Raw genomic sequence first — 57,671 nt, 5'->3', positions numbered from 1 at the left:
CTCGGCGCGGACGAGGTGCGCGCGATCCTGCCGCCACCGCTCTTCGTCTCGCTGGCGGTCGTCGTGGTCGCGGCGAGCGTGCTCGTGTTCGTGCGGGTGCGCCCGGATCGCTTCCGCTGGTACCGTCTGCCGTCGCCGCTCTACTGGTTCCTCGCCTGGAGCGCCCTGTCGCTGCTGTGGTCCGCCACCCTGCTGCCGAGCCTGATCGGCCTGGTGACGGTGCTCGCGACCACGGCGGTGGCCGTCGCGCTCTCCTACGTGCTGACCTGGCACGAGCTGCTGCGGACGCTCGCGGCGGCATTGCGGATCCTGATCGGCCTGCGGCTGGCGTTCGAACTGTGGTCGGCGCTGTTCGCGGGCGGCGCGGCGGCGGATCCGGGCGATCCGGCGCCGTCCGGGTTCCTCGCGCTGCTGGCGCTGATCGTCTGGGGGATCCAGCTCCGCGCGGGACTGGTGCGCCCGTTCACCGGCTGGTTCTGGGTGTGCGTCTCGGTCGTGGCGATCGTGCTGGCGGGCACGCCGATGGTCTGGGCGGGCCTGGTGGCGGTGCTCGCGGGGCTCGGCTTCGCGATGTGGGGCCGCCGCATCCCGCAGCACCGCCGGGTGCCGCTCTACGCGACCGCCGCGGTGCTCTTCGCCGCGGTGTCGGTCGTGGCGATCGTCGCCCGCGACGCCCTCTCCGCGATGCTGAACGGCGCCGGGCGCCTCGCGGGGCCCGCCGAGGCGTGGGACGGGGTCTGGGGGCTCGTGCTCGAGCGCCCCGCGGTCGGCTGGGGCTGGGTGGGGGCCTGGCCGGAGCAGGTCGCGCCGTTCGATCGTCTGCAGGCGGCCTCGGGCCCGGCGGTCGCGAGCGCGCACGACGCCTGGCTCGACGTGTGGCTGCAGACCGGCCTCGTCGGGCTGCTGCTGTTCGCCCCGCTCGTGGTGCTGACGCTCTTCCGGGTGTGGTTCCGCGCGGTGGATCCGCCCCGTCGCGGGCCCGGCCCGGCGCTGCCCTACGCGACGAGCGCGCTCTGGCCGTGGCTGGCGATGGTGGCGCTGATGGTGCAGTCGGTCGCCGACAGCAGCATCCTGGTCGACGGCGGATGGCTGCTGCTCGTGACGCTGGCCGTGAAGACGCGCTTCGACTTCGCGCTCCCGGCGCAGGGCACCGAGCCGAGGATGCTGCCCTGGCGCCGGGTGCCGATCCCGCGCGGCTGAGGGCGGGCCGGGCGCGGGGCGAGCGCGCGGGCCAGGGCCTCAGAGGATCTCGGCGAGGCGGCCCCGGAACATGCTGAGCGCCGAGCCGATCGCCATGTGCATGTCGAGGTACTGGTAGGTGCCGAGCCGCCCTCCGAAGAGGACGCCGCGCTCGGCGTCGGCGAGCGCGCGGTAGGCGAGCAGCCGCTCGCGATCCGCGGGGGTGTTCACCGGGTAGTAGGGCTCGTCGTCCCGCTCGGCGAAGCGCGAGAACTCGCGCATGATGACCGTGCGATCCTCGGGGTAGTCGCGCTCGGGATGGAAGTGCCGGAACTCGTGGATGCGGGTGTAGGGCACGTCGGCTCCCGCGTAGTTCATCACGCTCGTACCCTGGAAGTCGCCCACGGGCAGCACCTCCTGCTCGAAGTCGAGCGTGCGCCAGCCCAGCTCCCCTTCGGCGTAGTCGAAGTAGCGGTCGATCGGCCCGGTGTAGACCACCGGCACCTGCCCGACCGTCGCTGCGCGGTTGAGCGGCTGGGCGGTGTCGAAGAAGTCGGTGTCGAGCCGCACCTCGATGTTCGGGTGATCCGCCATCCGTTCGAGCCAGGCCGTGTAGCCGTCGACGGGGAGCCCCTCGTGGGTGTCGTTGAAGTAGCGGTTGTCGTAGGTGTAGCGCACGGGGAGGCGGCTGATGACCTCGGCGGGCAGCTCGGTGGTGGGGGTCTGCCACTGCTTCGCCGTGTAGTCGCGGATGAACGCCTCGTAGAGCGGGCGCCCGATGAGCGAGATGCCCCTCTCCTCGAGGTTGCGGGCGCTCCTGGTGTCGAATTCCGCGGCCTGCTCGGCGATGAGGGCGCGCGCCGCGTCCGGTCCGTGGGCGGCGCGGAAGAACTGGTTGATCGTGCCGAGGTTGATCGGCAGGGGGTACACCTCGCCCCGGTAGTTCGAGTAGACCTTGTGCACGTAGCCGGTGAAGGCGGTGAAGCGGTTGACGTACTCCCACACCGACTCGACCGACGTGTGGAAGAGGTGCGCGCCGTAGCGGTGCACCTCGATGCCGGTCTGCGGCTCGGCCTCGCTGTAGGCGTTGCCGCCGATGTGCGAACGGCGGTCGATCACGGTGACCCGCTTGCCGAGCTCCGCGGCCGCCCGCTCGGCGATGGTCAAACCGAAAAACCCGCTGCCCACGACGAGAAGATCCATACCGGCAATCCTAGGGCCGACGCCGATGCGGATGCGAGGGACGCGGCGCGCGGATCGCCGCTGAGGGGGGTCTGTCAGCTTCGTCGGCGCGGATCACCCATAAAATGTGCCCATGCCAGATGTACGCGAGGCTCCCCGCCGAGCCGACGCGAACCGCGCCTCGGCGGGGTTCCGCACCGATATCCAGGGGCTCCGCGCGATCGCGGTGCTCCTGGTCGTGATCTACCACGCCGGTGTGAGCCAGCTCTCGGGCGGGTTCATCGGCGTCGACGTCTTCTTCGTGATCTCGGGGTTCCTCATCACGAGCCACCTGGTGCAGCGGCTGGAGGGCGGCGGCCTCCGCCTCTCCGACTTCTACGCCCGCCGGGTGCGGCGCCTGCTGCCCGCGGCCTGGACGGTGGCGGTGCTGACGGTGGTGTTCGGCGTCGCCTTCCTGCCGCGGATCGTGCTGCCCGATCTGCTGACCGAGGCGGCCGCGACGATCGCCTACATCCCCAACATGCTCTTCGCCTGGCGCAGCACCGACTACCTCGCCAACGAGTCGCCCTCGGCCTTCCAGCACTACTGGTCGCTCGGCATCGAGGAGCAGTTCTACCTGTTCTGGCCGCTGATCCTGCTGCTCGTCTGGAGGATGTGCCGAGGATCCCGCCCGGTGCTCTTCGCGACCACCGCCGTGATCACCGCGGCGTCGTTCGTGCTGGGGCTGTGGCTGACGGAGTGGCGCGAGCCGTGGGCCTTCTTCCTGCTGCCGAGCCGGGCGTGGGAGCTGGGCGTCGGCGCGCTGCTCGCCCTCGCGCTCGTGCTGTGGCCGCGTCTCCGGGAGGATGCGCGGTGGAAGCCCTGGCTGGCCTGGCTCGGGATCGCCGCGGTCGGCGTCACCGCGTTCGTCTACACCTCGGCCACCCCGTTCCCGGGCTGGCAGGCGGCGGTCCCGGTGATCGGCACGGCGCTCGTCATCCTCGCCGGAACCGGGGTCGGCGCCGGCACCGGCGCGCAGTCGGGCACGGTGCTCGGCCGGGTGCTGGCGACGGCGCCGTTCCAGTTCTTCGGGAAGATCTCGTATTCGCTGTATCTCGTGCACTGGCCGCTGCTCATCCTGCCGCAGGCCGTGCGGGGCTGGGGGGATCCGCTTCCGCTGCCGGTCACGCTGGCCCTGGGCGCGCTGAGCATCCCGATCGCCTGGCTGTGCTGGCGCTTCGTGGAGGAGCCCGGCCGCTCCCCCAAGCGCTGGTGGGCGGCCTCCAGCCGCCGTTCCCTCCCGGTGGCCCTCGCCGGTGCGGTGGCGTTCGCGCTCGCCGCGATCCCGGCGGCGAACGCCCTGAACAACATCCCGCTCGATTCGGGCAAGCAGGGCGAGCAGACGACGCTCGCCCTGCACCCGACGGGAACGGCGTTCGTGCCGAACAACCTCACCCCGTCGCTGAGCCGCGCCGAGGACGACAACCCGATCATCTACGACGACGGCTGCCACCTCGACCAGGACACGACCGAGCTGCGCGACGACTGCCTCTTCACCTCGGCGGGCAACGGCCCGGTCGCGCAGGTGTCGGCCAGCGGCGGCGGATCAGCCACGGGTCTCTCCCCGGAGTCCGCCGCGCGGCCTCCGCTGGTGGTGCTGTTCGGCAACTCGCACGCCGCGTCCTGGTTCCCGGCGCTGAACGAGCTGGCGGAGCGGGACGAGATCGCCCTGCTCTCCCTCACCAAGAGCTCCTGCCCCTCGGCGGACGTCTCGGTCACCACCCCTCCGGGCAGCATCTGCTCGGAGTGGCGCGACAACGTGCTCGACGCGATCTCCGAGCTGAAGCCGGCCGTGGTGTTCCTGGGCAACAACACCAACATGGGCAAGACCCCGCCGGAGGAGTGGTCGGAGGGCTTCCGCAGCACGATCGAGCGCATCGAGCCGCCCAGCCGGGTCGTGGTGATCGAGGACGTCCCGAACTTCGATGACCTGCCGGAGTTCGAGGAGGGCCCGGACGTCTGCCTCTCGCGCAATCTCGACGACACCTCCGGCTGCGCGCCGGCGGCCGAGGATCTGATCCGCGCGGACGTGAACGATGCGGTGCGCGACACCGCGGAGCGGACGGGCGCACGGTATCTGCCCGTGACGGATTGGCTGTGCGGCGAGACCTGCCCGCCGATCCTGGGCAACACGCTGGTGTACCGCGACAGCCACCATCTCACCGAGACCTTCAGCCGCGAGTTCGCGCCGATCTTCGCGGACGTCATCCGCGAGGAGACCGCGTCGGACTGAGACCGCGCGCTCCCTGGCACCGCGGCGGCCGCGAGACCGCCGGGCCCTTGAAACCGCGGGGCTCCTAGAACAGCTGGGGCGCGGCCTCGCGCATGGCCGCCTCGAGGGCGGGGGCGAGCGTCGCCGCGTAGGTGGCGGTCATGTGCCCCGCGTCGCGGTAGACCAGGACGTTGCCGACCACGGGCTCGCACAGCGTCGGCCCGCACAGCCCGTCGCTCAGGTCGACGAAGCTGAGGTTGTCTGGCAGTTCGAGCCCCTGGCCCTCGAAGATGTGCGGATCGAAGATCTCGGCGCGGGGGTACGAGCAGGCGGCGATGTCGTTGTCGTGCTCGGCGAGGCAGTCGGGCACGACGAAGGGGAACTTCGGGGTGGCGCGGATCCCGATGACGGGGATGCCGAGTTCGCCGAGCTCGCGGATCGGGTCGAGCTCGGCCTGCATGATCCGCTCGGGCGACTCGCGGTTCAGCTGGATGCCCGTGCCGAGGGTGATGACGGCGTCGGGCTCGTAGGAGGCGATCACGGGGATCACGTTGCGGTTCCATTCGGCGCAGTCGGCGCGGGTGCTGTCGCTGCGGAGCCGGCAGCCGTTCTTCTCGATGACGACGAGGCGCCATCCCTGCTGCTCGGCGATCTCGCGGAGCGCGGGGTGCCACTGGGCCGCATAGGATCCCCCGGTCAGCACGATGGTCCTGCGGTCGCCGTAGTGGTCGTTGTCGCAGACGAGCACCTGCTCGGAGCCCGGTTCTTCGCGGTTGGTCTGCACGCAGCCCTGCCGGTAGATGGCGGCGCGGTCGAGATAGGCGGCTTCGAGCCGGGGGAGGAACTCGACGTCGGGGTCGTTGGTGGAGCCGGTGACGGAGCCGCCGGCGCCGGCGAACTCGGTGGGATCCGGGTCGGTCAGCGCGAGGGCGCCGACGTGCGCGGCGCTCAGCTCCGGGCCCGTGCCGTCCGAGCCCTGGCCGGCGGCGCGGACGGCGGCGCCCCACCAGACCGCGGTGCCCGCCACGAGCAGCAGCGGCACGAGGGGCACGGCGATCGCGCGGAGCGCGCCGCGTCCGGCGAGCCGGGAGAGGAGCGCGGCGGAGGTGACGCGCTCGGTGAGCACGGCGAGCACGACGGACGCGCCCAGCACCACGAGCGCGCCGCGCCATCCGACCGCGTCGTGGCCGCGGTGCTGGATGTAGAAGATCAGGACCGGCCAGTGCCAGAGGTAGAGCTGGTAGGCGATGCGCGCGAGGAATCGGACGGGGGCGGTGCTGAGCACTGCGGAGGAGAATCCGGCGGCGACCTCCCGGGAGGCTCCGAAGAGGACGAGGGCGGTGGCGAGGACGGGCCAGAGCGTCGGGATGCCGGGGAACACGGAGGCGCCGTCGAAGAGGAAGCCGCTGGCGACGATCATGGCGAGCCCGACCCAGGTGAGGGTTTCGCGCACCCACGGGCGGGCGGCGAGGCGGCCCGGCACGAACGCCATGAGCGCTCCGGCGCCGAGCTCCCAGAAGCGCGAGAAGGAGTCGAAGTAGGCGACTTCCTGGTCGACGGAGACGAGGGAGACGGCCCAGGCGAACGAGGCGGCGGTGGCGAGCGCGGTGACCGCGAGGAAGGCGCCGCGGAGGCCCGGCCGGGAGCGGCGCAGGATCGCGAAGAGGGCGAAGGCGAGGAGGGGCCAGACTATGAAGAACTGGCCCTGCACGGAGAGCGACCAGAAGTGCTGCAGGGGACTGGAGGCGGGGCCTGCGGCCTCGTAGCCGAGCTGGGAGAAGATGAGCTCCCAGTTCTCGTAGTAGAGGGCGGAGGCGAGCACTTCGGCGAGGGTCTGGGCGTGACGGGTGACCGGGGTCCACAGCCAGGTCGCGACGAGGACGCCCGCCAGCACGATCATGGCGCTCGGGAGGAGCCGCGTGGCGACGCGGAGATAGTGGGCGCCGAGCCAGCCCCGCCGCTCGCGGGGGGACGCTGCGGGGGCGGCGCCGTCGAGATACCCGAGCAGCTTACGGGTGAGGAAGAAGGCCGAGAGCACGAGGAAGACGTCGACGCCGCCCGAGACACGCCCGTTGCCGAACACGTGGAACAGCACGACGAGGGTGAGCGCGATGCCGCGCACCCCGTCGATCTCGTGCATGTAGGCGCTGCGCGACCGCGGCGGGCGGGTTCTCTTCCTCGCGCCGTCGCTCACCGCCGTCCTCGACATCCCCGCTCCTCGATCCGTGGCCGCCGACGCGACGACTACGAGGATACGTCATCCGGCGCCCAGCGTTGCTCCGAGCGTTTCAGCGCGGTGCAGGCGGATACCCCGACGACTTTACGAAACCTGAGGTGAACCGCCGGTAGCGGTGCGGTGAACCCGACTGAATCAGGGATGAATTCTCATCATCTGAGCGGGCGAATCGTGAGAAGTCGATCGTTGACGGTTCAACTCAAACCGCGGTTCGAGTAATTTGACTCTCGGACACACTCACCGTCGACGACAACACACGGTACCGGCCAGTCACCGCTGCAGCAGTGGGGGCACCCCCGCTCCGCGTCTCTCGAAGAAGCCGGATGAGAAGAATCAGGATCGGCGGGCTCCCTCTCCGTCGTCATCTCAGCGTTAGGACTGCCCCTTGCCTCAGCGTGTCTTCCACCGCATCAGCGCCGCACTCGCCTCGTCCGGCAGCTCCCGCCTCGACCGTCTGGTGAGAGTGGTCATCGGCCCGCGCCTGGTCGATCCGCCGATCCGGGTGTTCGCTCTGATCTATGCGTTCTCCGGGATCTCTCCGCTTCGCGCAGAGACCGACGAGGTCTGGTATCTCCTGTTCATCTACCCGCTCGCGGTCGGAGTGATCCTCCTCACCCCTTTCGCGGCTGGGATCTCTGGGTTGCTCGCCACCGGGCTGTTCATCGTGTTCATCGCGGTGTACCCCGATTACATCAACCCGTTCTTGGCGCCGATCATGTTTGCGGCCGCCGTGCTGCTCGCGAAGTTGCGCTGGCGATTGTCGCTCGTGTTGACGGGTGCGGCGTTCCTCGTGGTCGCACTCGAGCATCGGCTGGAGATCCTTGTCGCAACACCCTTCTCGTTGCTGTTGTACACCTGGAGTACCGGGTCGGCGCTCGCGCTCACGGGCGCGTATCTGGAGTGGCGCGTCAACCGGGAGACCGCCCGGAAGATCGAGGCGGCGCGCGAGCATGAGCGCGAGGTGCAGCGCATCCGTTTCGGGCTGATGAACGACACCCACGACACGGTCGAGCACAGCCTCGCTCTGCAGTCGGGCATCATCCGCGCTGCGGCCCACGAGCCCGACGACCAGGAGCGCACTCGGATGCTCGGCGAACTCGCGCTGGTGAACCGCGACGCGCAGCAGCAGCTCCGTCAACTGCTGCTGCGCCTCGCCGAGCACGATGAGGAACAGCCGCGTTCGGAGGTCCGCTTCGAAACCGAGGTGGCCCGCATCGCAAACAGCCTCGCGGCGGCGGCGGAGACCGGCGGCACCCGGGTGCGCGTGCGGGTCGGGGATCTGCCCGACGCCGTTCCGCCGGAGATGATGGAGGATGTGCGCTTCGTGCTGCGCGAACTGATCACCAACATGGTCAAGCACGCCGGCGACGGCCCCTGCGAGCTGAACGTCACCCGCAGCGCCGAGAATGGGCAGGCGACGCTCAGCTTCGAAACCACGAACTCCGGAACCGCCGACGTCGGGCTCACCCCGAGAAGCCTCGGCTATCGGGCCGAGACCCGCGGCGGCACCTGCCGCATGGTCGCCGAGAACGGCGTGGTGCACGTCCGGCTGTCCTTCCCGATCCCGGACTGAGAAACCACACGAACGTGGGATATGCAAGGTGAGGTGCGCGCTATGTGATTGAGGTATGAGCACTCTCGTCAGCATCCTCGCCGCCCTCGCCCTCATTCTCCCGCTCAACGCCCCGGTCGCCGCCCCGGCTCCGGTGGCAAGTGGGAGCTCCTCGATCACCACCGTGCCAGACCCCGAAGTCGTGCCCCTGGTCACCGTGGCGCAGTGCGCGCTGTGGAGAGAGACCAACCCCGCTCTGTACCGGAAGTACTGCCTGTGACCGTGCCCGCTGTTTCGCCTCCCGTGCCCGCCGTCTCGCGCCAGGCCGACCGGGGCCGAAGCGATCCCATCCGTCTGCTGATGGTCGACGACGATCGCTGGACGATCCGCGGCCTCACCGCGGTGCTCTCGGGCACACCCGGGCTCGAACTGCTGGAGCCCGTGAGCAGCGGCGAGGAGGCGATACGCGCATACCGGGCATTCCGCCCGGACGTGGTGCTCATGGACATCAACATGTCACCGGGCATCTCGGGCATCGAGGCCACCGCCGCGATCCTCCGAGACGATCCCGACGCGCGGGTGATCGCGCTCACGACGATCGCTCCGGGGCCTGGGCTGGTGCGGGTTCTCGAGGCGGGGGCGCTGGCCGCCGTCGACAAGGACGCCTCCTCATATGCGCTGATCGAGATGATCCGCATCGCGGCGGCCGGCGACGATCCGGCGCTCCTCGGCGGGCTCGCCGCCGACGTGTTCATCTCGGGCAACCAGGACGCTTCGGTTCAGACCGCTGTCCCTCGGCTCACGGCGGTTGAACTCGAAACCCTGCAGTTGATCTGCAAGGGCCGCAGCTACGACGAGATCGCCGAGAGCCGCAGCGTCAGTCCTGCCACGGTCAAAGACCACGCTCGGCACCTTCGCGAGAAGCTCGACGCCGCCAACCTCGCGCAACTCGTCGTCAAGGCCGTCGAATACCGTTTCATCAGCTCCTGAGGAAGACGACGACACCATTCGGCCCTGAAGATGACGGTGACGCTGGTGAGCGACGACTGGGAGCACAGGTTCGCGGCGTGCCTCGCCTGGATGAGGACTCATGACAGTCACCCCTCTCCGCGCGAGGCGCAAAGCCCCGAAGAGCAGCGGCTGGGGGTATGGCTCGAACACCAGGTGGCGCTTGCCGAGGTGGGAGAGCTGCCCACGGGCCGATTCCTGAGGCTCCGGGAGGCCGGGCTCTGGCAGGCCGGCCGGCGTCGCTGGCGGACGCCGCCGAGGCGCCGGTGGCGTCCGCCGATCATCAACGACCGGGCCGCGAAGTGGGCGCGCATTCCGGAGTCCGCCGCGCAAGACATCAGGGCGGCAGCGGATGTGTGGGATGTGCGCTCGGCGGCGCATCATCTCCATGCCGCCGGATGGCGGCTCTCCGAGATCGGTGCGATGCTGCAGACCAGCAGCTCGGGAGCAGGAACCTACTGCGCCGAGTACCGCCCCGACAAGGACCGGTGTCCGGAACGGGATTACGGGCTGGCGCCGAGGCTTCGCCTCGCTGAACAGCGGCACCAGGCGGCGCGGCAGCGCAAACGACGGATCAACGGGTGCCGCTCGCGCGATCCGATCCTGCAGCTCCCGGTCGAGAAGCTGACCCGACTCGTGGCGCTGCACGATGCTCTCGCAGAGGTGGGGCATCACACGTCTGCCGCAACCCGGTCAGACGTGTGGACGGCGGAGTTCCGGGGGCTGCTGGTGGAACTCGCCGAGCGCGGTGGAGTCACTCTGACCGGGCTCGCGCGGGTCACCGGCCTGGATCGCGACGTCTTGAGAACCGCGGCGCGGCCCTGAGCGCCGCCGTGCGCACCGCGAAAAACCACACGAACGTGGGGTATACGCCTCGCTGTTCCGGGGCTAGCTTGAGAGCGATCTAGCACGGTCCGGCCGGGGAGGGGGTCCAACTGTCGTGGACTCCGAGGCGTGGGAAGAGCTGTTCTCGGCCTGTGTGGCCTGGCTGGCGGCGCACGGCCGCCGGCCGGATGATGTGCAGCCGCGGAACGCGACCGAGCGTCGACTGGGAACGTGGCTGGCGCATCAGTCCATGCTCGCGGGTCAGGGCCGGCTTCAGACCGGGCGATTGCTGCGGCTGAAAGAGGCCGGACTCGGCGGCACGCTCCGCGCGAAGCGGCGGCGGGAGTCCCGATCGCCGGCTCACGGGAACGATCGCACCGCGGGCCCGGGTCAGGGCCGTCCGGCGGGCGCGGTCGCCGCCGAGAGGCAGCGGCCGGTATCGCGGTATCGGAGGCGCAGGGTCGGCGGGTTCCGTATGCAGGACACGGTGCTGCGCGTGCCGGTAGCGCTGCTGAATCGAGTGGTGGAGCTGTGGTATCTCGTGTCGCCGGAGGGAGGCGCGCTCCCGGGCGCGGCGCCCGAGGCGATCGCGGAACTCCGCGGCCTGTTGGCCGAGATCGACGAACGGTATCGGGTGCCGCTCGGCATGCTCGCCAGAGCGACGGGCGTCAACAGGTCCGCCTATCGCACGTGGCTGCGCCGGCATCCGGCCGGGCAGCAGCTCCCGGCGCCGCCGTCATCGGCCGCTGCCGAAGCCGCAGAGGAGGCGGGGGCGCCGCTCCGCGGCGGAGTGTGCCGCGCCGGGCACCCGCAGCGTGCGGAGAATCTGGTCTCGGACGGCCGCGGCGGTTCGCGGTGCGGGGTCTGCGCGAGGGAGCGGGCGCAGCAGCAGCGCGTCCGCGAGTCGCAGGGCAACCCTCCGACTCGCCGGAACGCGCCGTGGACGATGGCCGAGGATCGCCTGGTGCTGGTGGCCGAGACCACGGATCTCGAGCTCGCACGGCTCCTCCACCGCACTGTCGGGTCGATTCGCGCCCGGCGCGCGAAGCTCCGCCGCAGCGTCGGCGATCGGATCTGAGCGGATACGCGCGCGGGAGTACCGCCTCCCGCGGATCGACGCGTGCTCTAGTGCGCCCGCAGCCCAAGCTGAAAGAAACCTGTGAGTCTGCGGGTTGCGCGGGGCTCGGAAGGGCCGAGAAACGCCTCAGGCGCACAAACACAACACTCTACATCACGAAGGCAAGCTTTCGGCCAACGCGCGGTTACGGGAGGGTGCCCGGCGATGGGGCCGCGGCATCAGGCGGATCGGCAGATGACCAAGTGTGAAGCGGCGAAACTCGGGTTTGGTGCGTAACTGATCCGGGTGGTTCCCGGCCTCGAAACCGGTGCCCCGATGGCGCGAATCGGCCGCTTGACCGGGTGCCGGCGGTCTGGGAGGCTGATGCCCAGGTCGACGGAGCGCAGCACTCGAACGCAGTTGGAGTCGGGATGCGGCCTCTTCGACCTCGCTATCCGCTCACGAGAATCCATCAGCGATCGCCAGCGAGATGGAGCACCGGCCCGCAGTTGGGGGCGGTGCGGCCCGCCAACTGCGGGTCGGCTTCAGTCAGCTAGTCGAGACCCGAGCACTACCAATACCAGCGGGCCTCACCTTCAACGAAAGGCACTAACCATCATGTCTTTCAAGCAAGCCTTCGGGCTCAAGTCAAGCAGGAAGGCGGTCGTGCTCGTCGCGACGCCCCTGCTCGCCGTTTCCGCGCTGACTCTCGGCGCCCTCACCGCTCCCGCTGCGAACGCGGTCACCGCGTTCGGCGAGAACGTGGTGCTCAACGAGATCGAGTCCAACGCCAAGGACTCGAACGGCAACGATCTGCCCGACTGGGTCGAGCTCTACAACACCGGCGACGAGGACATCGTCTTCGAGGATGTCGCCCTGGCCGACGACAACGACACCCACGTGATCCGCTTCAGCGGCACGATCGAGGCCGGTGGCTTCTTCGTGATCGAGACCGACGACCCCAACCTCCCGGGGAACTTCGGTCTGGGTAACAACGATGCCGTTCGTCTCTACGACGAGGGCGAAGGCCCCGGCGATGCAGTGGTCGACGAGTACTCGTGGACCCAGCACGCGGCGACCACCTACGGTCTCTACACTGACGGCGAGCCCAACAGCTGGGTCACCCTCGATGCGGCGAGCCCCGGTGCGCCCAACCAGTGGACGAACCCGGGCACCAACCCGGAGCCCGACGCCTGGGCCGGTGTGGTGATCAACGAGGTGCGCACGCAGGGCACCGACTTCATCGAGCTCTACAACACCACGACGACGTCGAAAGACATCTCGGGTGCGATCCTGTCGGACGACAACAACGGCCACCAGGTCACCGTTCCCGCAGGCACCGTGCTCGACCCGGGCAGCGCGCTGACCGGCAGCTACGCCGTGGTCTACCCCGACGCCGGCTCGAACGGCTTCGGCCTCGGCGCCAACGATGAGGCCCGCCTCTTCGCCCCCGGCACCGTGGACGTGTCGACCGCGGAGCCGATCGACCGGATCAAGTGGACCTCGCACGCCGGCACGAACCTTACCTGGGGCCTCAACCGGGGCACCGCCTACACCACCAAGGGCAGCTGGGGCGTGACCACGGGGGCGACCATCAAACTGCCGAACACCTTTGGTAGCCTGCCGACGCCCGTCACGAGCGCTCAGGTGGTCATCAACGAGGTGGAGTCGCAGCCGCAGACCGGTGCGGCCCAGCCCGGTGACTGGATCGAACTGAAGAACAAGCAGAGCACCGCCCTGCACGTCGGGGGCCTCGTGCTGACGGACGACGATCCCACGCACACCTACACGATCCCGCTGGGCACCAACATCCCCGCGAGCGGCTACCTCGTGGTGCGCGTCGACGATCCGGCGTCGACGAGCGGCAGCTTCGGCCTCGGCAACGTGGATGCGGCGCGCTTGTACAACTCGGGCACCGACTTCTCGGATCCGAACAACCTCCCGGCATCGATCGACGAGACCTCGTGGACCTCTCACGCGGACCACACCTGGGGTCGGATCCCCAATGAGACCGGTCCCTTCGGTCAGACTGGGGCACCCACCCCGGGCGCGGTGAACGTCGCTCCCTGAGCTGCGTTACCCGCGCGCACCCATAACTGAATAACAACTGAATAGCTGCGCCCCCGGCCACCTACTCGATGCTGCCGGGGGCGTAGCGCTGCCCGCCTCCCTCTTCCCCGGAGCGGAACCTTCTGTTCACCATTCGTTCATGGTTGACGAGGCGTGGAGTTCACCTCCGATGCCTAGATTATTGCGTGGCATCGAGTGGCCTTTGTTTGTCGTGCGGAAAAATCTCCGCCATCTAGTTGGCAGATCGCTGTCTGCCATGGGAGTCAATACCACCATGCCTGTGATTTCTGCGTCTGAACGGCGCACACGAACTCCACGCCTGCTCGCGATGCTCGCCGCTGCGGCCGTCGCCCTGAGCGGCCTGACCCTCAGCGCTCCTGTTGCCCATGCCGCCGAAGTGGTCGATGTGCCGGATGCGAATCTGAAGACCGCGCTGAATGCCGCGATCGCTGCGGCGACGGAAACCGAGCGCGAGCCGGACGCGACGATCACCGACGAGGACGCGGTGAAGGCGACGACCGTCACGTGGGATGGTGCGGAGCAGGACGCCCCCATCCGGTCGCTGGAAGGCATTGGAGCGTTCACTGAGCTGAGGCACCTGGTGGTGGCGAACAACCGGATCGCCGACATCACTCCGATCGCGTCGTTGACGCAGCTCTACACGATCGATCTGCGCAACAATCGTCTGACCGACCTCTCGCCGGTCCGCGGCAGCCGCTGGGGGAACCAAGTGTGGCTCGGCGGGAACCAGATCGCGGACCTCTCTCCCCTTTACCGAACTTCCTCGACAATATTTAAGGAGCATGTCACTCCGCAGCATCTGTACGTCGGGGCGTACACCGAGCCGAGCATCACTCTCGACCCGCGGTTGGTGACCTTCGGCATCCAGGACCCTGATGCGAGTTATCCGGCCGCTTCGCGGCCTCGACCGATCCCGTCGACCGCTGCCACCTATGACCGGGCGACCGGGGTGCTGGCCCTGACCGACCCTGAGAACACGACCAGCCTGGGCTTCAACGTCGGCACCTCGCAGGTCGACCCGTTGTGGACGGTGCACTTCACCGAGAACCCCTACCGGTTCGAGACGCTGCGGGTCAACGAGGTCGAGTCCGACGGCGACACCCGCGGCGACTGGGTCGAACTCTACAACACGGGCGAGAGCGAACTCGACCTCGCCGGCCTCATCCTGACGAACCAGGCGGGGGATCAGTTCGTGATCCCCGAGGGTGAGGACAGCACGATCGCCGCCGGGGGATACCGGGCGTTCGTGGTGAGCGGCGGCTTCGACCTCGGTGCCGACGACTCGATCGGGCTGTATGCCCCCGGCACGACCGAGTTCGGGCCGGCGACCAAGATCGACGGCTACGCCTGGACCGAGCACGCGATCACCACCTACGGGCGCACCGCGCCGGGCGGCGGCGCGTGGGACACGACCGGGCTGGGCACCTTCGGCACGGAGAACGTGTTCGGGCAGTCCGAGCAGGTGCCGACCGTCGCCGTGGCCGGCGAGACCACGGTGACCGGGAGCGAGGCGACCGGTAACGGCAGCGTCACCCTCACCGCGACCGTGACGAAGCCCGGCGGGGGCGTCGCCACCGATGCGGCGGGCCGGGTGACGTTCGCGCAGAACGGCTCGAACCGCTCCGGCCCGGTGACCGTCACCGACGGGGTCGCGACGTGGACCGCGACCGGGCTTCCGGGCTCCACTGCGGGCACCGAGTACCGGTTCACCGCGACGTACGCCTCGGCCGGGTCGAGCGACCCCTACACCGACTCCGAGGTCTCGGCTCCGCACACGGTGACGGTGACGATCGGGGAGTTCTCTGGTACCCCGACGCTTTCGACCACGACGCCGCGCTACTTCGACACCCTCACGGTGGACCCTTCGGCCATCACCCCGGCCGACGCCACGATCTCGTATCAGTGGTCGTACGCAATCCAAACCACTGGCTCTCCGACCTGGCACAACGTGGAAGGGTCTACCAGGGCGAACTATCCGGTGTTCCGGGTGGTCAACGATGAGAACGGTTATCGACCGTATGTGAATGGTACGGTCTTCTACCGGGCCACGGTGACGGCGTCGAAGCCGGGACACAAGACCCAGACCTGGCAGCTGCGGACCACCGAGCTGGTGCCGACGGCGGAGGACTGGGCACCCGGCGCGAAGAAGACGCCCGTGCTGAGCACCACCACGCCGGGTCTGGGCGAGTCGATCGTCGCGAGCCACGAGGAGTGGACCACGCTCTTCCCGGCCGAGTTGAATTACCGCGTCGGCTACGAGTACCAGTGGTTGCGAGACGGAGCGCCAATCGCGGGTGCCACCGAGCGGGTGGAGCCCAGCATCGGCGGCGCCGGGCCGAAACAGGTCGCGTATCGCACGACCGTCGACGATCTCGGGAAGAAAATCTCTCTGCGGGTCACCGGTCTCAGTCATGTGGTCAACAGCAGCTTCGACAGCGACGCCGTGTCCGAGGAGACGGAGACAGTCCGGGGGACCTTCACCGCCGCCCCGGAGCCGGTGATCAGCAACACCACCCCGGCGTTCGGTGACACGCTCGTCGTCTCGACGCCGGAGTGGACGCCGGCCGCGTCGTTCGCCTATCAGTGGTTGCGCGACGGGCAGCCGATCCCGGGAGCCACGAGCGCGTCGTACAAGACCGTCGCGGCCGATGTGGAGGCGGCGCTGAGCGTGCGGGTCACCGGCACGGCCTCGGGCGTCGAGACCAAAGAGGTCGTCTCGCAGGCGACCGCCGCGGTAGCCGGTGCCGAGTTCACCCAGGCCCCGGCCCCCGTGATCGACAACACCGCACCGAAGGTCGGCGACCGCCTCTCGGCGTCGGTGGGCGACTGGTCGCCGGCGGTCGAGCCCGAGTGGCAGTGGCTGCGCGACGGCCAGCCCATCTCGGGCGCGGACGAGCCCTGGTACACCGTCGTCGCCGCCGACGTCGGCAAGGCGTTGAGCGTGCGGGTGACCGGTGCGCTGCCCGGCTACGTGTCGAAGGAGGCCGTGTCGGAGGCGACCACGAAGGTGCCGCTGGTGCAGGTGAAGGTCTCCAAGAAGGTGTCGTCGAAGGTCGCGGTGAAGGTGAAGGCGCTCAAGGGCAAGAAGTTCACCGTGACCGTGACGGCGAACCGCGGTTTCGCGAAGGCCGAGCTGCCGAAGAAGGTGTCGGTGAAGGTGACGGGCGTGAAGGGCACCTACAGCGTGAAGCTGAAGTCCGGCAAGGGCACCTTCAAGCTCGGCGCGAAGGGTAAGAAGCTGAAGAAGGGCAAGCGGGTGACCGTAAGCACGACCGTGCCGAGGGCGTCGTACAAGACGGTGAAGACCACGTCGAAGCAGATCACGACCACGACGTTCACGGCGGCGAAGGCCACCAAGAAGGTCCGCGTCAAGATCAAGTAGCGCCAATGGCGGTTCCCGGTCCCTGAGCGTGTCGAAGGGACCGGGAACCATTCCCACGGGGGGCGTTCCCCTCGACAGGTTCAGGGAACGCCCCCGGCCCCTCACAGACGAAAACGCAACACGAATCGAAAGCAGTAGTGAGTTCGCATGAACAGTAAGACTTTCCGGCCGCGGTCGCGGCAGCTCGGGGCGGCGGTCGGCGCCGCCCTCGCCCTGGCGCTGCTCGCCGGCGGCGTGACTGTGCCGGCCGCGCAGGCCGCGGAGGCGGTGGCGCCGACGATCTCGCAGGTGCCGCGCACGATCACCTCGACCAACTGGGTCGGGGGTGTCAGACAAGCGACGATCATCGGGCAGAATGTGCACTCGGGCGCGGCCGGTGATCCGACAAACCCCGGCTTCCTCGTGCAGGTGGCTCAGACCGGTGCCGATGGGCAGCCGGTGGATCCGGCGTCGCTCACGGTGACCACCGCGATCGAGGCGAAGGGTACGCGGGTGCCGCCGTTCGGCGCGACCCCCGCCGCCGACGCGGTCACCGTGTCGGCGGTCGAGGGCAGCCCCGGCGTGCGCCGCATCGACTTCACCCCGGTCGACTACGGCAACGCGAACGTGGTGGTGACCGTCACCGGCGAGGGCGGCAAGACCGCCTCGTACACGATCGACTACTACGCCTCGAAGTCGGCGACGCCCACCAGCCGGCAGTTGCTCTACAGCTCCGACGGGTCGACCGCGATCGATGTGGGCGACGGCTACTTCCTCCTCGCCGACGACGAATCCCCCTGGATCCGCCTCTATAAGGGCGACCAATCGGGGCTGCCGACCGCGCGGTTCCATATCGGCTACAACCCCAACACGGGCATTCTGGGCAGTGAAGACGACTTCGAGGCCTCGGCCTGGGACAACGATGACTCGGTGTTCTGGCTGGGTTCGCAGGGCAACTCGCGCAAGGGCGAGGTGCAGCGCGGCCGCCATACCGTCTATGAGACGAAGCTCACCGGCAGTGGCAAGGACGCGAAGATCTCGACCATCGGCTCCTACGGGGGCCTGCGCGACGATCTGATCGCGTGGGACAACGCGAACGGCCAGAAGTACCGCTTCCAGCAGTTCTCTGCCGAGGGCCAGTACCCCTCGGGCGCCGACGCCTTCAACGTGGAGGGTGCCGAGTTCGCTCCCGACGGCACCACCCTGTACCTCGGGTTCCGTGCCCCGCTCGTGGGCGGCGTGCGCGGCGGCGACGCCCTGATCGTGCCGGTGACCAACATCCACGAGCTCACCGACCCGGACCGGCCCGCCTCGACGCGGGCGGTGTTCGGGGAGCCGATCGAGCTCAAGCTGAACGGCGGTTCGATCCGCGAGATCCGCCGCAACGCCTCTGGCGAATACCTGATCCTCTCCAAGGACGGCGCCGTCATCGACGAGGATTTGCAGCACACCGAGATCACCGAGCCCGCGCACCTCTGGTACTGGGACGGCCACCCCGACACGCAGCCGCAGCAGCTGAGCGACGAACACGACCATGCCCTGCCCGCCCACGTCGAAGCCGGCGCGAACGGCTCGTGGGAGGCGATCGCGGAGGTGCCCGACCGGCTGGAGCCCGGCAGTCAGGTGCGGCTGATCCTCGACCAGGGCCACGACTATGGCGTCTACCGGCCTGTGGGAGTCTGGACGGAGGCGCAGTACCAAGGCGGACGAACGAAGGACGTCGTGCCCGACGCGCAGCGCAAGTCCCGCAGCGACGTCTACACGCTGCGCGGGGCGCTCGGCTACCAGCTCTCGGTGACCGGGCTGGAGGAGCCGTTCGCCGAGCAGACGCCGGGCACCGTCTCAGAGCCGCGCACCGCGACGATCACGAATGTCGGCCGTAAGACGGTCCCGATCGACGCGCTGAGCGTGCAGGGCGACTACGCGGACGAGTTCCAGCTCGATCCGGGCAGCAGCGCGGGCACCGTGCTCGAACCGGGCGACACCACCACCGCGACCGTGCGCTTCGCCCCGCAGCGCGGGGGCACCGTCTCCTATGCCCGACTGCACGTGGAGAGCAGCGCCCCGCTGTTCACCACAGACTTCAGCCTCACCGGCATCGCCGCGCAAGGGACATTCACCGCCGCGCCCGCGCCGGTGATCGGCGCGTCGAACCCGCGGGTCGGCGACACGCTCACCGCCGACACGGGGGAGTGGGCGCCGGCCGCGCAGTTCGGCTACCAGTGGCTGCGCGGCAGTTCCCCGATCCGGGGCGCCACCGCCGCAAGCTACAAGACCGTCGCCGCCGACGAGGGCTTCACCCTCGCGGTGCGGGTGACCGGCACCAGGGCCGGCTACGAGACGAAGACCTTCACCTCGCAGCCGACCCCGAGGATCGGCGCGAAAGCGCCTGCCCGTCCGGTACAGGAGACCAAGAGCGTCACCTCGAAGCCTTCCGTGAAGGTCGCGACCGTCACCGGCAAGAAGCTGAAGGTCACCGTCGCCGCGAACCGGGGCGTGACCAAGAGCCGCCTCTCCCAGCGGGCGACGGTGAAAGTGGCCGGCGTGAAGGGCTCCTACCGGGTCAAGCTCAAGAACGGTCAGGCCACGGTCAAGCTCGGAAAGAAGGCGAAGAGGCTGAAGAAGGGCACGCGGGTGCGGGTGACCGTGACCGTGCCGAAACTGTCCTACCAGGTCAAGAAAACCACCGCCGCGAAAGTGACGACAACGAAGTACACGGTGCCGAAGGCGTCGAAGAAGCTGCGGGTTCGACTGCGGTAGTCGGGAACGTCCCCTTCGCCAGGCTCAGGGAACGCGGTTCGGTCCCTGAGCCTGGCGAAAGGTCCGGGGCCACGGGAGAGATCTGAGGGAGAATCGTGCAACAGCAGCGTCTGCGTCGCAGGCTCACCGGCGTGTTCATGGCAGTGGCGATGTTCGCCGGGGGCTTGGTGAGCGCCGCCGGCCCCGCCGCGTCGGCCGCCGAGCCGGACTGGGGCGGCGCGCCGTCTCCGCCTGCCGCGGCGACGACGTGGCCCGGCGGCAGCGCGGTGACCACCGCACTGTCTGGAACCGGGGAAGACACCTCCGGGCTCGCCTACGAGCCGGCGACCGCTGACGCCCCGGCCAAACTGTGGGTGGTCAATAACCGCTCCTACCTGTACCGCTACGACCGGGAAGGCGGAGCATGGGTGCGCAAGGAGCTGCGGCTGATCGGCGGGACCCCGGCGTTCTCGCTCGGACCGGACTCCGAGGGCGTCACCCTGACCGGCGGCGGTTCTGCCGCCGGGGTGTACGTCGCCTCTGAGCGCGGCAACGGCACCCAGAACGGAGTGTCGCGGGTGAGCATCCTCCGCTACGACGTGACCGGTCCGCCGCCGACCTCGGGGCTCCGCCAGAACGCGACCCATGAGTGGAACCTCACCCCCGACTTCCCCGGGCTCGAAGCGAACTCGGGCTTCGAATCGGTCGAGTGGGTGCCGGATGCGGATTTGGTGACGGCGGGGTTCGTCGATCAGAACACGGGCGCGGTCTACGATCCCTCTCGGTACGGCGATCATGCGGAGGGGCTGTTCTTTGTCGGTGTGGAGCAGGGTGGCGGGATTCATGCCTATGCTCTGAATCACACCACGGGCGCGTACACCCGGATCGCGACGATCGCGGCAACCGCCGACGCGGCCCGGCTCGGCGCGGGTACCGTGATGGGGCTGCATTGGGACGTGGACCGCAGGCAGCTGTGGGCGCTGTGCGACAACCACTGCTCGGGCCGCGTTGCCGTGTACCAGCTCGTCGCCGGCGGCGAGAAGCGGGGCACCCTCCAGCTGACCCGAGTGCTGAACCGGCCTTCCGGGCTGCCGAACTCGAACTGGGAGGGGCTCGCCTTCGCCCCAGAAGCGGAGTGCGTCTCAGGGGTGCGGCCTGTGTGGTGGGCCGACGACAACGGCGCGGGCGGCGTGCTGATCCGTCAGGGCACCCTGAACTGCCCCGGCGTGCCCACCACCCCGCCCGAGGCGGTGCTGGGGGAGTTCACCGGCGAGGCGGTGCTGCCCGAGACTGCGGTGATCGGCGAGGCGGTCACCGTCGACGTGAGCGGTATCACCCCCACCCCCGACCGGGTGAGCATCCAGTGGCAGGACGCGGACGGCGCCGACCTGGCAGGCGAGACCGCCGCCGGCCACACCCCCGGCTACGAGCGAGCCCCGGACGGCACGATCATCGTTCCCGACGCCAGACGCGCCGTCGTCACCGTCTCGAAAGCGGGCTACTGGGATACGACCACCACCACGGGCTATGTCGAGCCCGAGCCGCCGACGTTCCTCGCCACCCCCGCGCCCGCGCTCTCCTGGGCCGACGCCGACGGGCATACCGATACCGGCGGGGAGCCGCCGCGGATCGGCGACACGATCACCGCGACCCATGCCGAATGGACCTCACCCGTCGAAGCGGCGCACCGGTTCTACCGCCCCGGCTACGCCTACGAGTGGCTGCGCGACGGGCAGCCCATCCCCGGCGCGCGCACCGAGATCGTCGAGACCCGCACCGACTGGCAGACCGACGGCACCACCCCCGTGAGCTACACGGTGAAGGCAGCCGACCTGGGGCGCACCCTCTCGCTGCGGGCGAGCTATCTGCCGTGGCCGGATCACCCGCCGCTGCTGCAGCCCGCCGAGGCGGTCTCCGAGGCGACCGCCCCGGTCGAGGCCGCGAAGCCGGTGACCGTGCCGCCCGCGAAGCCGCGCGTGACCTCCACCGCCTCGGCGAACTACCGGGTCGCGGTGAAGGCGCTCACGGGCAAGAAGCTGCGCATCACGGTGACGGCGAACCGCGGCTACGCGAAGAGCCGCCTCCCGGGCAGGGCGACCCTGCGAGTCGCCGGGGTCAAGGGCAGTTATCCGGTCAAGCTGAGGAACGGCACCGCGACCCTCCGCCTCGGCGGCAAGGCCAAGCGGCTGAAGAAGGGCAAACGGGTGCGGGTGACCGCGACCGTGCCCCGGGCGAGCTACCGGACGACCAAGGCCACCTCGACGCAGATCGTCACCACCACCCACCGGGCGGCGAAGACGGTGAAGAAGCTCCGGGTCAGGCTCAGATGAGCGCCGCGGCTGCCTGCGGGTGTCGGCTGAGAACCCGCAGATCCATTGACGGTGTTCGGTCGGTCTGCTTAGACTGATGCCATCCATCCGGGTATGCGTCAGCAAGCAGGATGGTTCACGGACTGCCAGCGCTATCGCCAGGGCGCGGCATTTCGGATAACTGGTCGCGTGGCGGGGTGTCTACTCTGCGGTGGGTGCCCCGCCACGTGTGTTACTTCCCGGTGTTCTCTGCCCCCCTGTGCTCCCGGTCCCCCTCCCGGACGCTTCGCGTTCCCCTGGTCTGCCGAATGCCTCAGATGCTGATGTAGCGGCACTCGACCGCCCGGATCACGAGCTGCGCGGTGGCCTCGACCCCCGACATGCCCGGCGGCATGTTGATGTCCATCAGCACCACGTCCGGACGCCCCGCGCGATGGGTATCTCGCACCCGCTCCACTCCCGTTCTGTCACCCCCGTTCGGGGATGCCGGGCAGAAAAAAGCGAACTCAGCAAACAGTGCAATAGTGCCGGCCTGCAAGTCGCTGACATGGTGGCGCGTCCGATAGGTTTGCATGCGATTCGACCAGAACAGCCGAATCGGGCAGGGGAGAATCTTCAGACCCATCTGGTGACGCCACCACGAGGCGAATCCCTGGTGGATCTCGACGGAGACTGCTGCCTTGTTTCAACTCCTGCATACCTGCGAGTAGAGAAGCTCGGGTGTGCCTCCCGCGCCGTTTCAGGGCCGTTCGGCCAGCAGCAGTTCGACGAGCTTCCAGTCCAGCTCGTGGTCGATGTCGACCGAGCGCTCCCGCGGCATCTCGTGCAGCCGCGTCCGCCCCGCCCACAGGCTCTCGGAGAACGTCTCGCGCCACCAGCAGTAGACCGACCCGTTCATCGCATAGACGCGCGGCGCCAGCTGCCGGGCCACCACATCGCGCCCCGTATGCACGACCGGGCGGAACACGCCGCCCTCGCGCTCCTCCACCATGTTGAAGTACGGGTTCTTGTCGGAGAGATACCCGGTGATCACCAGATCGGTGCGCGCGTCGAGCAGCCCCAGGCACGCGGAGATGTCGGCCACCTCGCGCAGCGGCGAGGTCGGATCGAGATCGACGATGCGGCGCACCGTCGCGCCCGAGGCCTCGACCGCCTCGACCAGGTGGCGGATCACCGGCAGCTTCGGCGCCTCGTCCGTGGCGAGCTCCGCCGGGCGCAGACCCAGGACCGTCGCCCCGAAGCGCTCGGCCACCTCGGCGATCTCGGCCGAGTCGGTGGAGACGTAGACGCCGTCGATCTCCGGGCAGGCCAGCGCCTGCCCGATGGTGTGGGCGATCAGCGGCCTGCCCTGCAGCACGCGGATGTTCTTGCCCGGCACGCCGGTGGATCCGCCGCGCGCGCAGATGGTCGCGATCGTCGACACGCTGGGCTCCCCTCGTCGTCATCCGTCGGGCTCGGGCGCCGGTCCGCGCGGAACGGCCGCCCGATAGACTGTCTCCGTGTCCTCGTCGCCCGGAACCCCAGCGGAAGAGGTGCTGGTGCTCGGCGCCGGCGGCCACGCCCTGAGTGTAGCCGATGCGCTCGTCCGGGCCGGATTCCGCATCGCCGGCCACGCGGGAGACCCCGCCGCCAGCGTGCTCCCGGTCGCGTTCGAGGACGACGGCGCCGCGATCGCGCACGCGGAGCTGCATCGCATCCGGATCCTCGTCGGGATCGGCGACAACCGCGCCAGGATGGCCCTCTTCTCACGCATCCCCGCCGGCCTCGCCCTCCCTCCGCTGCTCGCCGCGACCGCGTCGGTCTCCGCCTCGGCCGCGATCGGCGCCGTGAGCGTCGTGCTCGAGCACGCCCACGTCGGCCCCCGCGCCGCGATCGGCGCCGGCGCGATCGTCAACACCTCGGCCGTGGTCGAGCACGAGTGCGAGGTCGGCGCGGGCGCGCACATCGCACCCGGCGCGCGACTCCTCGGCGGCGTCGCCGTCGGCGCCGAGGCGCTGATCGGCTCCGGCGCCACGATCCTGCCGGGGCTCGCCGTGGGCGCGGGCGCGACGGTGGGCGCCGGAGCCACCGTCGTCGCCGACGTGCCCCCGGGCAGCACGGTCGTCGGCACGCCCGCGAGACCGATCGGAGGCGACCGTGGCTGAGCTGCGGAACATCGCGCAGGGCGGCGACGGCTTCGCGCTGATCGCCGAGGCCGGCGTCAACCACAACGGCGACCTCGCGCTGGCGCACCGGCTCATCGACGCCGCAGTCGCCGCGGGCGCGCACATCGTCAAGTTCCAGACGTTCGTCGTGGACCAGCTGGTCGCGCCCGACGCCGCCTCCACCCCCTACCAGCGCCGCCAGGGCGGACCGCAGGATCAGACCGCGCTCCTGCGCTCCCTCGCCCTGCCCCGCGAGGCGTGGCCCGAGCTGCGGCGCCACGCCGACGACGCCGGCATCGGGTTCCTCAGCACCCCCTTCGACCTCGACAGCGCCCGGCTGCTCGTGGACCTGGGCGTCGACGCGCTCAAGGTGCCCTCCGGCGAACTCACCAACACGCCGTTCATCGCCGAGCTGGCCGGAGCCGGCCTGCCGCTGCTCCTCTCCACCGGCATGGCGGAGCTCCCGGAGATCGACGCCGCGCTCGCGGCGGCGAGCGCCGCCCCCGCCGTCGCCCTCTTCCACTGCGTCTCCGCCTACCCCGCACCCCCCGAGGACTGCAACCTCGCCGCGATCCCCGCCCTGCACGAGCGCTTCGGCGTGCCGGTCGGCTGGTCGGATCACACCCTCGGCGCCGACGCGGCGCTCGCGGCCGCGGCGCTCGGCGCCCGCCTCTTCGAGAAGCACTTCACCCTCGACCGGACGCTCCCCGGGCCCGACCACCAGGCCAGCCTCACCCCGGACGAACTCGGCGACTACGCCGCGCGCATCGCCCGCGCCATCGCCATGCTCGGGGACGGACGCAAGCGGCGGATGCCCTCCGAGGAGGAGAACGCACCGCTCGTGCGCCGCTCCTGGCACGCCGCCAGACCGCTCCCGCGCGGGCACGTCCTGACCGCCGAGGACCTGGTCGCGCTGCGCCCGGAGACCGGACTGCGCCCCTCGCAGGCGATCGCCGGGCGCCGCCTCGCCCGCGACCTCCGCGCCCACGACCCCATCACCGAGGAGCACCTCGAGGAGCACCCCGAACGAGACCGGGGGTAGCGCCATGCACCACGTCGCCGTGTTCGTCGGCACCCGCGCCGACCTCGGCCCCCTGGAGCCGGTGCTCTCCGCCCTCCGGCGTCGCCCCGGCATCGCGCTGCACCTGCTCACCGGGGTCGCCTTCGACGCGGCGTCCCTCGCCGAGCGGCTCGGCGCGGAGCCCGAGATCCACGCCCTCGCCCCGCCGCTGCGCTCCCTCGACCGGGACGCCGTCGCCGCCCAGGGCGAGCTGCTCGTCGCCGGCGCCCACCGCGTGTTCGCCGAGCACCGCTTCGACGCGCTCGTGGTGCTCGGCGACCGCTGGGAACTGCTCTTCGTCGTGCCGCAGGCGTTTCTGCACGGCATCCCCATCGTCCACCTGCACGGCGGCGAAGTCACGGAGGGCGCCCTCGACGAGCGCGTCCGCCACGCCGTGACGAAGCTCGCAGACCTCCACTGCGTGGCGTCGGCCGACGCGGCCGCACGGGTGCGGCAGCTCGGCGAGCCGCCGGAGCGCATCGTCCGCACCGGCGCACCCGGACTCGACCGGATCGCCGGCGCCGCGCCGCTGAGCGACGCGGAACTGCGGGAGCGCTTCGGCCGCGAACTCGCCCGCCCCATCGCCCTGTTCACCTACCACCCGCCGACCTCCGCGAACCCGGGCGAGGATCCGGGCGCCGCGGCCGATCCGGGCGCCGCGGCCGCGGCCGCCCTCCGCGGCGTGCTCGACCGCACGGGCACGGTGATCGTCACCGCACCGGGCTACGACACCGGCCGCGAGCGGATCATCGCGGCGCTGCGGCACGTCGCCGACGGCGAGCCCCGCGTCATCCCCGTCGACAGCATCGGCGCCGACTTCCCCCGCGTGCTCGCCTCGGTCGACGTGGTCGCCGGCAACTCCTCCTCGGGCATCATCGAAGCGCCCACCGCGCTCGTGCCGTCGGTCGACATCGGGCAGCGCCAGCAGGGCAGGCTCCGCGCCGACTCCGTGCTGCACGCCGACGAGGGCCGGGAGAACGTGGCGCGCGCCGTCGAGGCGGCCCTCGCGCTGCCCCGCGGGCCGGGCCGCCGCTTCGGCAACCCGTACCGGAACGACGCCGGCCCCGACGGATCCGCCGCCGAGCAGATCGTCGCCGCCATCGAATCGTCGATCCTGCCCGCACCGGATACCCTGCGTATGAAGCCGTTCCGCACCCTGCCAGGCGGGACGGCGCTGGGAGAATGATGATCGCCGACTACCTGCTGCGCGAGCACGCCACCGTGCTCGACGCCTTCACCGCCATCGACGGCAGCGCCACCGGCCTGGCCTGCGTGGTGGACGACGCCCGGAAGCTCGTCGGGGTGATCACCGACGGCGACCTGCGACGCGCCCTCATCTCGGGCGCCCGGCTCGAGGATCCCATCGCACCGCACGTGAAGCGCGCGCCCAGGACGGTGCCCACCGGCACCGCCCGCGCGCACATCCTCGACCTCATGACCGCGCTGCGCATCAACGCCGTGCCCGAGATCGCCCCCGACGGAACGGTCGCCTCGATCCACACCCTCTCCGAGATCATCGGCGGCGCCGTGCTGCCGAACCGGGCCGTGATCATGGCCGGAGGCAAGGGCACCCGGCTCGGCGCCCTCACCCGCCACGTGCCGAAGCCGCTGATCACCGTCGCGGGCCGCCCCATCATCGAATGGGTGATCCTGCAGCTCGTCGGCAACGGCATCCGCAACCTCTCGATCAGCGTCAACCACTTCGCCGAGCAGATCGAGGCGCGCCTCGGCGACGGCAGCCGCCTCGGCTGCTCCATCGACTACCTGCGCGAGACCGCGGAGAACCCGCTCGGCACCGCGGGCTCCCTCACGCTGCTCGACCCCGCGGTCACCTCCGCCCAGGCGCCTCCGCTGCTCGTGCTGAACGCCGACCTGCTGGTCGAGTTCGACGCCGCCAGGCTCATCCGCGAGCACGAGGCATCGGGAGCGGCGCTGACGATGGGGGTCAAGACCTACCGCCACACCGTGCCCTTCGGCGTCGTCGAATACGACGAGGAGCGCACGATCACCGCCGTCTCCGAGAAGCCGGAGCTGGCCGTCGAGATCAACACCGGCATCTACTGCATCGACGCCGAGCTCGTGCGACTGCTCCCCTACAACCGCCCGAGCACGATGCCGGGACTCGCCGAGCAGTGCCTCGACTCCGGCCGACGGGTGAGCGCCTGGGCGATCGACGCAGGCTGGATCGACATCGGCACCCCGCACGACCTCGCACGAGCACAAGGAGCAGCACAGTGACCCCCGACCAGCACCCCCTCTCCGGCGCGCGCGTCCTCGTGACGGGAGCCGACGGCTTCATCGGCTCGCACGTGGTCGAACGCCTGCTCGCCGCGGGCGCCGAGGTGACCGCGTTCTGCATGTACAACTCCTTCGGCACGCTCGGCTGGCTCGACGAATCCGAGACGTTCCAGGCGGCGCTCGCCGAGGACCGCGCCCGCACCGTGCTCGGCGACATCCGCGACCCCGAGCACGTGCGCGAGGCGGTCGCCGGGCAGCGGATCGTGCTGCACCTCGCCGCGCTCATCGCCATCCCCCACTCCTACTCGGCGCCGCGATCCTACGTCGACACCAACATCGGCGGCACCCTCAACGTGCTGGAGGCCGCCAGGCAGCACGGCATCGAGCGCCTCGTCCACACCTCGACCTCCGAGGTCTACGGCACGCCCGACAGCGTGCCGATCAGCGAGGACCACGCGCTCAAGGGGCAGTCGCCCTATTCGGCCTCGAAGATCGGCGCCGACAAGCTCGCCGAGTCGTACGCGCGCTCCTTCGAGCTGCCGCTCACGGTGCTGCGCCCCTTCAACACCTTCGGCCCGCGCCAGTCCGCCCGCGCCGTGATCACCACCGTGCTCTCGCAGCTGCTCGCGGGGGCGGAGCGGATCAGGCTCGGCGCCCTCAGCCCGCAGCGGGACTTCACCTTCGTCACCGACACCGCGGACGGCTTCGCGCGCGCCGCGGTCGCGGACCTCGAGCCGGGCGCCACCGTGCAGCTCGGCACCGGGCGCACCGTGTCGATCGGCGAGCTCGTCGAGCTCTGCAAGACCGTGACCGGCAACGACGCCGCCGTCGAGCACGACGAGGACCGCGTACGACCCGCCGCCTCCGAGGTGGAGATCCTGCTCTCCGACCCCTCGCTCGCCGGCGAGCTGCTGGGCTGGTCCCCCACCGTCGGCCTCGAGGACGGCCTCGCCCGCACCGCCGACTGGCTGCGCGGCCGCGTCGACCTCGCCACCGCCCAGCGATACCACCGCTGAGGACCGACCAGATGACGCATCCCGCATCACCAGCCGAACCGTCGTTCATCCCCCTCGCCGTGCCGAACATCGGGCTCGCGGAGATCGCGGCGACGCAGGCCGCCGTCGCCTCCGGCTTCGTCTCCTCGGTCGGCCCGGAGGTCGAGGCCTTCGAACAGCGCTTCGCGCAGACCGTCGGCGCGACGCACGCGGTCGCCTGCGCGAGCGGCACCGCCGCCCTGCACGTGGCGCTGCGGCTCGTCGGGGTCGGCGCGGGCGACGAGGTGCTCTGCTCCGACTTCACGTTCATCGGGTCGGCGAACCCCATCGCCTACCTCGGCGCCGTGCCCGTGTTCGTCGACTCCGAGGCCGCGAGCTGGAACCTCGACCCCGAGCTCGTCGTCCGAGAGCTCGACCGGCGTGCCGCCGCCGGCGAACGGCAGCCGGCCGCGATCGAGGCCGTGCACATCCTGGGCCAGCCCGCACGCCTGGACGCGCTGCTCGACGCGGCCGAGCGCCACGGCGTGCCCGTCGTGGAGGACGCCGCGGAATCGCTCGGGGCCGGCTGGTCGTCCGGCGCGCTCGCCGGCCGCGCCACCGGCACCGCGGGCCGGATCGGCTGCTTCTCGTTCAACGGCAACAAGATCGCCACCACCGGAGGCGGCGGCATGATCGTGACCGACGACGCGGCCCTCGCGGAACGCGCCCGCCACCTCACCACGCAGGCGAAGGCGCCCGGCGTCGGCTACCTGCACGACGAGGTCGGCTACAACTACCGGCTCACCAACGTCGCCGCCGCGCTCGGCAACGCGCAGCTCGGCCGGCTCCCCGAGTTCATCGCCGCCAAGCTCGCCATCGCGCGCCGCTACGAGGCCGCCTTCGGGGAGCTGCCCGTCGGGCTCCCCCCGCGGCTGCCGGGCGCCGAGTCGAGCTACTGGCTGTACTCGATCCTCGCCCGCGACGCCGCGGAACGGGACCTGCTGCTGGATCACCTGCAGCAGCGGCGCATCGGCGCCCGCGCGCTGTGGCGGCCGCTCAGCGCGCAACCGCCGTTCGCCGGAGCGCGACGGCTCGTGCGCGGCGGGTCCGGCGGCAGCGCGGACGAGGCCGCGGCCGGGGACTCCGTCGCCGCCTCCCTCTTCGAGCGCGGCGTCTCGCTGCCGAGCTCCACGGAGCTGAGCGAGGCCGACCAGGCCCGGGTGATCGACGCCGTGCTCGGCTTCTACGCCCGCGGCTGACGCGCCGCCGCGCATAGGATGGCAGCGTGCCCCACGATCCGCAGCCCCGCACCGCCGCGCGGCTGGACGCGCTGGACTACCTCCGCGGGGCCGCCGCGTTCGGCATCATGGCGTACCACCTGGCCTCGTGGGAGCACGGGCCGCAACCGGCCGACACCGTCCTCGGGCGCGTGGGGATCTACGGCGTCTCGGTGTTCTACATCCTGAGCGGGCTGACCCTCCAGCACGTCTACGCCGACCGGATGGGCACGATCCGCTCGGTGCGCGGCTTCTTCATCCGCCGCGGCTTCCGCATCTTCCCGCTGCTCTGGGCGGTGACGCTGCTCGCCGTCGCACTGTCGCAGCAGCCGCCGGATCCCGCCGACCTCGCGCTCAACCTCACCGGCCTCTTCGGCTTCGTCGCCTGGGACACCTACTTCTCGCCGGGCGTGTGGTCCATCGGCAACGAGCTGGTCTTCTACGCGATGTTCCCGATCATCGCGCTCGCCGCGCGGCGCCCCTGGAGCCTCTGGGTCGCGGGCGCCGTGCTCGGCGGCGTCTACCTGCTCTTCGCGTTCGGGATCCTCAGCGCCTCGGTCCCGCTCTCCGAGCAGTGGAGCCACTACATCAACCCGCTGGGCCAGGCCTTCCTCTTCTTCCTCGGCGTGCTCATCGGCCGCTTGCTGGGCTCCGTGCGCCTCCCTCGACCCGCCGCGCACGCGCTGCTCTGGGGCGGAGTCGCGGCCTTCGTCCTCCTCCCCACGGGCGCCGAGCAGATCGACCTCGTCACCGGCTGGAACCGCCTGGCGTTCACCGCCCTGTGCGCCGCGCTCGTGATCGCCGTCTACAAGATGCCCGTGTCGCTGCCGCGCCCGCTGCACGTGCCCCTCGTCACCCTCGGCCACATCAGCTACGCCGTCTACCTGCTGCATCCGCTGGTCCACGAGATCCTCGAACGGCTCGGCGCCGACGTGCTCCCGCCAGCCCTGCTGATCCCCCTCGCGATGGCGCTCACCCTCGCCGCCGCCTACCTGAGCTACCGCTGCCTCGAGATCCCCCTCAACCGCCTCGGCCGGCGGCTCTCCGGGCCGGGCGAGCAGCCCGGGGTTCCGGCGACGGCCGGACCGCACGGATAGGGTGGAGGGGTGAGGAGACCGATGCGGGCCAGCACCGAAGCCGAGACGCTGCTCTGGTGCATGCGCCCGCCCCTCGACCTCCTGCACCTGCGCGGGCCCCTGCCCGAGAAGATCGCGGCCCTGCGGCCGGAGGAGCGGCCCTTCCGGCCCGCGACCCACTCCCGCTTCCGCTCCCACCTCGTCGTCACCGAGACCGTCAACCAGGCGCGCGCCCTCGAACGGCTGATCGCCGCCGAAGCCGAGGCCCTCCCGATCGAGGCGCCGAGCGAGGCGGCGCGCGCCCCCGTGCTCGACGCGAAGGCGGTGAGCGCCGCGCAGCGGCGGATGCTCCACGCGATCTCCCGCCGACCCGGAGAAGCGGTGAGCGCCGGAGTGAGCGACTCCCTCGTCAACCAGCTCTACAAGGTCGCCCTCGCCCTCGACCTCTACCGCGGCATGGATCTGCGGGCCTACCGCGGCGTGCTCGTCTCGACCCAGCACTCCCCCATCATCCGGGCGCTCATCGTCGCGGCGAACGAGCAGGCGGTGCCCGTCGTCTACGTGCCGCACGCCCCCGCCGCCGACAACAGCGCCTACCTCGACCTGCCCGTCGGCTACGCCGGACTGCGCGGACGAGGCGAACGCGAGTTCTACTCCGCAGCCCTCGGCGTCCCGGCGACGCTGCTCGACGAGGTCGGCAACCTGGCCAGCGACGTCCTCTCCTCCCCCGTGCCCTCGCTCCGCCCCGATGCGCCCGGCATCCTCGCGCTCTCCCCGCACCCCGCCCCCACGATCCGGAGGATCTTCGAGGCCGTCGCCGGCGACGGCCTCGGCCCCATGGCGGTGGCCCCGCACCCGCGCTCCGACCTCGACGAGCTGCGCGAGCTGCTGCCCGCCGGCTGGACGCTGCGCGAGGACGTGCGCACCATCGACCTGCTCGCCGAGGGCGCCCCCTTCCTCTTCCACTTCTCCAGCGGGGTGGCGTGGGAGAGCGCGGCGCTCGGCGTCCCCACCGCGACCGTTCGACTCGACGACGCCCCGGTGAGCTACCGCTTCCTGGCCGACGAGCGGGTCGCCCCCGCGATCCGCACCCCGGACGACGCCCGCGGCTTCGCGGAGCGGGCACGGCGCGGCGAGGTCGACCGCGGCGCCCTCCGCGACCACGCGGTCGCCTGGTGCGCCGTCGACGGCGGAGCCGCGGCCGAGCGGCTTCGCGAGCTGCTCGAACGCGCGGACGGGGCGGGGCGCCCGGCACGCCTCTCCGACGGCTGGGCGCGCGGCGGCGCCGCCGTGCGCCGATCCTGGATCGACGGCACGAAGGCCGCGAGGTGATCCCGTCGGCTCAGCCCCGGCGCTGCTCCCGCATCGTGCGCAGCTTCTGATAGACCCGCTCGACCGGATTGAACTTGCGCACCTCGTGGCGCACCCGGAACTCGGTCTCCTCCAGCCGCTGGTCGATGTACTTGGTGAGATAGAGCACCAGGCCGAGGCCGTGCTCCTCCACGTACTCGCGCAGCGCCCGCTCGCGGATCAGCGCATCGTACTTGGCGTGATCCCCGCTCGCGCCGATCACACTGTTCGACTCGGCGCCCTCCGAGCGCTCGCGCTGATGCCAGTAGGCGTAGGGGGTCTCGCCCAGATACTCGAGCGAGCCGCGGGCGAGCACCTTGAGGTAGAAGGCCCAGTCGCCCACCACCGGCAGGCTCTCGTCGTAGAGGCCGAGCTCCTCGTGCAGCGCACGACGGTAGAGGAAGCCGATCGGCACGAAGCGGTTGTAGAGCAGCTCGTCCGAGAGCGTCGGCACGGGCAGGCCCTCCTCGAAGATCTCCTTCCGCACCGTGCGCAGGCGCCCCTCGACCAGCTTCTCCCACACGATCTGGATGCGGGAGACCACGCCCTGACGCTCGGGATGCGCGTCGAGATAGGCCGCGGCGCGCTCCAGGAACTCGGGATGCCAGGAGTCGTCGTCGTCGTGCAGCACGAGCAGCGGCGCGGTCGTCGCCAGCACCCCGGCGTTGGCGCTCACCCACCGGCCGCGGGAGGTCTCCGCGTGGACGGCGCGGAACCGCTCCCGCACCCCCTCGGGCTGGGCCGCGATGAGGGCGTCGACGGCCGCGGCGTCGCCGCCGTCGTTGACGACCACGGCCTCCCACTCCCCGAAGGTCTGACCGACGATGCTGCGGAAGGCCCGCCGCAGCAGCTCGGGGCGGTCCTTCGTGCGGATCACCACCGCGACGCGGGCGACCCGGCCGGTCTCATCCATCGTTCAGCTCCCTCCGCGGCAGACGCGCGTCCGCTCGCCCGGCTGCGCGGGCACCGCTTAGCATCTTCTCACACTCTCGCGCTCCCGCAGCGGACTCGGGGCGATGCCTGTGTAGGATCGGTGTGGTCGCCCTCGCCCCAGTCGGCCCCGGCCGTCCGGCAGGGCGATCGAAGTCTGCGGCGCCCCTGACGAAAGGATCCCGCCAGTGAAGATTCTCAAGAATCTCAAGGTCATGATCACCCTCCTCGTGCTCGCGGTGGCGGTGAGCGCCCTCGTCGCGCTGTTCGCGCCGTGGCGGATCGTCGCCCTCGTCATCATGGGCATGATCCTCGTCGGACTCACCATCACGATCCTGCTGCTCCGCTACTACACCATCCGGTCCGTCGTCGACGACCGCACCGGACCCCGCGGCTACATGTCGCAGCTGCGCAGCGCCACGCAGGAGCTGAACGCCGCGATCGCCGCCTTCGACCAGCGCATGGACCGCCTCGAGGAAGAGCTGCCGGAGCGGCTGTCGGTGCGCTCCGCCGCAGACCTCGCACGCATGCGGAACGCGCTGCTGGGCGAGCTGCGCGACGGCAGCGCCGACCGGGAGGAGCCGGCCGGCGGCACGAAGCACGCAGATGCCTGAGCGCCTCCCGGACGCGGGGACGCGCCCGCCGCTCGCCGAGTCGGCGGAGGAGCTCGGCAGATTCCGGGCCTACACCGTCGCGGAACTGCGCACCCGCAGGATCTCGCCCTGGATGCTCTTCAGGCTCGGGACGCGAATGCGCTCCCCCGAGATCGTCGACGAACTGAGCCGTCGCGCCACCGGAGGCGCCCACGACTGGGCCTCCCTCGCTCGAGCGCTCGCCGAAGCGCCCCGCTCGCTGCGCAAGAACCCGGCGCTGCCGCTCGCCCCGCTGCTCGCCTGCGTGCTCGACCCGAGCGAGGAGAACTTCGCGCTCGCGCTCGCCGCGCTGGGCCGGTCCGGCAAGATCGACTTCTCCGACGAGGAGAACGAGGGCCTCCTGCGCCTCGCGGTGCAGGTCACGGCGGTGACCCGGAACGGCGCGGCGCGGCAGGCGCTCGCCTCCCACCGCAGTCGCGCCGAGGAGCAGTTCTGGGCGGCCGAGACCGACCTCCTGCGGGATGCCGCCGTCGACGGCGCGGCTGAGGATCCGGAGGCCCGGCGGCGCTGGTGGGCCGCGCTCAACGAACCGTTCCGGCTCTCGGGCGTCGAGCCCTTCGCACTCGACGCCGACGACCTCGACCCCGACGCGGTGTTCGCCTCGGCGCACGCCCCGGTGGTGAGCGGCTGCGCGATCGCGGAGGCCGACCAGCCGCTCGTGACCGTCGTCGTCCCCACCTACAACCCCGACGAGGGCTTCCTGAGCACCGTCGAATCGCTGGTGCGGCAGTCCTGGCGCGCCCTCGAGGTGCTCGTCGTCGACGACTGCTCCCCCGGGGGAGACGAGTTCTTCCGCGCCGCCGAGGCGATGGACCCGCGGGTCCGCGTGCTGCGACAGCCGCAGAACGGAGGCGCCTACCGCGCCCGCGACGCCGGCGTGCGGGCCGCCCGGGGCGAGTTCGTCACCTTCCTCGACGCCGACGACATCACCCACTCCCGGCGCATCGAGCTGCAGGCGATCCCGCTCCTGGACGACCCCGGTCTCACCGCCACCACCTCGCGCTCCCTGCGACTGCTCAGCGACGGGCGGGTGACCTACTTCGGCTATCCCCCGATGCGGATGAACATGTCCTCCCTGCTCTTCCGGCGGGCCGAGGTGCTCGAGCGCATCGGCGGCTTCGAGCTGACGCGGAAGGGCGCGGACTCCGAGTTCGAGGTGCGCCTGCTGGAGGCGTTCGGCGAGGAGGCCATCCTCCGCATGGAGGAGGTGCTGAGCCTCGTCCAGCTCACCGTGGGCTCTCTCTCACGAGCCGACTTCCGCTACGGCTGGATGTCCGACGACCGCTCGAACTACCGTCTGCACTTCCGCGCGAGGAACGAGGCGGCGCGCGCGCGCGCCGAACGCGACGGAGCGGCGCCCGAGTGGCGCCTGGACGACGCGCAGCGTGCCGCCGCCGAGGTGCTGCCGGTCTCGATCCTCGGCGTCCCCGCGCCCGAGCGCATCGAGATCGCCGTGCTCTCCGACTGGGAGCGCGAATACGCGACCGCCGAGAACTGGCTGCCGACGATCCCCGAGCTGCACCGGCGAGCCGGATCTGCCGTGGGGGTGCTGAGCGGAGTGAACCCCCGGCTGAGCTCCTTCCGCCGCGCGACCATCCCCGTCGAACTGTACCGGCACGTCGCGGAGCGCCGGGCCCGCTGGATGGCCTGGGCCGACCGCACCGAGATCGGCACCCTCATCATCACCGATCCGGAATATCTCAGCTACCTGCCGCTCGCCGCAGAGGTGGGGCTGCGCGCCGAACGGGTGATCATCGCGCTCGAAGGGTCGACGCGCCGGGTGCGCGGGCGCTCCGCGCTGCCCCCGACGGACTGGTTCGACCGCCGCGTCGAGGCGGTCTTCGGCGTCCGACCGGAATGGCTCACCGTCTCCCCGCGCATCGCGGAGGCCCTGACCGAGCTGGGAGCCGAGGCGCGCATCGGATCCTTCCGCTTCGGGGCGGGCCGTTCCACGGGCGCGGAACCGCCCCGCACGGCCCGCGCATCCTCCCGGGAGCCGGGACTCCCCGTCCTCGGTCTGCCCTGGTACTCGCCGCGCGACAGGCTCGAGTGGCGCCCCCGCAGGCTGCGGGCGCTCCTGCCATCGCCGAGCCTCGCGGAATCGCTCATCTACGATGAGACCGGCCTCGCCGCCGAGTACCTCGGCGAGGATCTGGTCAGCACCGACGAGTGGACGCTGGTGCCCGGTGCCGAGCGCAGCCGAGCCGAGTTCCTCGACACGATCGACGCGCTCATCCTCGACCCCTTCGACCGGCGCCTCCTCTCCTCCCCCTCGTGGATCGAGGAAGCCGTGCGGCGGGGCGTGCCCGTGGTCGCCCCGCGCAGCTACGCCGCGGAGTACGGCGAGCTGGTGAGCACCTTCGTGACGGGGGGCGGCGGGGATCTGGCGCTGCTCCTGGCGCTCGACGACGTGCTCAGGGCCGAGCGGGTCGCCGCCGCCCGCGACTACGCCGCGCGGATCCCCGCCTGGCACGCCCCGCTGACGGTCGAGGAGTGGCGCACCGCCTGAGCCGTCCGCTCAGCGCGCTGGGCCCGCCGGCACGTGATGCCGCACGCATGGTCGCACGAAGCGCCGTGCAGCGACCATTCGCGCGACATCATCGATCTTCCCGGCCCGCACGATGCATCGTGATCGGGACGCGCGTCAGGGGCGGCCCATGCCCCGGTACTCCCAGCCGGCCGCGCGCCACTGCTTCGGGTCGAGGCAGTTGCGGCCGTCGACGATCGTCTGCGTCCGCACCAGCGCGGCCGCGCGCTCGGGCGCCAGCTCCCGACGGTACTCGTCCCACTCCGTCACCACGAGCACCGCGTCGGCATCGCGCAGCGCCTCGTCGGTCGAGCGCTCGTAGGCGAGCTGCGGATGCACGCGCCGGGCGTTGTCGATCGCCTCGGGGTCGGTGACCACCACGTTCGCGCCGAGCCCGCGCAGCCGCACCGCCGCATCGAGCGCCGGGGAGTCGCGGATGTCGTCGGAGTGGGGCTTGAACGCCGCGCCGAGCACGGTCACCTTCTTGCCCACCGCGCTGCCGCCGAGCGCCTCGACGACGAGCGTGACCGCGCGCTCCCTGCGGCGCAGGTTGATCGCATCCACCTCGTGAAGGAAGGCCACCGACTCGCCCCGGCCGAGCTCCTCCGCCCGCGCCGAGAAGGCGCGGATGTCCTTCGGCAGGCATCCCCCGCCGAAGCCGATGCCCGCTCCGAGGAAGCGGCGCCCGATCCGGGCGTCGTGGCCGATCGCGTCGGCCAGCTGCGTCACATCCGCGCCGGTCACCTCGGCGATCTCCGCCATCGCGTTGATGAACGAGATCTTGGTCGCCAGGAACGCGTTCGCCGCCACCTTCACGAGCTCCGCGGTCGCGTAGTCGGTGACGATGAAGGGCGTCTCCTTCGCGACGGCGGTGTGGTAGACCTCCCGCAGGATCCCCTCCGCCCGCTCGCCCTCGGGCCCCTCGGGGACGCCCGCGACGAGCCGGTCGGGATCGATCGTGTCCTGCACCGCGAAGCCCTCGCGCAGGAACTCGGGATTCCACACGAGCGTCGCGCCGGTCGGCGCCACGCGCTCGGCGAGCGCCTCGGCCGTGCCCACGGGCACCGTCGACTTGCCGGCGACGATGTCGCCCGGGGAGAGATGCGGGAGGAGCGCGTCCACCGCGGCGTTCACGTAGGTCAGATCGGCGCCCTTGCCGTTCCTCTTCTGCGGCGTGCCGACGCCGATGAAATGCACCTGCGCGCCCTTCGCCTCGCTCGTCTCCGTCGTGAAGCGCAGACGCCCCGAGGCGACGCCCTCGGTGAGGATCTCCTGCAGTCCCGGCTCGAAGAAGGGGGCCTCGCCCCGGGTGAGAGAAGCGATCTTCGCCGAATCGACGTCGATGCCGACGACTTCGTGCCCGATCGACGCCATCGCCGCAGCATGCACGGCGCCCAGGTAGCCACAACCGATGACAGAGAGTTTCATGAGAGCTACTCTACTGGCTCGCGCTTCGGAGCTTTCTGAGCCTGCGGGGACCCCTCCCCGATCAGCCCCGCACGCGCGAGCACGCCCGCGAACGCAGCCGGCGACGCATGCTCCGCCCAGGCGCTCCGCGCGGCCTCGCGACGGGACCCGAAGAACTCCCGATCGCCGCCCAGCCGCGCGAGAAGATCCTCGAGGCCGCCGGGCGGGAATGCGGTCACCGCGTCACCGAGCTCGTTGCGATAGCCCTCGGGCGCCACCACCACGACGCCGCGGGCCAGAGCCGCCCAGAGATAGGCCTGCGGCAGCGGGAAGCGGTACTCGAACGGGTCGAGGACGAGCACATCCACGCGCTCGACGAACTCCCTCGGGGAGAGCTCGTCCTGCGCGATGAAGGAGACGCGGTGCGGCCTGGCCGCCCGCGCCCAGAACGGGAACGCCCCGTATCCGTCGTAGACCAGCGCGCGCGACCCCCGCGGAACGGCGCGGAAGAAGCGCCGCAGACGACCGAGACCGCCTCCGAACGGGGCGAACGGGGCGAAGCCGAAGATCGGCGGATCCCCAGCGCCCACGGCGTCCCTGCCCGCATCCGGCGCAGCCACGCGCAGGCTGCCCGCCGGCAGCAGCTCCGCCGTCGCGGCGGGGGCGAGCGCCGCGCCGATCCGCGACGTCGCCGGAATCCAGGACGGTTCGACGCCGAACGCGCTGCGGCAGCGCTCCTCGATGACGCGCGGGTCGAGGATGCCCGCACGCCCGTCCTCGTCCTGCAGGACCGTGTCGACCCCGATCACCACCCGGTCGACGACGAGCGCGTTCTCGCCCTCGACCGGCAGATAGAGGAGGTACTCGGGCGACGGGACCACCAGGGTTCCCACGTGAACCGGTTCGTCCCAGCTGATCCAGGCGGCCGCGCCCGTCTCCACCAGCTCCCACGTCTCATGCGACACGCTGAACTCGCGCTCCGGCGGCGTCCAGCGCGGATGCACGCCGTGCAGCAGCCCGACCGGATGCTCGGGCCGCGCGGCCGCGAGCGCGCGGACGGTCTCGGCCGGCGATTCGTGCTGCTCCACCGAGGTCGCCCACTCCGAGAGGTACGCGAACTCGACGAACTCGACCATCGGCTCCTTCAGATACGCCGGAGGAGCGACGAACGCCCGCGACCCGTCCGGGCGGATCGGGGAGTGATCCACCTCGGGATCGACCAGGACGTTCTCGTGCCAGGTCTTCCACTGATGACGGTAGGCCACCCGCCGATCGCTGAACCATCCGGCGCGGAAATCGTTGCGCGAGAGCGACCCGGCGGTCAACTGGTAGAGATCGAGCGGCTGCTCCAGATTGAGGATCGCCCGCCCGCCGAAGCGGTGCCGCAGCCGCGCCGCGTACTCGGTGTCGGCCGCCTTGCGCACGTCGTCGTAGTACCCGAGCGCCGAGATCGTCTGCTCCTTGCGGTAGAGCAGCGAGGGGAGGTGGTGACCGACGGGATGCCCGCCCAGATTGACGATGCTGCCGTTGTCGAACACGCGCATCGCATAGGCCATCGTGCCCAGGAGCGACGGATCCCGCAGCAGCGGGATGATCTGCCGCTCGATCTTGCGGGGATGCGACTGATCGTCCGAGTCGACCACCGTGACGTACTCGCCGCGCGCGAGACGCATGCCCCGGTTCCGGGCCTTGTAGGCGCCGCCGTTGACCTCCATGCGCACCATGCGGATCCGAGGATCGCTGGCGACCGCGCGATCGATGAACTCCTGGCCGCTGGGCGAGGCGTCGTCGACGATGAGGATGTCGAGATTCTGCCAGCTCTGGTGCACGAGCGACTCGATGGTGTTGAGGAACGACTGCCCGGGGCAGTAGGTGGGCACGATCACCGTGACGAGCGGCTGGCGGTCCACGGGCACCTCGCAGGTGCGCAGCCGCGGCGCGTGGATGCACGAGAAGACCGACCTGCCGATCGAGAGTTCGGAGCGGCGGAACTCCCAGTCCTCCAGCCCCGCCTCGGCGAACGGCTCGTTGAAGGCCCGCCACCACTCCTCGACCCGCTCCTCGTCGTCCTCGGTCCACTCGACGGGGAGCAGCTCGTCCGTGCGCACCGCCCACGAGACGCTGCCGTTGCGGCGGTCCACCGTGTTCGGCACCCGCGCGAACACCTCGCGCAGCAGCTCCCGGTCCCGGGAGAGATGCGCGATCTGCAGCACGTAGAGCCGGGAGCGGAGCCGCTTCAGCGCCTCGGGGAAGTAGATGTGTTCCAGCGACAGACGCACGAGCGCGGCCGCCTGCTGGATCGCCTCCGCTCCCCCCACCACGGTGGAGTTGAGGAACGCGGCGTTGAGCAGGTACGGCAGGTGCCACTCCTCCGGCAGCTCCCGCAGGCCCGACTCCCGCAGATGCGCGCACAGGCCGGGCCAGTCGAAGCGGCCCTCCGTGCCCACGCGCGTGAGCGCATCGATCATCTGGGGCGAGAGCATCCTGGTGCCGAGCTCCATCATCGCGCCGGCCGTGCGGCGAGAGATGCCGAGATAGTCCTCCTCGCCGAACAGCCGCAGCCCGGCCTCCCCCTCGATGACCGGCTGGGGCAGGCGCAGATTGCGAAGATGGTACTTGGGCACGAGGTCGATCCTAACCGAGGGCGCCGCCCCCGCATGATCCCGCCACGGGAGTCAGAGGCGGGTGACGTTCTCGCCGCTCAGCTTGTTCCGGGTGTCGAACACCGGCGTGGCGGCGTTCTCCAGCAGCCCGGTGTCGATATCGGAGTGATCGGTGATGAGGATCACCAGGTCGACCTCGTCCACGAGCTCGGCGGTCAGCTCCTCGCGGGCCGCACCCGCCGGCCAGCGGCGATCCTCCACATGACTGTCGACACCGGTCACCTCCGCACCGTACTCGTTCAGCAGGCGGATCACCTCCAGCGCCGGCGACTCGCGCGCATCGCTGGAGTCCCGCTTGTAGGCGACTCCGAGCACGAGCACCTTCGAGCCGCGCAGCGACTTCCGGTGATCGTTCAGCACGTGCATCGCGCGCTGCACCACGTACTCCGGCATGTGCTCGTTGACGTCGTTGGCCAGATCCACGAAGCGGAAGTCGCGCCCCAGATCGGTCTTCACCTTCCACGAGAGGTAGCTCGGATCGATCGGCAGGCAGTGACCGCCCACGCCGGGGCCCGGGGTGAACTTCATGAAGCCGAACGGCTTGGTCGCCGCCGCCTCGATGGTCTCCCAGACGTTGACACCCAGCTCGTTCGCGTAGATCGCGAGCTCGTTGACCAGGGCCACATTGACATGGCGGAAGGTGTTCTCGAGCAGCTTCGCCATCTCCGCCTCGCGCGGAGACCCGACCGGCACCGTCGTGTCGACGAGGTCGGAGAACAGCCCGTCGACGCGCTCCAGCGAGGCCGCATCGATCCCGGAGACGATCTTCGGCGTCGTCTGGAACGTGAACCGGCGATTGCCCGGATCGATCCGCTCCGGGCTGTACCCGGCGAAGAAGTCGACCCCCGCGCGCAGACCGCTGAGCTCCTCGAGCAGGGGCACCATCAGCTCCTGCGTCGTGCCGGGGTAGGTCGTCGACTCGAGCACCACGGTCGCGCCCGGGGTGAGCAGCGGCGCGAGCGAACGGGTGGCGCTCTCGATGTAGCTGAGGTCGGGGCGCGCATCGCGCAGCGGCGTCGGCACGGTGATCACCGCGAAATCGAAGCCGGCCGCCGGAGCGTACTCCGCCGTCGCCGCGTAGCGGCCGGTGCCGAGCGCGGCGCGGAGGGTGTCGCCGGTCACGTCGTCGACGTAGGATTCGCCGCCGGCGAGCATCTCGATCCGGGCACGGTCGAAGTCGATGCCCACCACGTCGTACCCGGCGTCGACCGCCCGCATGGCGAGCGGCAGTCCGACATAGCCCTGGCCGATGACCGCCAGCTTCGGGTGTTCTTTTACCGTCACTCGAACAGCTTACAAAACACTCGCCCGAAAAGACGAAGCGGACGGGGGATGGCGACGATCCTCGAACCGTTTTGGGGTAGCTTGTTCGGGTGGGAACCGCAACCGAGCCGCAGTCGTTCCGGCCGGACATCCAGGGCCTGAGAGCCGTCGCCGTCGTGCTCGTGGTGCTCTACCACGCCGGCTTGCCGCTGCTCGGCGGCGGATACATCGGCGTCGACGTGTTCTTCGTGATCTCGGGCTTCCTCATCACCGGCCACATCGCGCGGAGCCTGCAGCGCTCCGAGTTCTCCTTCGGCTCCTTCTACGCCCGGCGCGTCCGGCGCATCCTGCCCGCCTCCTTCGCCGTGCTCATCGCCAGCCTCGTGATCGCCTGGCTCGTGGTTCCGCCGCTCGAACTCGCCCGGATAGGCCGGGACGCCGCGTGGACCGCCCTGTACGTGCCGAACCTGCTCTTCGCGCGCGAGGGCACCGACTACCTCGCCTCGAGCGAACCGAGCCTCTTCCAGCACTACTGGTCGCTCGGCATCGAGGAGCAGTTCTACCTGCTCTGGCCGCTGATCCTCTGGGCCGTGTACCGGCTCGCAGGGCGCCGGATCGGCGCGGTGCTCTGGACCGCGGCGATCCTCGTCGCGGCGTCGTTCGCCGGGTCCGTCGTGCTCACCGAGACGCAGCAGCCGTGGGCGTTCTTCCTCCTCCCGACCCGCGCCTGGGAGCTCGGCGTCGGCGGCATCATCGCCGTGCTGCTCGCGCGCCGCGAACTGCGCCTGGGCGCACGGGCGCGCTCGTGGATCGGCATCGCCGGGCTGCTCGTGCTGCTGGGCGCCGCCCTGCTCTTCGACCACACCACCCCGTTCCCCTCCTACTGGGCGGCCGTGCCGGTGCTCGCCACCGCCGCGGTCATCCTCGCCGGCCCCTACGAAGGCGCGGTCGGGGCGCTGCTCCAGAATCGCGCCGCGCTCTGGATCGGCGCGATCTCCTACTCGGTCTACCTCGTGCACTGGCCGCTGCTGATCCTGCCCCAGGCCGCCGGGGCCTGGATGACGCCGCTGGAGCTGTGGCAGTCGCTGCTGCTCGGGCTGCTCGCCTTCCCGCTCGGCTGGCTGAGCTACCGCTTCATCGAGACACCGTTCCGCAGGCCGCGATCCACCGGCCGGCGCGCCGTGTGGCTCCCGCTCGCCTCGGCCGTGCTCGCGAGCGCGCTCGTCGCCGGGGTCTCGGTGGTCGGCATGCGCAGCATCGCATCCGCCGAACTGCACGCCGGCGAGCCGGCCCCCGCTTTCTCGCTGAGCGAGCAGCCGGTCTCCGCCCCGATCGTCGGCTCCAACCTCAGCGTGCGCCTCCAGGACTTCCAGAGCGAGAAGGCGATCCCGAGCGGCCGCGGCTGCAACCTCACCGTCACGAGCTCCGATCCGCCGCCGGCCTGCACCTACGGGAGCGACCCCGACGCGCCGAGCGTGGCGCTCGTCGGCGACTCCCACGCCGCCCAGTGGGCGCCCGGACTCGAGGAGATCGCCGACGCCGGGGACATCTTCCTCACCGCCCACGTGCGGAGCGGGTGCACGATCTACGATCGCACCCTCACCGGCGAGCTCACGGAATCGCGCGACTGCCTGAGCTGGAAGGACGACGTGATCGAGCTGCTGCACGAGGAGCAGCCGGAGGTCATCCTCATCGCGAACTCCGTGGGGCAGACGCTGCCCGAGGCGTACGACCTCGGCATGCGGGAACTGCTCCCGGAGCTGCCGGAGGAGAGCCGCGTCGTGCTGATCCGCGACACGCCCGCCTTCCCCGGCGACCCGATGGCCTGCCTCTCGGGGAGCACCGGCGACCCCGATGCCTGCTCGGTCTCGCGGGAGGACGGCTTCAAGCCGGGCTTCCGGGAGGTCGACGACGGACTCCTCGCCGACTTCGACCTGGTCGAGTTCGACTTCACCGACTACGTCTGCAACGCGGACTCCTGCCCGCCGATCCAGGGCGACGTGCTCGTGTTCAAGGACTCGCACCACATCTCCCAGACCTTCTCGCGGGAGATGGCGCCGGTGCTCGCCGAGGCGCTGGCGGAGGCGCTGCCCGCGCCTTGAGCGCCCGGCCCCTCCCTCACCTCTCCCGGTTCTCCCGGCTCCGCCTCTCCTCTTCCGCCTCTCCTCTTCCGCCTCTCCTCTTCCGCCTGCCCCCGCGTCTCCCGCATCTCCCGCCTCCCCGCGCATCTCCATCCTCTCCTGCCTCCCCGCTCCCCGCGCGTCTCGCCGCTTGTGGACCCGAAACGCCCCTTCATACCTCGGCAAAGGGCGTTTCGGGTCCACAAGCGGAGCGGGAAGAGGGTGGGAAGGGAAGAAGGCGAAGGAAGGGGAGGGAGCGAGAAGAAACGAAGGCGCAGGAAAGGAAGAAGGCGCGAGAAAGGGCGGAAGGCGCGGGAGGGAGAAAGGCAGGGGGAAGCGCGAGGAAAGAAAGAAAAAGGGGAGGGAGCCGCGCGGGTCAGCGCCGGGGGCGCTTCGGCGCGACCAGCTTGGCGGCCTCGTCGATCGGGCCGTCGAAGACGACCTTGCCGCGCTCGAGCACGATGCCCCGCTCGCAGAGGGCCTTGACGGTGCGGATGTTGTGGCTCACCACGAACATGGTCTTGCCCTGATCGCGGAGCTCCAGGATCTTCTCGTTGCACTTCGCGCGGAACGCGGCGTCTCCCACCGAGAGCACCTCGTCGACCAGCAGCACGTCGAGCTCGGTATGCACCGCCACGGCGAAGCCGAGCCGCGAGCGCATGCCCGAGCTGTAGCGCTTCACCTCGGTCTCGAGGAACTTCTGCTCGATGCCGGAGAACTCCACGATCTCGTCGAAGCGGTCGTCGGTCTCCTGCTTCGACATGCCGAGGATGGCGGCGTTCAGGTAGATGTTGTCGCGGCCGGTCAGGTCGGGATGGAACCCGGCGCCGACCTCCAGGAGACCCGCGACCCGCCCCCGCGTGCGCACCCAGCCCTCGTCCGGCAGCATCACGCCGGAGATCAGCTTGAGCGTGGTGGACTTGCCCGAGCCGTTGCGGCCGAGCACCGCGAGCGACTCGCCGCGGCCCACCTCGAAGCTCACGCCGTCGAGCGCGCGGAAGTCGTCCGTCGCGGGACCGTTCCGCCTGAACAGGGAGACGAAGGACTCCTTCAGCGACCTGGCGTGCTTGATCCGGAACTCCTTGACCACCTCGTGGAGGATGATCGCGGGCTTCGTGTCGACGGCCGCGGCGGATGCGTCAGAGGTCTTGGGCAAAGCGCCCCTCCATCTTTCGGAACATGAGCTGGCCGAGCACCAGCGCCACGAGCGCGAACCCGATGCCCGTGAAGCTGTAGGTGAGCAGCAGATCGGGCGCGGGCGGGGCGTCCTGCGAGACCGGCCTCCAGAACACCAGGTGGGAGAGCTCCACCGCGGTCGTGACCGGGTTGATCATGTAGAGCTGGTAGACCCAGTCCATCCCGATCCCGGCCGCGCGCTCCTTCACCATGTACGAGGTGTAGAGCACCGGCGAGACCCAGGTGGAGAACATGAGGATGATGTCCACGATGTTCTTGGAATCGCGGTAGGCGACGTTGAAGGCCCCGAAGAAGAGCCCCAGGCCGAGAGCGAACACGACGACGATGACCACGAGGGCCAGGAAGGCGAGGATCTGCACCCAGGAGATGGTCCAGCCGACGATGATGCAGACGATGAGCAGCACCGCGGCCTGCGGCAGGAAGTGGATGATCGCCCCGCCCGCGGCGGCCACCGGGAACAGCTCGCGCGGCAGATAGATCTTGCGGATCAGCGACTTGTTGTTGAGGACCGCGTCGGTCGTGCTGCGGAAGGTCTCGCTGAACAGGTTGATGACGATGATGCCCGAGAACAGGTAGATCGGGAACGGCTGGACCGAGCGTTCGAGCCCGAGCAGGATGCCGATGACCACGTAGTACATGAGGAACTGGGCCAGGGGCCGGATGTAGGACCAGGCCCAGCCGAGGGCGGAGCCGTAGTACCTGGTCGCGATGCCCTTCTTGAGCAGCAGCGACAGGAGGTACCGGTGCTGGAACACACTGATGAGGCCGCGACTGGTGCCCGGGGTGGCATACTCAGGGTCGCTGAGCGCGGGGTGTTGAGTCACCCGGACATCTTATCCGAACGCCGGTGGGAGTCCCCGGCGCGGCTGCGGCGCGGGGCGGAGCCGCGCCGACGCCCTGATGTCCTCGCGGCGATGCGCCGCCGCTCCCGTCGCGAAGCGACGCCCCTCCCGCCGAGGAGCGGTCGCCCCTCACCGGACGGCACGATAGAGGGTTCCGCGCAAGCTATCCACAGATCCCGCGGAACCGTGTGCTCGCGCGCTCCAGCGGCGGTAGCGTTGCTCGCAATCGGACGGACTTCCTGAAAGAATCGAGGCATGAGCGTGGAGAGCTGGGTGACGGTGCTGGGCGTGGTGGTGACCATTCTCGCCATCTGGGGCTTCACGCGGTCGTCCCACAACAGCCTGCGCGCCGAGTTCAACGCCCGGTTCGACAAGATCGAGGCCGATGTCGGTAGCCTCCGCACCGAAGTCGCCAGTCTCCGCGCCGAAGTCGACAGTCTCCGCGCCGAAGTCGACAGTCTCCGCGCCGAAGTCACCAGGCTCCGCGCCGAAGTCGACAGGCTCCGCGCCGACGTCGACAGGCTCCGCGCTGACGTCGACGAGCTGCGCAAGAACTTGGAGGGCCTCAAGCTGACGGTCGCTCGAATCGACGAGCGGCTGAACATCGTGGAGCGCGGCACGGAGAAGCGCCTCATCGTGACGCCCGCGCGGTAGTCGGCCGCTGCGGGTCGGGCACGCCGCGCCCTCGAGAACCGGCGGACACGGTCCGCCGGGGCGTCAGGCGCCGATGACGATGCGGGGCACCCCGCGCCAGGCGGCCGGATCGGTGAAGTTGCGGCCGTCCGCGAAGAGCCGGATGCCGGGGAAGTCGGCCGGCCCGAGTTCGCGGTACCCGGCGTGATCGGCCTGCAGGATCGCGATGTCGACCGGGTCGCCGATCCGATGCGCCGCGAAGCCGTGCCCCGCCAGTTCGTCATCGCCGAACAGCGGATCGTGCACCGTCACCGTCGCACCCCGCCGCGTCAGCTCCTCCACGGTGGGAAACACGCCCGAGACCGCGGTCTCCTTGACGCCGCCGCGATACGCCGCGCCGAGCACGACGACCCGCAGCCCCGCGAGATCCCCGATCGTCTGCTCGACGCGATCCACCACGTAGGCCGGCATCGAAGCATTGACGTTGCGCGCGGTCCGCACGATGTCGGCGTCGGGGTCGGTCGAGAGGTAGAGCCTGGGGTAGACCGGGATGCAGTGCCCGCCCACCGCGATCCCCGGCCGGTGGATGTGGCTGAACGGCTGCGAGTTGCACGCCTCGATCACCCGGTACACGTCGATTCCGGCGGTGTCGGCGTAGCGCGCGAACTGGTTGGCGAGGCCGATGTTCACATCGCGGTAGGTGGTCTCCGCGAGCTTCGCCATCTCGGCGGCCTCGGCGGTACCCATGTCCCAGACCCCGTTCGGCCGCGGCAGGTCGTCGCGGTCGTCGAAGCTCAGCACGGCCTCGTAGAACTCGATCGCCCGCGTCGTCCCGGCCTCGTTCAGCCCGCCGACGAGTTTCGGGTACTTCCTCAGATCGGCGAACACCCGGCCCGTGAGCACGCGCTCCGGCGAGAACACGAGGTGGAAGTCGTCGCCCTCCACGAGGCCCGAGACCTCCTCGATCAGCGGCTTCCACCGCCCGCGCGTGGTGCCGACGGGCAGCGTGGTCTCGTAGGAGACGAGGGTGCCCGGCGTCAGGTGCTCGGCGAGCGAGCGCGTCGCGGCGTCCATCCACCCGAAGTCGGGCTGCCACGTCTCCTCGTCCACGAGCAGCGGCACCACCAGGACCACGGCGTCGGCGCCCGGGATCGCGTCGGCGTAGTCGGTGGTGGCCCGCAGCGCACCGCTCGGCACCAGCTCGGCCAGCTTCTCCGCGAGCTGCGCCTCGCCCGGGAACGGCTCCTCGCCGCGGTTGATGGCGGCGACCAGCGCCTCGTTCACATCGACCCCGACGACCTCGTGGCCCATCGAGGCGTACTGGACGGCGAGCGGGAGCCCGATCTTGCCGGTGGCGACGACTGCGATTCTCACGCGACGAGTCTACGCCCCCGCGCTCTCGCTGCGATCCTGCCCCGGGGCACGGAGCTTGCGCCGTTCAGGCGGGGCGCAGCAGCTGGCCGAGCGCCGCCCGGATGGGCGCGGCCTGCGCCTCGAAGCCGAGCGGCTCGGCGGCGCGATCCGCCGCGCGCTTCCACCCGTCGAGCTGCGCCGCGGTCACGTCGCGCAGCGAGGCCACCAGATCCTCGACCTCGAAGGAGTCGCTGACCACGCCGAGCCCGTAGCGCTCCAGCACCCGCACCATCTCCTCGCTCGGCCCGATCGCCAGCCCGAGCCGCGCCTGCACGTAGTCGAAGAACTTGTTCGGCAGGGTGAGCCGCGCGTTCGTGTGCGTGGGCGGGATCCAGAACACGCCGAGATCGTAGGCGGCGAGCGCGTCGGGCAGCTCCGCCGGGGCGACCGGATCCCGGAACGCGATGCGCGGCGATCCCGCCGCGAGGCTCCGCAGCTCGCGCAGGTGCGCGCCGCCGTCACCGCCGGGCACGAGGAACAGATCGAGCGTGAAGCGCTCGGGCAGGCGCAGGAACGCCGCGATCATCCGCTCGAGGCCGCGGCCGTGGATCGCCGCACCGCTGTGCACGCAGCGGACCGGTGAATCCTCGACCCGAGGGGCCGGGCCGCCGTTCCCCGGCGCCGGACCTACGGCGATCCCGCGGAACGGGCCGGCGTTGGTCATCAGCCGGGCGTCGACGCCGAAGCGCTCCCGGTACAGCTCGACGATGCCCTCGGAGACCGTCGTGACGAGCGGCGCGCGCGGCAGGTAGCGGGCGCACAGGTGCACCATGAAGGGCGCGACGAGCAGGCGCCACGACCGGATGTGGGTGCGCTCCTCCGGCGCCCACTCGTGCAGATCCGCCCACACCGGCGCATCGCCGGCGAGCCGGAACGCGAGATCCAGCACCCGGGCGTCGTTGGCCACCACCAGATCCCAGTGCTCGCCAACCCACGGTTCGCCGTCCGGGCGGGCGCCGGCCCCGCGCCCGTCCGCCTCGAGCCCCTCGGCCCGGAGCCCGTCGCGCGGCACCCGCTGCCGCAGCACCCACCTCGCCGCGGGCGAGGAGCACTCGGCGGAGCGGTGCGCGCGCAGGGCGAGACGCGCGACGCCCGCCGGGGTCTGCGGCAGCGTGGCCAGCCCGTCCGGCACCCGGAGGTGGTGCGCGGCCCCCTCCGGGGTCTCCCCGAAACCGATCGTCGTGACCTCGCCGAGCGAGGCCAGCAGCGCGATCTGCCGCAGCACCCGCGCGTCCCGGCGGAGGGGCGTCAGCGAGATGCAGAGGATCCGGGGCTTCACCGCGTCCACCACGTCCTTTCATCCTCCTCGTCTCGGAGCGCATTAGTATGTTGCGTCAGACACAAACGATACCCGCCACGAACAAACCTGCGGAGGAGCGCTGTGAGGGACGTGTTCCGCCTCTACCGCAGAGTGCTCGGCATCCTGCCCGCCGACGCCCGGCGGTTCCTGGGCTTCTACTCGGCCGCGCTCGCCGTGCTCGCGGTCTTCGACGCCGCGGCCCTCGGCCTGCTCGCCCTCATCATCGCGCCGCTGAGCCAGGGCGCCGCCGTCTCGCTGCCGCTCGTCGGCGATCTCGACACCGCCGGCGTGGTGTGGGCGATCGCCGTGATCTGCCTGCTCATGATGTCGAAGGCGATCGTCTCGGTCGTGCTGCTCCGCTGGGCGACCCGCGGCTTCGCGCGCTACGAGCTGGAGCTCGGCGACCGGCTCTTCGCCGGCTACCTCCGTGCCCCGTGGGAGGAGCGGCTGGGCAAGAACTCCGCCGACCTCGTGCGGCTCGTCGACAACAGTGTGGCGATCACGATCAGCAACTTCCTGCTGCCGGGCGCGACGCTGCTGGGCGAGGCCGCGAGCCTCGTGGCCGTCATCGCGGTGCTCGCCATCGCGCAGCCGCTCGTCGCGGTCATCACCCTGGTCTACCTCGGCCTCATCGGCCTCGTGCTCTACCTGTGGATCGCACGGCACGCCCGCGCCGCCGGCAAGATCACGCTCAGCTACGCGCTCAAGAACTCGCGGCTCATCACCGAGATGGTGGGAGCGCTGAAGGAGATCGCGCTCCGCGGCAAGTTCGGCGAGGTGGCCGCCGTGCTCTCGGCGAACCGCCGCACCACGACCCGCGCCCGCGCCAACGTGCAGTTCCTCGGCCAGGTGCCGCGCTTCGTGCTCGACGCGGGCATCGTCGGCGGCTTCCTGCTGATCGGCGGGACGTCGTTCCTGCTGGGGGGCGCCGCGTCCGCGCTCACCGCCGTGGCGCTGTTCGCCCTCGCCGGGTTCCGCATGGCGCCGTCAGTGATCCGCTTCCAGACGATCATGTCGCAGATGAACGCGACCTCGGCGCACGCCCGGCGCGTCGCCGACGAGATCGACGGCAGCGAGCACGCCGCCAGGCGGGCGGCGCCCGAGCGGAACGCCGACTTCCCGGCCGATCCGCGGGCCATCGAGGTGCAGGACCTGAGCTTCCGCTACGCGGGCTCCGCCGTCGACGCGCTGACGGAGGTGTCGTTCACGATCCCCTTCGGCCAGACGGTGGCGTTCGTGGGCGAGTCGGGCTCGGGCAAGAGCACGATGATCGACCTGCTCCTCGGACTGCTCTCGCCCTCCTCCGGCGGGATCTCGGTGGACGGGATCCCCATCCCCGAACTCGGCCGCGCCTGGGGGTCCCGCGTCGGCTACGTGCCGCAGGAGGTCTCCATCTTCGACGGCACGGTCGCGCAGAACGTGGCACTCACCTGGGGCGACGACATCGACCCGGACCGCGTGCGCTCCGCGCTCGAACGGGCGCAGCTGCTGCCCCTCGTCGAGCGGCGCCCGGGCGGCATCGACGGCGCGGTCGGCGAACGCGGACTGTCGCTCTCCGGCGGGCAGCGGCAGCGGCTCGGCATCGCCCGGGCGCTCTACGGCGAGCCGCGCGTGCTGATCATGGACGAGGCGACGAGCGCCCTGGACGCCGAGACCGAGGCCACCATCTCCGACGCGGTCGCCGCGCTCCGCGGATCGACGACCGTGATCCTCGTCGCCCATCGGCTGTCGACGGTGCGGCAGGCCGACCGGCTCTTCTACCTGGAGCACGGCCGTCTCGCCGCCCACGGCGCGTTCGACGAACTCGTGCGAGAGGTCGAGGGGTTCCGGCGCCAGGCCCGGCTCTCCGGACTCCTCGACTGACGCCGCGCCCGCGATCGCCCCATCCCGATCCTGCTCCCGCCCGCCAACACCGCCCCCGCCCCGCTTCCTTCTCCGATCCCCCGCCCCGAACTCCCTGCCCCGAACTCCCTGCCCCGACCCGAACGGACCCGATGACCGACCAGCCCCGCCTCGACATCCTCGTGCTCGCCGTCACGCCGTTCATGACCGAGCCCCGAGGCATCAAGCAGGTGCAGGAGCTGCGCCGGCACCACAGCGTCACCACCGCGGGGATCGGCCCGTCGCCGTTCCCGGATCTGCCCCACGTCGAGTTCCGCACGCTCGCCGAGCTGCAGGGGGGGAGGGTCTGGCGGATCAAGAACGCGCTGCGGCAGCTGTTCCGGCGGCACCGCGGCACGCTGAACGCGCACCCCCTGGTGGGCGAGGCGCTCGAGAAGCTGCGCGACGGCGAGTGGGACCTGATCGTCTCGAACGATCTGCTGGGCGTGCCGATCGCGAACCGGCTGCGGTCGCGGCTCGGCGTGATCGCCGACCTGCACGAGTACGCCCCGAGGCAGGGCGAGAACCGGTGGCTCTGGCGCCTGCTGATCGCGCCGTTCTTCGACTGGATCCTGCGCACCGAGGTGGCCGGCGGCGGGACGGTCGGCCGGGGCGGCGCCGGTGGCCGGGGCGGCGGAGCCGACGGCCGGGGCGTCGCCGGGGTCACGAGCGTGGGCCAGGGGATCCTCGACGAGTACGAGCGCGTCTACGGCTTCCGTGGCGAACTCGCGATCAACGCGACGCCGTGGCACGAGCTCGCGCCCGTTCCGACCGCGTCGCCGATCAAGCTGGTGCACAGCGGCCTGCCGGCGCCGGCGCGCAAGCTCGAGGTGATGATCGACGCGGTGCTGGCCACCCGCTCCGAGGTGACCCTGGACCTGTACCTGATGCAGAACAACCGCGCCTACCTGGACGAGCTGAAGGCCCGCGCCGGGGGCGACCCGCGGATCGTCTTCCGCGATCCGGTGCCCTACGCGGAACTCGTGCGGACCCTGCACCGCTACGACGTCGGACTGAGCCTGATCGCCCCGACCACGTTCAACCTCGAATGGTGCCTGCCCAACAAGTTCTTCGACTTCGTGCAGGCCCGGCTCGGCGTGATCATCGGCCCCTCGCCCGAGATGGCCCGCTTCATCGAGCGCTACGGCTTCGGCGAGACGGCCGACGACTTCACGGCGGAGGCGCTCGCGCGCGTGCTCGACGAGCTCACCCCCGAGCGGGTCGACGCCTGGAAGCGCGCCGCCCACGAGCACGCCCGCGAACTCTCGGGCGAGGTGCAGGCGCGGGTGTGGAGCGAGCTCGTGGAGCGGATCGCCGCCCGCGGCTGATCCGGCGCGCTTCCCCTCGCCCGCGCGTCCGCCCGCCCGCCCGCGCGCGCCCGCGCCCGCGCCTCCCCATCCTCGGGGTTAAGCCCCGGCATTGGACCCGAAGTGCCCTTTGCTGCTACCTGAAAGGGCACTTCGGGTCCACTCGCAGGCGAGATCGCAGGGGCGGGGCACCAGGCGAGCGGGAAATAGAGACGGGAGCACGAGGACGGGAACAGGAGAACGAGGACCGAAAGCCGGAACGGGAGAGCGAGGGCCGAAAAGCGGAAATTAGGAGAACGAGAACCGAGAACGGAAATTAGGAGAACGAGGACCGAAAACGGAAACGGGAGAACGAGGGCCGAAAGCGGAAACAGGAGAACGAGGGCCGAAAGCGGAAACAGGAGAACGAGGGCCGAAAGCGGAAACAGGAGAGCGGGGCCGAAAGCGGGAGCGTCAGCGCGGGACGAGCGCCTCGAGGATCGCCCGGATGCGCGCCGCCACGCGGTCGAGACCGACCCGCTCGCCCGCCCACTCCGCGACGCGGGCGCGGCGCGCAGGCGACGCCGGATCCTCGGCCGCCTCGATCATGGCCCGGGCGACGGCGACGGGGTCGAGGGGGCAGGCGACGCCGACGGGGCGCCCGTCGACCTCCTCCGCCATGAACGCCACCGCCGGGCCCGGACCCGCGTAGATGAGCGGCGCGCCGCAGGCGGCGGCACTGTAGAGCTTGGTGGGGAAGGCGAAGTCGTAGCCCGTGCCGGGGCGGACGCTCGCCACCGCCGCCGACGCCGCGCGGAGCACCGGCGCGATCCGATCGGGCGGCAGCACCGGCTCGAACGAGACCGCTCGGCCGACGTCGAGCTCGACCGCCAGGGACTCGAGCGCCCCGCGCTCGGACCCCCCTCCGATGAAGCGCAACCGCGCTGCCGGTTCGGCCCGCAGCACCTCCGGCATCGCCCTGACGAACACCTCGGCGCCGTGCCACTCGCTCGCGGTTCCCGCGTAGACGAAGGTCGGCGGCTGCGCCGCCGAGGACCGCGCCGGCGACGGATCCACGGCGCGGCCCGGCTCCTCCGCTCGACCCGGCTCCTCCGCTCGACCCGGCTCCTCCGCTCGACCCGGCTCCGCGGCTCGGCCAGGATCCTCGGCGCCGCGCGGACTCTCGGGGCCGCCCGGCTCCTCAGAACCGCGCAGCCCCGCCGCGAACGCCGCGACGTCGATCCCGTTGCCGACGGTCTCGACGCGCGAGCCGGCGCCGAGATCGGGGCCGATGCCGAGCTCGGCCAGCCGGGCGGTCACCCCCTCCGAGACGGACAGCACCGCCCGCGCACCGCGCAGCGCGAAGCGCTCGACCCTCCGCAGCACGCCCACCACCAAGCCCGGCGCGCCGGTCTGCGCCGCGGCGTCGGCCCAGATGTCGGCCGCGTAGTAGGCGTAGGGGGTGCGCCGCAGCGCGGCGGCGATCCGCACGAAGAACCCGGTGGTGGGCGGCGGCTCCACGACGATCAGATCCCGCCTCGGCCCGCACAGGATGCGGAAGAAGAGCGGCAGATCGAAGCTGAGGTACGGCAGGTAGCCGCGCACGTAGCCGCTGCGATCCCGCAGCACGGGCGCGCGCGCCACGCGGTAGGGCCGAGCCCCCCCACCGCGTGCACCACCGCGGGCACCACCGCCGGCAGCCCCGCCGCCGCGGGCATCATCCTCCGCCGCGGCGAGCGCGGCCGGCGGGCGAACCGTCAGCACGGTCACCTCGTGACCGGCTGCCGAGAGCTCCCGCGCCAGCGCCGCGAGCCGGAAGGAGGCCGCGGCCGGCTCCGGCTCGAAGATGCGGCTGGCGATCGCGACACGCACGCTGGCTCCCGTCCCGGGGCTCGGCTACGCGCCGGCTCGGGACACGGCGGCGACCGCGGCGACGATCCGCTCGATGTCGGGCTCGCCGAGCGAGGGGTGCACGGGCAGCGAGAGCACCTCGGCGGCCGCGCGCTCGGTCTCGGGCAGTTCGACGCCGGGCGCGAAGCGGGCGAGCGACGGGAGGCGGTGGTTCGGGATCGGGTAGTAGACGCCGCTCCCCACGCCGTGCTCCTCCTTCAGCGCGCCGCGGATCCGGTCGCGCTCGGAGGCCGGCACGCGGATGGTGTACTGGTGGTAGACGTGCACCGCGCCCTCGCGCACGCGCGGCACGGCGACGCCCGCGATCCCCCTCAGGCCCGCGTCGAGCGCTGCCGCGTTGCGCCGCCGCGCGGCGGTCCAGGCATCCACCCGGCCGAGCTGCACCCGGCCGATCGCCGCGTGGATGTCGGTCATCCGCGCGTTGAAGCCGACGACCTCGTTCTCGTACTGCCGTTCCATGCCCTGATTGCGCAGCAGGCGCACGCGACGCGCGAGATCCTCGTCAGCGCACACGACCATGCCGCCCTCGCCGGAGGTCATGTTCTTGGTCGGGTAGAGGCTGAACATCGCGAAATCGCCGAGCGCGCCCACCGGCCGGCCGCGCCAGCTCGCGCCGTGGGCCTGCGCCGCATCCTCGTAGACGGCCAGGCCGTGCTCGGCGGCGAGCGCGGCGATCTCGTCGGCGAGGAAGGGATGGCCGTAGAGGTGCACGGGCATGATCGCCGTCGTCCGGGGCGTGATCGCCGCCCGCACCGAGGCCGGGTCGAGGGTGAAGGTGTCGGGCTCGATGTCGGCGAACACCGGGGAGGCTCCGGTCAGCGCGACGGCGTTGCCCGTCGCCGCGAAGGTGAACGACGGCACGATCACCTCGTCGCCCGGGCCGACGCCCGCGGCGAGCAGGCCCAGGTGCAGGCCGCTCGTGCCGGAGTTCACGGCGACGGTCGGGCGCCCCTCCGCGAAGTGGTCCGCGAACTCCCGTTCGAATGCCGCCACCTCGGGGCCCTGAGCGATCATGCCCGAGCGCAGCACCCGATCCACGGCCTCGCGCTCCGCCTCGCCGATGATGGGCTTCGCCGCGGGAATGAACTCCGATGCCATCAGCCGCCTCTCGCCTCCTGGCCCGGTGGTACGGGCCGATCCCCTACGAGACTACCGGCAGCGCCGGACGGTCACGCCCGCGGGGCGGGGCGGCGCGCGGGGCGCGGGAGACACGGACTCCGGGTGCGCGACACAGGCTCCGGGGGATCCCGGTCTGCCAGAATGGCTCCATGACTGCGGCCTCCACGACTCCGGCCTCCGGCGCATCCGGCGCATCCGGAGCGGCAGCGCCGGCGCGCGCCGCCGACGGGGCCGCCGGCGCCGATGCGTGGGTGGTGATCCCGCTCTACAACGAGGCCCCCGTCATCGCGGAGGTCGTCGCGGGGCTGCGGCCGTTCTTCCCCCGCATCGTCTGCGTGGACGACGGATCGCACGACGGCGGCGGCGCGCTCGCACGCGCGGCCGGCGCGCGCGTGGTGACGCACCCGATCAACCTCGGCCAGGGCGCGGCGCTGCAGACCGGCTTCGACTACGCCCTCGAACGGGGCGCGGGCTACGCCGTCACCTTCGACGCCGACGGCCAGCACCGGCCGGAGGACGCCGCCGCGATGGTGGAGCGCGCCAGGGTCGAGCAGCTGGCGATCGTGTTCGGCTCGCGCTTCCTCGACGATCGCACGCGCCCGGGCCTCATGAAGCGGATCGTGCTCAAGACCGCCGCGACGGTGACCAACTGGTCGACCCGGACCCGCCTCACCGATGCGCACAACGGCCTGCGCGTGATCCGCGCGGACGCGCTGCGGCAGGTGCGGCTGCGCCAGGACCGCATGGCGCACGGCACCGAGATCGTGCTGCAGCTGGGCCGCACGCGGCTCCCCTACGCGGAGCAGGCCGTCGAGGTCCTCTACACCGACTACTCCAGGGCCAAGGGGCAGTCGCTGCTCAACTCGGTCAACATCCTCACCGACCTCTTCATCAGGTAGCCGCAGATGACGCTCTTCCAGTTCCTCCTGATCCTCGGGGTCGCCGTCGCCGCGCTGCTGGTCCTGCGGCTGCTGCCCGGCGAGCGAGCGCTCGCGCTGAAGCGCATCTTCGCCGTGCTGTTCGCCCTCGCCGCAGTGCTCGCCATCCTCTTCCCGAGCGCGCTCACGGCGGTCGCGCACTTCTTCGGGATCGGTCGCGGCGCCGACCTGCTGCTCTACGTGTTCATCATCGCGACGCTGCTCTTCGGCGTGGCCGCGGTGCGGTCGAAGGCGCGCAGCGACGCCAGGGTGACGGAGCTGGCGCGGGCCGTCTCGCTGATGGAGGCGCGGCTGAGCGAGCGCGGCGGCGGGGCCGAGGATCCCGTCGCGCAGGATCGCACGGCACAGGATCGCACAGCACAGGATCATCCGGCACAGGATCCTGGGTCGCCGCGTCGCGATCGTCCAGAGCCGGGCTCCCTGTGAACCACTGGATCGCCGCCGTCCCGGCGCTGCTGAGCGCGATCGCGCTGATCACGGTTCCGGGCCTGCCCGCGGCCCTCGCGCTGCGCCTGCGCGGTCTCGCGCTGCTCGCGGCCTCCGTCGCGGCCTCCTTCGCCGCCATCGCCGTGGCCGCGCTCGCCGCGCCGCTGCTCGGCCTCTCCTGGGGCGTGCTGCCGGTGCTCGGCGTCGCCGGTGCGGCGGCGCTGCTCTGCGCCCTGCTCCGGCTCGCGATCCCCGCGCCGGCCGTTTCCGCGGCCGTCTCCGCCGGGCGGCGGAGCCCCGCGCCGCGCCGCGCCGCGCTCGCGCTCGGCGGAGCGCTCCTGATCGCCGCGGCGGTCATCGGCCAGGAGCTCGTGCGCGCCATCGGCGATCCGACCCTGCCGTCGCAGACCTACGACGGCGTCTTCCATCTGGGCGCCGTGGCGCAGATCCTCGAGACCGGGGACGCCTCGCCGCTGCACATGAATCTCGCGAATCCCGAGCGGGAGAGCGTGTTCTACCCGACGCTCTGGCACGCCACGGTCGCCCTCGTCGCGCAGCTGTCCGGGGCCGGGATCGCGGTCGCGAGCAACGCGACGGCGCTCGCCGTGGCGGCGTGGGCGTGGCCCGTCGCGATCCTCTTCTTCGCCGCGCCGTTCTTCGCCCGGCGCCCGGCCCACCTGCTGCTCGGCGGGGCGCTCGCCGCGGCCTTCACCGCCTTCCCCTATCTGCTCCTCGCCTGGGGCGTGCTCTCCCCCAACTTCCTGGCCACCGCGCTGGTCCCGGTCGTCCTCGGCGCCGCGCACCTCGCCCTCCGGCCCGGGATGCGGCGGCCGAGGCCGGGCGGGAGCGCCGCCGTGCATCGGGTGCTCGGCCTCGACGCACCCCCCGCCGCCCTCTGGACGGTGGCGGCGGCGGCCACGGGGGCGGCCGCGCTCGCCCACCCGAACGCGCTCTTCGGGATCGCCGCGCTGATCGTGCCGCTCCTCGTGGTCACCGCCCTGGAGCTGCGCCGGGCCCGGACGTCGCGGCAGCCGGCACTCGCGCACGGGCCGACGCTCACGCGCCGCGCCGCGCTGCTGCGCTGGGCCGGCCTCGCCGCCGCGGGGCTCGGCATCCTGCTGCTGTGGTCGACGGTCGCGACCACCGAGCAGCGCCGCGCCGAGGGCCATGCCGCGATCGCCCTGCTCGACGCCCTCGGCAACGCCCCGATGCTCGGCTCGACCGCCTGGTTCACCACGGTGCTCGTGCTCGGC

General features: G+C 71.2%; 42 protein-coding genes (2 of these 42 cut by a window edge). 28 read left to right on the top strand and 14 right to left on the bottom strand.

Features of this window, described 5'->3' with window-relative positions:
- On the top strand, positions 1 to 1,200 hold the 3' portion of the coding sequence (locus J4H92_RS01455; protein ID WP_208095253.1) for an O-antigen ligase family protein. 63 nt of this gene lie to the left of the window's left edge; 1,200 of the gene's 1,263 nt are visible here — the last part of the coding sequence; its start codon lies off the left edge, out of view; it ends in the stop codon at positions 1,198 to 1,200.
- Between the two features lie 39 nt (positions 1,201 to 1,239).
- Here the strand turns inward: J4H92_RS01455 and glf are convergent, their stop codons facing one another.
- Complete coding sequence (glf, locus tag J4H92_RS01450) at positions 1,240 to 2,382, bottom strand: UDP-galactopyranose mutase (RefSeq protein WP_208095252.1); 1,143 nt, start codon at positions 2,380 to 2,382, stop codon at positions 1,240 to 1,242.
- A 112-nt stretch (positions 2,383 to 2,494) separates the two neighbouring features.
- Between glf and J4H92_RS01445 the strand changes: the two genes are divergently transcribed.
- The gene (locus tag J4H92_RS01445) at positions 2,495 to 4,633 is read left to right on the top strand and encodes an acyltransferase family protein (RefSeq protein ID WP_208095251.1); all 2,139 of its coding nucleotides are present in this window, start codon (positions 2,495 to 2,497) and stop codon (positions 4,631 to 4,633) included.
- A gap of 64 nt (positions 4,634 to 4,697) precedes the next feature.
- On the opposite strand, the gene J4H92_RS01440 is transcribed toward J4H92_RS01445, so the two are convergent.
- Entirely contained in the window at positions 4,698 to 6,821 is a 2,124-nt protein-coding gene (locus J4H92_RS01440; RefSeq protein ID WP_208095250.1) for an acyltransferase family protein, read from the bottom strand.
- A gap of 412 nt (positions 6,822 to 7,233) precedes the next feature.
- On the opposite strand from J4H92_RS01440, the gene J4H92_RS01435 reads away from it, so the two are divergent.
- The 9 genes from J4H92_RS01435 to J4H92_RS01395 all read left to right on the top strand — a co-directional run bounded on the left by J4H92_RS01435 (position 7,234) and on the right by J4H92_RS01395 (position 21,811).
- Positions 7,234 to 8,421 carry a sensor histidine kinase gene (locus tag J4H92_RS01435; protein WP_208095249.1) on the top strand — a complete coding sequence of 396 codons (1,188 nt, stop codon included), beginning with the start codon at positions 7,234 to 7,236 and terminating at the stop codon, positions 8,419 to 8,421.
- Between the two features lie 55 nt (positions 8,422 to 8,476).
- Complete coding sequence (locus tag J4H92_RS01430) at positions 8,477 to 8,680, top strand: hypothetical protein (RefSeq protein ID WP_208095248.1); 204 nt, start codon at positions 8,477 to 8,479, stop codon at positions 8,678 to 8,680.
- A complete protein-coding gene (locus tag J4H92_RS01425) occupies positions 8,677 to 9,390 on the top strand; it encodes a response regulator (protein WP_341782963.1) in 714 nt (237 codons plus the stop codon). Before J4H92_RS01430 ends, J4H92_RS01425 begins: the two co-directional genes overlap by 4 nt.
- 30 nt (positions 9,391 to 9,420) lie before the next feature.
- Positions 9,421 to 10,233, top strand: a complete 813-nt coding sequence (locus J4H92_RS01420; RefSeq protein WP_208095247.1) for a helicase associated domain-containing protein — start codon at positions 9,421 to 9,423, stop codon at positions 10,231 to 10,233.
- A gap of 115 nt (positions 10,234 to 10,348) precedes the next feature.
- Positions 10,349 to 11,311, top strand: a complete 963-nt coding sequence (locus J4H92_RS01415; protein ID WP_208095246.1) for a helicase associated domain-containing protein — start codon at positions 10,349 to 10,351, stop codon at positions 11,309 to 11,311.
- A 597-nt stretch (positions 11,312 to 11,908) separates the two neighbouring features.
- Positions 11,909 to 13,360 (top strand): lamin tail domain-containing protein, encoded by a 1,452-nt coding sequence (locus J4H92_RS01410; protein WP_208095245.1) that lies wholly within the window; start codon positions 11,909 to 11,911, stop codon positions 13,358 to 13,360.
- A gap of 328 nt (positions 13,361 to 13,688) precedes the next feature.
- Positions 13,689 to 16,763 carry a lamin tail domain-containing protein gene (locus J4H92_RS01405; RefSeq protein WP_208095244.1) on the top strand — a complete coding sequence of 1,025 codons (3,075 nt, stop codon included), beginning with the start codon at positions 13,689 to 13,691 and terminating at the stop codon, positions 16,761 to 16,763.
- Positions 16,764 to 16,910: 147 nt separating this feature from the next.
- Positions 16,911 to 19,502, top strand: coding sequence for a hypothetical protein (locus J4H92_RS01400; RefSeq protein WP_208095243.1), 2,592 nt, complete (start codon positions 16,911 to 16,913; stop codon positions 19,500 to 19,502).
- 95 nt (positions 19,503 to 19,597) lie between these two features.
- The gene (locus J4H92_RS01395) at positions 19,598 to 21,811 is read left to right on the top strand and encodes an SdiA-regulated/phytase-like domain-containing protein (protein WP_208095242.1); all 2,214 of its coding nucleotides are present in this window, start codon (positions 19,598 to 19,600) and stop codon (positions 21,809 to 21,811) included.
- A 292-nt stretch (positions 21,812 to 22,103) separates the two neighbouring features.
- Here J4H92_RS01395 and J4H92_RS01390 read toward each other — a convergent pair whose 3' ends face one another.
- Both J4H92_RS01390 and J4H92_RS01385 read right to left on the bottom strand, forming a co-directional pair.
- Entirely contained in the window at positions 22,104 to 22,415 is a 312-nt protein-coding gene (locus tag J4H92_RS01390; RefSeq protein ID WP_208095241.1) for a response regulator, read from the bottom strand.
- 114 nt (positions 22,416 to 22,529) lie between these two features.
- A complete protein-coding gene (locus tag J4H92_RS01385) occupies positions 22,530 to 23,213 on the bottom strand; it encodes a cytidylyltransferase domain-containing protein (protein ID WP_208095240.1) in 684 nt (227 codons plus the stop codon).
- Positions 23,214 to 23,289: 76 nt separating this feature from the next.
- On the opposite strand from J4H92_RS01385, the gene J4H92_RS01380 reads away from it, so the two are divergent.
- The 8 genes from J4H92_RS01380 to J4H92_RS01345 are packed head-to-tail and all read left to right on the top strand — an operon-like array spanning position 23,290 to position 31,891.
- Positions 23,290 to 23,934, top strand: a complete 645-nt coding sequence (locus J4H92_RS01380) for a NeuD/PglB/VioB family sugar acetyltransferase (protein WP_341782962.1) — start codon at positions 23,290 to 23,292, stop codon at positions 23,932 to 23,934.
- The gene (locus J4H92_RS01375) at positions 23,927 to 24,976 is read left to right on the top strand and encodes an N-acetylneuraminate synthase family protein (protein WP_208095239.1); all 1,050 of its coding nucleotides are present in this window, start codon (positions 23,927 to 23,929) and stop codon (positions 24,974 to 24,976) included. Before J4H92_RS01380 ends, J4H92_RS01375 begins: the two co-directional genes overlap by 8 nt.
- Positions 24,977 to 24,980: 4 nt before the next feature.
- Positions 24,981 to 26,180 carry a UDP-N-acetylglucosamine 2-epimerase gene (gene neuC / locus J4H92_RS01370; protein WP_208095238.1) on the top strand — a complete coding sequence of 400 codons (1,200 nt, stop codon included), beginning with the start codon at positions 24,981 to 24,983 and terminating at the stop codon, positions 26,178 to 26,180.
- Positions 26,180 to 27,232 (top strand): sugar phosphate nucleotidyltransferase, encoded by a 1,053-nt coding sequence (locus J4H92_RS01365; RefSeq protein ID WP_243751873.1) that lies wholly within the window; start codon positions 26,180 to 26,182, stop codon positions 27,230 to 27,232. Before neuC ends, J4H92_RS01365 begins: the two co-directional genes overlap by 1 nt.
- Positions 27,229 to 28,248 carry a GDP-mannose 4,6-dehydratase gene (locus tag J4H92_RS01360; RefSeq protein WP_341782961.1) on the top strand — a complete coding sequence of 340 codons (1,020 nt, stop codon included), beginning with the start codon at positions 27,229 to 27,231 and terminating at the stop codon, positions 28,246 to 28,248. Before J4H92_RS01365 ends, J4H92_RS01360 begins: the two co-directional genes overlap by 4 nt.
- Before the next feature lie 11 nt (positions 28,249 to 28,259).
- Positions 28,260 to 29,465: a DegT/DnrJ/EryC1/StrS family aminotransferase gene (locus J4H92_RS01355; RefSeq protein ID WP_208095236.1), complete on the top strand. Its 1,206-nt coding sequence runs from the start codon at positions 28,260 to 28,262 to the stop codon at positions 29,463 to 29,465.
- A gap of 26 nt (positions 29,466 to 29,491) precedes the next feature.
- Positions 29,492 to 30,580, top strand: coding sequence for an acyltransferase family protein (locus J4H92_RS01350; RefSeq protein WP_208095235.1), 1,089 nt, complete (start codon positions 29,492 to 29,494; stop codon positions 30,578 to 30,580).
- A gap of 21 nt (positions 30,581 to 30,601) precedes the next feature.
- Positions 30,602 to 31,891, top strand: a complete 1,290-nt coding sequence (locus J4H92_RS01345; protein WP_208095234.1) for a hypothetical protein — start codon at positions 30,602 to 30,604, stop codon at positions 31,889 to 31,891.
- Positions 31,892 to 31,901: 10 nt separating this feature from the next.
- Here the strand turns inward: J4H92_RS01345 and J4H92_RS01340 are convergent, their stop codons facing one another.
- Positions 31,902 to 32,822, bottom strand: coding sequence for a glycosyltransferase family A protein (locus J4H92_RS01340; protein ID WP_208095233.1), 921 nt, complete (start codon positions 32,820 to 32,822; stop codon positions 31,902 to 31,904).
- A 205-nt stretch (positions 32,823 to 33,027) separates the two neighbouring features.
- On the opposite strand from J4H92_RS01340, the gene J4H92_RS01335 reads away from it, so the two are divergent.
- Positions 33,028 to 33,453, top strand: coding sequence for a hypothetical protein (locus J4H92_RS01335; protein WP_208095232.1), 426 nt, complete (start codon positions 33,028 to 33,030; stop codon positions 33,451 to 33,453).
- On the top strand, positions 33,446 to 36,001 hold the full coding sequence (locus tag J4H92_RS01330; RefSeq protein WP_208095231.1) for a glycosyltransferase family A protein: 2,556 nt from the start codon (positions 33,446 to 33,448) through the stop codon (positions 35,999 to 36,001). The genes J4H92_RS01335 and J4H92_RS01330 overlap by 8 nt, the downstream gene beginning before the upstream one ends.
- 135 nt (positions 36,002 to 36,136) lie before the next feature.
- Here the strand turns inward: J4H92_RS01330 and J4H92_RS01325 are convergent, their stop codons facing one another.
- Genes J4H92_RS01325 through J4H92_RS01315 form a run of 3 tightly spaced genes read right to left on the bottom strand, consistent with a single transcriptional unit; the run spans position 36,137 to position 41,373 of the window.
- On the bottom strand, positions 36,137 to 37,447 hold the full coding sequence (locus J4H92_RS01325) for a UDP-glucose dehydrogenase family protein (protein ID WP_208095230.1): 1,311 nt from the start codon (positions 37,445 to 37,447) through the stop codon (positions 36,137 to 36,139).
- 5 nt (positions 37,448 to 37,452) lie between these two features.
- The gene (locus J4H92_RS01320) at positions 37,453 to 40,050 is read right to left on the bottom strand and encodes a glycosyltransferase (RefSeq protein WP_208095229.1); all 2,598 of its coding nucleotides are present in this window, start codon (positions 40,048 to 40,050) and stop codon (positions 37,453 to 37,455) included.
- Between the two features lie 51 nt (positions 40,051 to 40,101).
- Positions 40,102 to 41,373, bottom strand: coding sequence for a nucleotide sugar dehydrogenase (locus J4H92_RS01315; RefSeq protein ID WP_341782960.1), 1,272 nt, complete (start codon positions 41,371 to 41,373; stop codon positions 40,102 to 40,104).
- 89 nt (positions 41,374 to 41,462) lie between these two features.
- On the opposite strand from J4H92_RS01315, the gene J4H92_RS15670 reads away from it, so the two are divergent.
- Entirely contained in the window at positions 41,463 to 43,454 is a 1,992-nt protein-coding gene (locus J4H92_RS15670) for an acyltransferase family protein (RefSeq protein ID WP_208095228.1), read from the top strand.
- A gap of 394 nt (positions 43,455 to 43,848) precedes the next feature.
- Here J4H92_RS15670 and J4H92_RS01305 read toward each other — a convergent pair whose 3' ends face one another.
- Both J4H92_RS01305 and J4H92_RS01300 read right to left on the bottom strand, forming a co-directional pair.
- Positions 43,849 to 44,628: an ABC transporter ATP-binding protein gene (locus J4H92_RS01305; protein ID WP_208095227.1), complete on the bottom strand. Its 780-nt coding sequence runs from the start codon at positions 44,626 to 44,628 to the stop codon at positions 43,849 to 43,851.
- Positions 44,612 to 45,493 carry an ABC transporter permease gene (locus J4H92_RS01300; protein WP_208095226.1) on the bottom strand — a complete coding sequence of 294 codons (882 nt, stop codon included), beginning with the start codon at positions 45,491 to 45,493 and terminating at the stop codon, positions 44,612 to 44,614. The genes J4H92_RS01305 and J4H92_RS01300 overlap by 17 nt, the downstream gene beginning before the upstream one ends.
- Before the next feature lie 273 nt (positions 45,494 to 45,766).
- On the opposite strand from J4H92_RS01300, the gene J4H92_RS01295 reads away from it, so the two are divergent.
- Positions 45,767 to 46,165, top strand: coding sequence for a coiled-coil domain-containing protein (locus J4H92_RS01295; RefSeq protein WP_208095225.1), 399 nt, complete (start codon positions 45,767 to 45,769; stop codon positions 46,163 to 46,165).
- A gap of 63 nt (positions 46,166 to 46,228) precedes the next feature.
- Here J4H92_RS01295 and J4H92_RS01290 read toward each other — a convergent pair whose 3' ends face one another.
- Both J4H92_RS01290 and J4H92_RS01285 read right to left on the bottom strand, forming a co-directional pair.
- Positions 46,229 to 47,518, bottom strand: a complete 1,290-nt coding sequence (locus J4H92_RS01290) for a nucleotide sugar dehydrogenase (protein WP_208095224.1) — start codon at positions 47,516 to 47,518, stop codon at positions 46,229 to 46,231.
- 64 nt (positions 47,519 to 47,582) lie between these two features.
- Positions 47,583 to 48,848 carry a glycosyltransferase family protein gene (locus J4H92_RS01285; RefSeq protein ID WP_341782959.1) on the bottom strand — a complete coding sequence of 422 codons (1,266 nt, stop codon included), beginning with the start codon at positions 48,846 to 48,848 and terminating at the stop codon, positions 47,583 to 47,585.
- A 90-nt stretch (positions 48,849 to 48,938) separates the two neighbouring features.
- On the opposite strand from J4H92_RS01285, the gene J4H92_RS01280 reads away from it, so the two are divergent.
- Together J4H92_RS01280 and J4H92_RS01275 are read left to right on the top strand one after the other, a co-directional pair.
- A complete protein-coding gene (locus J4H92_RS01280) occupies positions 48,939 to 50,720 on the top strand; it encodes an ATP-binding cassette domain-containing protein (protein ID WP_208095223.1) in 1,782 nt (593 codons plus the stop codon).
- A 131-nt stretch (positions 50,721 to 50,851) separates the two neighbouring features.
- Positions 50,852 to 52,066 (top strand): glycosyltransferase family protein, encoded by a 1,215-nt coding sequence (locus J4H92_RS01275; protein ID WP_208095222.1) that lies wholly within the window; start codon positions 50,852 to 50,854, stop codon positions 52,064 to 52,066.
- 432 nt (positions 52,067 to 52,498) lie between these two features.
- On the opposite strand, the gene J4H92_RS15665 is transcribed toward J4H92_RS01275, so the two are convergent.
- Together J4H92_RS15665 and J4H92_RS01265 are read right to left on the bottom strand one after the other, a co-directional pair.
- Positions 52,499 to 53,896: a glycosyltransferase gene (locus tag J4H92_RS15665; protein WP_208095221.1), complete on the bottom strand. Its 1,398-nt coding sequence runs from the start codon at positions 53,894 to 53,896 to the stop codon at positions 52,499 to 52,501.
- Between the two features lie 24 nt (positions 53,897 to 53,920).
- Complete coding sequence (locus tag J4H92_RS01265; RefSeq protein ID WP_208095220.1) at positions 53,921 to 55,033, bottom strand: DegT/DnrJ/EryC1/StrS family aminotransferase; 1,113 nt, start codon at positions 55,031 to 55,033, stop codon at positions 53,921 to 53,923.
- A 170-nt stretch (positions 55,034 to 55,203) separates the two neighbouring features.
- Here J4H92_RS01265 and J4H92_RS01260 point away from each other — a divergent pair, with 170 nt between their 5' ends.
- The 3 genes in view from J4H92_RS01260 to J4H92_RS01250 are tightly spaced (at most 6 nt apart) and all read left to right on the top strand, a layout consistent with a single transcriptional unit that may run on beyond the window.
- The gene (locus tag J4H92_RS01260; protein ID WP_208095219.1) at positions 55,204 to 55,953 is read left to right on the top strand and encodes a glycosyltransferase family 2 protein; all 750 of its coding nucleotides are present in this window, start codon (positions 55,204 to 55,206) and stop codon (positions 55,951 to 55,953) included.
- Positions 55,954 to 55,959: 6 nt separating this feature from the next.
- Positions 55,960 to 56,418 carry a DUF2304 domain-containing protein gene (locus J4H92_RS01255; RefSeq protein WP_208095218.1) on the top strand — a complete coding sequence of 153 codons (459 nt, stop codon included), beginning with the start codon at positions 55,960 to 55,962 and terminating at the stop codon, positions 56,416 to 56,418.
- Positions 56,415 to 57,671 carry the 5' portion of a DUF6541 family protein gene (locus J4H92_RS01250; protein ID WP_208095217.1) on the top strand. 825 nt of this gene lie beyond the right edge of the window, so only the first 1,257 of its 2,082 coding nucleotides appear in the window; the start codon lies at positions 56,415 to 56,417; the stop codon falls past the right edge of the window. Before J4H92_RS01255 ends, J4H92_RS01250 begins: the two co-directional genes overlap by 4 nt.

This window comes from Leucobacter weissii, from assembly GCF_017565745.1.
Taxonomy (GTDB): Bacteria; Actinomycetota; Actinomycetes; order Actinomycetales; family Microbacteriaceae; genus Leucobacter; species Leucobacter weissii.
Note: the sequence above shows the minus strand (reverse complement) of the source record. Positions and strands in the feature narration are given on the sequence as shown.

Coding starts and splice junctions, on each gene's coding strand:
- J4H92_RS01255 (WP_208095218.1), top strand. CDS start 55,960: ATGACGCTCTTCCAGTTCCTCCTGATCCTCGGGGTCGCCGTCGCCGCG.
- J4H92_RS01405 (WP_208095244.1), top strand. CDS start 13,689: ATGCTCGCCGCTGCGGCCGTCGCCCTGAGCGGCCTGACCCTCAGCGCT.
- J4H92_RS01325 (WP_208095230.1), bottom strand. CDS start 37,447: ATGAAACTCTCTGTCATCGGTTGTGGCTACCTGGGCGCCGTGCATGCT.
- J4H92_RS01330 (WP_208095231.1), top strand. CDS start 33,446: ATGCCTGAGCGCCTCCCGGACGCGGGGACGCGCCCGCCGCTCGCCGAG.
- J4H92_RS01365 (WP_243751873.1), top strand. CDS start 26,180: ATGATCGCCGACTACCTGCTGCGCGAGCACGCCACCGTGCTCGACGCC.
- glf (WP_208095252.1), bottom strand. CDS start 2,382: ATGGATCTTCTCGTCGTGGGCAGCGGGTTTTTCGGTTTGACCATCGCC.
- J4H92_RS01440 (WP_208095250.1), bottom strand. CDS start 6,821: ATGTCGAGGACGGCGGTGAGCGACGGCGCGAGGAAGAGAACCCGCCCG.
- J4H92_RS01340 (WP_208095233.1), bottom strand. CDS start 32,822: ATGGATGAGACCGGCCGGGTCGCCCGCGTCGCGGTGGTGATCCGCACG.
- neuC (WP_208095238.1), top strand. CDS start 24,981: ATGCACCACGTCGCCGTGTTCGTCGGCACCCGCGCCGACCTCGGCCCC.
- J4H92_RS01265 (WP_208095220.1), bottom strand. CDS start 55,033: ATGGCATCGGAGTTCATTCCCGCGGCGAAGCCCATCATCGGCGAGGCG.
- J4H92_RS01345 (WP_208095234.1), top strand. CDS start 30,602: ATGCGGGCCAGCACCGAAGCCGAGACGCTGCTCTGGTGCATGCGCCCG.
- J4H92_RS01410 (WP_208095245.1), top strand. CDS start 11,909: ATGTCTTTCAAGCAAGCCTTCGGGCTCAAGTCAAGCAGGAAGGCGGTC.
- J4H92_RS01420 (WP_208095247.1), top strand. CDS start 9,421: ATGACGGTGACGCTGGTGAGCGACGACTGGGAGCACAGGTTCGCGGCG.
- J4H92_RS01430 (WP_208095248.1), top strand. CDS start 8,477: ATGAGCACTCTCGTCAGCATCCTCGCCGCCCTCGCCCTCATTCTCCCG.
- J4H92_RS01295 (WP_208095225.1), top strand. CDS start 45,767: ATGAGCGTGGAGAGCTGGGTGACGGTGCTGGGCGTGGTGGTGACCATT.
- J4H92_RS01390 (WP_208095241.1), bottom strand. CDS start 22,415: ATGGGTCTGAAGATTCTCCCCTGCCCGATTCGGCTGTTCTGGTCGAAT.
- J4H92_RS01260 (WP_208095219.1), top strand. CDS start 55,204: ATGACTGCGGCCTCCACGACTCCGGCCTCCGGCGCATCCGGCGCATCC.
- J4H92_RS01275 (WP_208095222.1), top strand. CDS start 50,852: ATGACCGACCAGCCCCGCCTCGACATCCTCGTGCTCGCCGTCACGCCG.
- J4H92_RS01445 (WP_208095251.1), top strand. CDS start 2,495: ATGCCAGATGTACGCGAGGCTCCCCGCCGAGCCGACGCGAACCGCGCC.
- J4H92_RS01400 (WP_208095243.1), top strand. CDS start 16,911: ATGAACAGTAAGACTTTCCGGCCGCGGTCGCGGCAGCTCGGGGCGGCG.
- J4H92_RS01355 (WP_208095236.1), top strand. CDS start 28,260: ATGACGCATCCCGCATCACCAGCCGAACCGTCGTTCATCCCCCTCGCC.